Here is a 56215-nt window from a genome sequence, read left to right as displayed (position 1 = left end):
TGGCGGACCGGGGCGGCGGTCGCCGTCTGGCTGGCCGTCACCGCGCCGCCCGGCGCCCTGCTGGCCCGCTGGTGGGGCACCCGCGCGGACGCCCCCGCCTGGTGGCGGTGGCTGACCCGGATGGCAGTACGGCACACGGCCCGCCCGCGCGCGGCCCTGCACCACACCCTCACCCGCGCCGCCGATCTACCGCTCCCCTTCCCCCGCACCCGCCGGAACCGCTGACGCGGCACCCCACCGGCGGCACGGACCGCTCCGGTCCCCCCCAGGGGCGCGGGGAACCGCGCGAGCCGGGAGGTACGGCGCCGCCCCTACTGGTGGCCGCTCCGGTCACCCCACCAGGGGCGCGGGGAACTGCGCGAGGCGGGAGGTACGGCGCCGCGCCTTCCGAATCGCGCCGTTCCCCGCGCCCCCGGTGGGGCCGCCCCCGGTGAGGTACCCGCGGTCCCGCCTCAGAGCGAGTCGGGGTCCTTGAGCGTGACCAGCCAGCGCGGTGCCGGGTCGCTGACCTGGCAGCTGTGCCGGGCTTCGATGGTCGGGGCGTCCTGCACGCAGACGACGTAGTCGTTGTAGTAGGTGAGCGTGCCGAACCAGCCCATGGTGACCAGCACCGAGGCCGCGCCGATGAACAGGCCGGCCACCGCCGCCGGGGTCTGGGCCCCGGATGCGGCGGCCTGCGCGCCACCGAGTCCCCGCGCGCCACCGACTCCCTGCGCGCCACCGGTGCCCTGCGCCGGAGCGGCCCCCTGCGCCGTGCGGGCGCCGCGCAGGGAGCTGACCGCCCAGTACACGGCGAGCGCGCCGAGCAGCAGGGAGACCGGGAGGTAGCCGAGGAGCAGGCAGAGCAGCGCGCCGATGCCGGAGCTCAGCGCGTACCGGGCCTTGCGCTGGACCGGGTCGGTCGGGTCGAACTTGGGCGCCGGCGGCGGCGGGTTCCAGCCGCCGCCGCGGTGGCCGGGGCTCCACGGGTGCGGCGGCGGGACCTGGGGCTGCTCGCCCTGGCCCTGGTCCTCGCTGTCCGGGGCCGGCGGGCGCTGCCCGGCCGGCGGGATCCGGGGCTGCCACGGCTGATCGGGGGCGTCCGCAGGCGGCGGCGCGAACGGGTTGCGCTCGCCGGTGCTGTCTCCGCTCATGGTGTCAGCCATTCCTTCTCGTCGGTGCGGCGCTCGGGCCGCCTGCGGCCACCCGTCGGGCGGCCTGCCGGTCAATGATCTCGCAGGCGGTCGGCGGCCGTGCGGCGCCCCACCAGGTTCGGCCGGGGCGGCCGTGCGGCACCCCAGCCGGTCCGGCCGGGGCGGGCGGGCGAGATCCCCGTCTCAACTACGCGCGTAGCGTGGCCGGGTGGTTACGGGAGCCCTCTCACCAGCCGTTATCGTGGTGACGGTCGGCAGCCCAGCAGGGTTCCCGGGCCCGCCGTCCGGCGCGGTACCCGCGGCCCCGGCATTCCGGCTCGACCTGGCGCCGCCCGTAGTGGCCCCACCGACGGTGGACGTACCAGCGGGCACGACGACGTACGGAGAATCGCGCAGTGGCCGCTGCTTCCGCCCAAGTCTTTCCGCCCCGCACCCCGGGCCCGGCCCGGCTGGTGGTCCTGGTCTCCGGCTCCGGCACCAACCTGCAGGCGCTGATCGACGCCGCGGCCGACCCGGCGTACGGCGCCGAGATCCTGGCCGTGGGCGCGGACCGCGACGCCATTGCCGGCCTGGAGCGCGCGGAGCGCGCCGCGATCCCCTCCTTCGTCCACCGGATCAAGGACTTCGCCGACCGCGGCGCCTGGGACCGCGCGCTGACCGGGGCGGTCGCCGCCCACGAGCCGGACCTGGTGGTGACGGCCGGCTTCATGAAGATCCTCGGCCCGGAGTTCATCGCCGCCTTCGCCGGACGGATCGTCAACACCCACCCCGCCCTGCTGCCCGCCTTCCCCGGCGCGCACGGCGTCCCGGACGCCCTCGCGTACGGCGTGAAGGTGACCGGCTGCACCGTCCACCTGGTCGACGCCGGGGTGGACACCGGACCGATCATCGCGCAGGGCGTGGTGGAGGTCCTCGACGCCGACCACCGGGACGGCGGCGAAGCGCTGCACGAGCGCATCAAGACTGTCGAGCGCCAGTTGCTCGTCGACGTCGTGGGCCGACTGGCCCGCGAAGGTCACCGCATCGAAGACCGAAAGGTATGGATTCCGGCATGAGCGCCGCCTCCAGCACTACTCCCGTCTCCGAGAACGTACGCCCGATCCGGCGTGCCCTGATCAGCGTGTACGACAAGACCGGGCTGGAGGAGCTGGCCCAGGGCCTGCACGCCGCCGGCGTCGCCATCGTCTCCACCGGCTCGACGGCCGGCCGGATCGCCGCGGCCGGCGTGCCGGTCACCGAGGTCTCCGAGCTGACCGGCTTCCCGGAGTGCCTGGACGGGCGCGTGAAGACGCTGCACCCCCGCGTGCACGCCGGCGTCCTCGCCGACCTGCGCCTGGAGTCGCACCGCGCGCAGCTGGCCGAGCTCGGCATCGAGCCGTTCGACCTGGTCGTGGTGAACCTCTACCCGTTCAAGGCCACCGTCGCCTCCGGTGCCACCCCGGACGAGTGCGTCGAGCAGATCGACATCGGCGGTCCCTCGATGGTCCGCGCGGCCGCCAAGAACCACCCCTCGGTCGCCGTGGTGGTCGACCCGGCCCGGTACGCCGACGTCCTGGACGCCGTCAAGGGCGGCGGCTTCGACCTGGCCACCCGCAAGCGGCTGGCCGGCGCCGCCTTCGCCCACACCGCCGCCTACGACGTCGCCGTCGCCTCCTGGTTCGAGGCCGGTTACGCGCCGAGCGACGAGCGCTTCCCCGAGTTCCTCGGTGCCACCTGGGAGCGCCAGAACGTGCTGCGCTACGGCGAGAACCCGCACCAGGGCGCCGCGCTGTACAGCGACGGCACCGGCGGCCTCGCGGGCGCCGAGCAGCTGCACGGCAAGGAGATGTCCTACAACAACTACGTGGACACCGACGCCGCCCGCCGCGCCGCCTACGACCACGCCGAGCCGGCCGTCGCCATCATCAAGCACGCCAACCCGTGCGGGATCGGCATCGGTGCGGACGTCGCCGAGGCGCACCGCAAGGCGCACGCCTGCGACCCGCTGTCCGCCTTCGGCGGGGTGATCGCGGTCAACCGTCCGGTCACCGTGGAGCTGGCCGAGCAGATCGCCGAGATCTTCACCGAGGTCGTGGTCGCCCCGGCGTACGAGGACGGCGCCGTCGAGGTGCTGGCCCGCAAGAAGAACATCCGGGTGCTGCGCGCGCCCGACGCCCCCGCCAACCGCACCGAGGTCCGCCCGGTCTCCGGCGGTGTGCTGCTCCAGGAGGCCGACCGGATCCACGCCGAGGGCGACGACCCGTCGACCTGGACGCTGGCCACCGGTGACGCGCTGTCCGAGGCGGAGCTGGCCGAGCTGGCCTTCGCCTGGCGGGCCTGCCGGGCCGTCAAGTCCAACGCGATCCTGCTGGCCAAGGACGGCGCCTCGGTCGGCGTCGGCATGGGCCAGGTCAACCGGGTCGACTCCGCCAAGCTCGCGGTCGCCCGGGCCGGCGAGCGGGCCCAGGGCTCGTACGCGGCCTCCGACGCCTTCTTCCCGTTCCCCGACGGCCTCCAGGTGCTGCTCGACGGCGGGGTCAAGGCCGTGGTTCAGCCGGGTGGTTCGGTCCGTGACGAGGAGGTCGTGGCGGCCGCCGCCGCGGCCGGGGTGACGATGTACCTGACCGGCACCCGGCACTTCTTCCACTGACACCGGTCCGGCGCACGCCGAAGGGCCCGTACCCCGCGCGGGGTACGGGCCCTTCTGGCTGTCCGGATCACCGGGCCCGGGACTACTGGGCCTTGACGACCACGGTGCTCATGATCTTGTCCGCGAAGGTCTGCTTCTTCGCGTCCCACAGCGGCCACAGCAGGCCGATGCAGCAGAAGCTGTCCAGGATGTGCAGCGCCTCACGGCCGAAGGCCGCGCCGAAGCTGAGCTTCTGACCGTCCGACTCGCGCACCATGCGGATGCTGACGGCCTTCTGGCCGAGCGACTGGCCGGTCGCCTTCATGGCCGCGATGCCCGCCCAGACCAGCACGTTCGCCAGCAGGATGCCGGCGTAGTACCCGCCCATGCCGGTGGTCTCGGTGTGCGGGTAGCCGCTCGCCGAGTAGGTGGTGGTGACCGACGGCTTGAGCGCGACGAAGACCACGATCCACGGGATCAGGCCGACCACGATGTGGTCGATCAGGTACGCCACCACGCGGCTGCCCCAGCCCGCGTAGAAGTTCTGCACCGTGCCCGCGTTGGAGTACGGGCCGGTCGGGTACGCGTAGCCCTGCTGCGGCGGGATGCCGTAGCCCTGCTGCTGGGGCGGCGGCGCCTGCTGCGGGTAGCCGTAGCCGGGGGCCGGCGGCGGGGCCTGCTGCGGGTAGCCGTAGCCCGGCGGCGGCGGGGGCTGCTGGCCGTACGGGTTGTTCGGGTCGGGCGGGTAGCTCATCTCTGCCTCCGGGCAGGAAAGGGACAGCGGGACGGAACAGGAGGATTCCTGTGACGGACGGGCAGTTGAGGTGCCGACCGGGTGGGACATTAGCGGAAGATACTGACACCGCGCGGGTCAATAGCGGGTCAGCAACCGTCAGGAATGCGTCGGCTCAGGGCCGGGAGATGCCCAACCGGTGCAACTGCCAGGCCCAGGACAGTGCGGCGGCGGCGGCGATCAGCGCGTTCCGCCGGCCGTTCGGCAGCTCCCACCACCAGCGCCCGGCGCCCAGCGGGGCGAACAGCAGGCCGACCGCGGCCACCACGGTGACCGGGTTCGCGGCCACCGAGGCCAGCAGGTCGCCGTGGCCGGCCTCGATGAACACCGTGGTGCTGCCGCAGCCCGGGCACGGGATGCCGGTGAACCGGCGCAACGGGCAGAGCACACCGGGGTCGTGGGCGTCGTGCAACTGCGCCACCGCCACGGCGGCCACCAGCCCGCCCGCGCCGCGGGCGAGCACGCGCAGCCAGGCACCCTTGAGGGTGCCGGCGGTGGCGGCCCAGCGGGTGGCCAGGGCGGAGGCGGACAGCGCGGTCACGGCAGGTTCTTGGTCAGGGTGTCGTAGAAGACCAGGCCGGCGATGCCGATCAGGATCGCCAGGGTGCTGAGCGCGATGCCGCCGATGGCCTGGGTGCGGCCGACGCCGGTCTTCTGCGCCCGGTTCAGCCCTGCGATGCCGAGGCCGAGCCCGATCGGGCCGAGCATCGCGCCGTAGAAGCAGATCACGATGCCGGCGAAGCCGAGCGCCATGGCGGCCGTCGCCATGCTGTTCGGCTCGGCGGCCGACTGCGGCGGGAAGTAGGGCTGCGGCTGCGGCGGGTAGGGCTGCTGGGGGTACCCGTAGGCGGGCTGCTGGACCGGCGGCGGCACGGGCTGCTGGTACGGCGAGGGCGGCGGCGTGCCGTACGGCTGCTGCTGCGGCGGACCGTAACCGCCGTACGGATCCGGCGATTGGTACGGATTGCTCACTGTCGTCTTCCCCCGAGATCGTCCCCAGATCGTCCTGCGCCGGCCCCGTCGGCCCGTCACCGGGCCGTGGGCGGCAGGATGGCCCGGCCTTATCGTCCGGTGTCCCGCCCCGTGCTGTCCAGCCGCGTCCGCAGTGCGCACACAACTGTGGCGCAACCGCAACCAGAGGCACACGTTCCGTATCCGCGGCGCGGGCGGCCACCCGGGCACGGACTCCCGCGCCGATCCAGGACAATGGGGCCATGACTGCCCAGATTCTCGACGGCAAGGCCACCGCTGCCGCGATCAAGTCCGAACTCGCCGTCCGCGTGGCGGCCCTCAAGGAGCGGGGCATCGTCCCCGGCCTCGGCACCGTCCTGGTCGGCGACGACCCGGGCAGCCGCTGGTACGTGAACGGCAAGCACAAGGACTGCGCCGAGGTCGGCATCGCCTCGATCCAGCGCGAGCTGCCCGCCACCGCCACCCAGCAGGAGGTGGAGGACGTGGTCCGCGAGCTGAACGCGGACCCGACCTGCACCGGCTACATCGTCCAGCTGCCGCTGCCCAAGGGCCTGGACCCCAACCCGGTCCTCGAGCTGATGGACCCGGACAAGGACGCCGACGGCCTGCACCCCACCTCGCTCGGCCGGCTCGCGCTCGGCATCGAGGGCCCGCTGCCCTGTACCCCGTACGGCATCGTCGAGCTGCTGCGCCGGCACAAGGTCGAGATCGACGGCGCGGACGTGGTCGTGCTGGGCCGCGGCGTCACGGTCGGCCGCTCGATCGGCCTGCTGCTGACCCGCAAGAGCGAGAACGCCACCGTCACCCTCTGCCACACCGGCACCCGGGACCTGGCCTCGCACCTGCGCCGGGCGGACATCGTCGTGGCCGCGGCCGGCGTCGGCCACCTGGTCAAGGCGCAGGACGTGAAGCCGGGCGCGGCCGTGCTCGACGTCGGCGTCAGCCGGGACGGCGAGGGCAAGATCGTGGGCGACGTGGAGCCGGCCGTGGCCGAGGTGGCCGGCTGGATCTCGCCGAACCCGGGCGGCGTCGGCCCGATGACCCGCGCGATGCTGCTGAACAACATCGTCGAGGCGGCCGAGCGCCGCGCCGGCCACTGATCCGCCGTGGCGGCTGAGGTGACGCGCCGCACCCGGCGCCGTCCGGCGAGGACCACCGGGACGCTGCCGCCGGAGGGCGCCGGCTCGGCGCTCGACGGGGGCCATCCGCTGCCGGTCCGGCAGTGGCCGATAACGCTGGTGCTGGCCGTTGCCGCGGTCGGTCTGGCCATCACCTTCGCCGGTGGTTTCAAGATCGGTGTGTTGACGATCGGGTCCTCGCTGCTGCTCGGCGCCGTGCTGCGGCTGGTCCTGCCCGAGGTCGGGCTGCTGGCCGTCCGCAGCCGGTTCACCGACGTCTCGGTGCTGAGCGTGCTCGGGGCGGTGATCGTGCTGCTCACCCTGGTGGCCCAGCCCGATCCCTGGCTGGAGCTCCCGGTGCTCGACAACATCGGCAACCTGATCGGCCGCCAGCGGCACTGAAGGCGGTACCGACGGCGGCCGTCGGGGGTCCGGTCCGGTCCCGGACCGGACCCCCGACGCCGTTCCCGGGCCGGGCCGCGGGCCCGCGGGGCCGTGTGACGCATCAGCCACGCCCGTACGCGCCCGGGTCGGGCCCGTTGCGATAGCCTGGGCCAGTTCTCTCGATGTCGAGAGATCATCCTCGGCTCCAGCGCCGACGTGCCTGGGGCACGTCGGCGATTTGCTGGAGTAGGCAGAAATGACTCGCACCCCCGTCAATGTCACCGTCACCGGAGCGGCCGGCCAGATCGGCTACGCCCTGCTCTTCCGCATCGCCTCGGGCCACCTGCTCGGCGCCGATGTGCCGGTGAACCTCCGCCTCCTGGAGATCCCCCAGGGTCTGAAGGCCGCCGAGGGCGTCGCCATGGAGCTCGACGACTGCGCCTTCCCGCTGCTGCGTGACATCACCATCACCGACCAGGCCGCCACCGCCTTCGACGGCGCCAACGTGGCCCTGCTGGTCGGCGCCCGCCCGCGCACCGCCGGCATGGAGCGCGGCGACCTGCTCTCCGCCAACGGCGGCATCTTCGGCCCGCAGGGCAAGGCCATCAACGACCACGCCGCGGACGACATCAAGGTCCTGGTGGTCGGCAACCCGGCCAACACCAACGCCCTGATCGCCCAGCGCAACGCCCCCGACGTGCCGGCCGAGCGGTTCACCGCGATGACCCGCCTCGACCACAACCGCGCCGTCGCGCAGCTCGCCAAGAAGGCCGGCGTGACCGTCGAGGACATCAAGAAGGTCACCATCTGGGGCAACCACTCCGCCACCCAGTACCCGGACCTCTTCCAGGCCGAGATCGCCGGCAAGAGCGGCTTCGAGGCCACCGGCTCGGACCTCGCATGGGTCGAGAACGACTTCATCCCGACCGTCGCCAAGCGCGGCGCGGCGATCATCGAGGTCCGCGGCGCCTCCTCGGCCGCCTCGGCCGCCAACGCCGCCATCGACCACGTCCACACCTGGGTCAACGGCACCCCGGCCGGCGACTGGACCTCGATGGGCATCGTCTCCGACGGCTCGTACGGCGTGCCGGAGGGTCTGATCTCCTCGTTCCCGGTCACCACCAAGGACGGCAAGTTCGAGATCGTCCAGGGCCTGGAGATCTCCGACTTCTCCCGCGCCCGGATCGACGCCTCGGTCCGCGAGCTGGCCGAGGAGCGCGACGCCGTGCAGGAGCTGGGCCTGATCTGATCCGGCGGCCCGGCCCGCGCGGCCGGGCACCGTCGGCGCGACGGCCGAAGGCCGGACACCCTCCCGGGGTGTCCGGCCTTCGCCGCCCCCGGGACGGTCCGACGCACCCCCTCGGCCGCGTCCTAGGATGGCCAACCGTGAGTGAAACACTGCAGGACGCGGCGCTCGTCCTGGTCTTCATCATGCTGGGCGGCCTCTTCAACGTCGCGGAGATCTCGCTGATCTCCCTGCGCGAGGGCCAGATCCGGGCGCTGGAGTCGGCCGGTACCCGCCGCGCCTCCCGGGCCGCGCACCTGGCCGCCGACCCCAACCGCTTCCTGGCCGCCGTCCAGGTCGGGGTGACCTGCATGGGCTTCCTCTCCGCCGCCTTCGGCGCGGACACCCTGGCGGGCAAGCTGGCACCCGTCTTCGTGGGCCTGGGCCTGTCCGAAGGGGTCGCCGACGCCGTCGCCCTGGTCGGACTCACCCTGGTGATCAGCTACGCCTCGCTGGTGCTCGGCGAGTTGACACCCAAGCGGATCGGTCTTCAGCGGGCCGACTCGATCGCCCTGCTGGCCGCGCCGGTGGTCGACGTGATGTCGGTGGTGCTGCGCCCGGTGATCTGGCTGCTCGGCCACTCCACCAACCTGATGGTCCGGCTGCTGGGCGGCGACCCGTCGGCCGGCCGCGGTTCGATGAGCTCGGAGGAGCTGCGCGGCCTGGTCGCCGCCAACACCGAACTCGGCAGCGACGAACGGGCCCTGATCGCGGACGTGTTCGCGGCCGGCGAGCGCCAGCTGCGCGAGGTGATGGTGCCGCGCACCGAGGTCACCTTCCTGGACGCCGAGCGGCTGGTCTCCGAGGTCCGCCCGGAGACCGACTCCGCCCCGCACTCCCGCTACCCGGTGGCCGAGGGCTCGTACGACGCGGTGACCGGCTTCGTCCACGTCCGCGACCTGTACGGCGCGCGCGGCACGCCCGCCGCCCGGGTCCGCGACCTGGCCCGGCCGGTGAAGCTGCTGCCGTCCACCAAGCGGGTGCTGGAGGCGATGAGCGAGATGCGCCGCGAGGGCCACCACCTGGCGATCGTGGTCGACGAGTACGGCGGCACGGCCGGCATCGTCACCCTGGAGGACCTGGTCGAGGAGCTGATCGGCGAGATCCGGGACGAGTACGACGCCCAGGACACCACCGCCACCCGCCGCCTCGCCGGCGGCGGCGTGGAGCTGGACGGCCTGCTCAACCTCTCCGACTTCACCGAGGAGACCGGCGTCACCCTGCCCGAGGGCCCGTACGAGACGGTGGCCGGATTCGTGGTGCGCGAGCTCGGTCGGCTCCCCGAGCCGGGGGACCAGGTGCCGGTGGAGGGCGGGGCGCTGCTGACCGTCGCCAAGCTGGACGGCCGCCGGATCGAACGCATCAGGGTGAGTGCGGTCACACTGTCGATTCCTCCAGGGGCGGAAGTTTCCTGAGCGGTCGGTGAAGCTGGAACAATGGCCCGCATGGTCAATGCAGCCGCCACCGGTCCGGTGAAGGACCGTCCTCGGGTCCTCTCCGGAATCCAGCCCACCTCGGGCTCCTTCCACCTCGGCAACTACCTCGGCGCCGTGCGCCAGTGGGTGGACCTGCAGGAGGAGAACGACGCCTTCTACATGGTGGTCGACCTGCACGCGATCACCGTCGAGCAGGATCCCGACACGCTGCGCCAGAACACCCGGATCTCCGCCGCCCAGCTGCTCGGCGCGGGCCTCGACCCCGAGCGCTGCACCCTGTTCGTCCAGTCGCACGTGCCCGAGCACGCGCAGCTCGGCTGGGTGATGAACTGCCTCACCGGCTTCGGCGAGGCGGCCCGGATGACCCAGTTCAAGGACAAGTCCGCCAAGCAGGGCAGCGACCGCACCTCGGTCGGCCTGTTCACGTACCCGATCCTGCAGATCGCCGACATCCTGCTCTACCAGGCCGACGCGGTGCCGGTCGGCGAGGACCAGCGCCAGCACCTGGAGCTCACCCGGGACCTCGCCGAGCGCTTCAACAGCCGCTACGCGCCGACCTTCACGCTGCCCAAGCCGTACATCCTGGAGGAGACGGCCAAGATCCTGGACCTCCAGGACCCGACGGCCAAGATGAGCAAGTCGGCGTCGTCCGCCAAGGGCCTGGTCAACCTGCTGGACGACCCCAAGGTCAGCGCCAAGAAGTTCAAGAGCGCGGTGACAGACACCGGCACGGTGGTCTCCTACGACGAGGAGAACAAGGCCGGCGTCTCCAACCTGCTGCGCATCCACTCCGCGCTCAGCGGACAGTCGGTCGACCAGCTGGTCGAGCACTTCGAGGGCAAGATGTACGGCGCCCTCAAGACCGAGCTGGCCGAGCTGTTCACCGACTGGGTGACGCCGTTCCAGGCCCGCACCCAGGCGTACCTGGACGACCCGGCCGAACTGGACCGGGTGCTGGGCCTCGGCGGTGAGAAGGCGCGCGCCGTCGCCTCCGAGACGCTGGCCACGGTCTACGACCGCATCGGCTTCCTGGCGCCGAAGCGCTGATGCCGGTGGAGCGCACCCCCGGCGGTGACGGCCTCGGTGAGGCCGTCACCATCGGCGTGTCCATCACCGTTCCCGAGCCCTACGGCGCGCAGATCCAGGACGCCAGGGCCGGGCACGGCGACCCGCTGGCCCGCTCGATACCGACGCACGTCACCCTGCTGCCGCCGACCCCGGTCGACCCGGCCGCGCTGCCGGCCGTCGAGGCGCACCTGCGGGCCGCGGCCGTCGGCCACCGGCCGTTCCGGATGCTGCTGCAGGGCAGCGGGACCTTCCGCCCGGTCTCCCCGGTGGTGTTCGTCCGGGTCGAGGAGGGCGCGCAGGAGTGCCGCGCGCTGGAGGCGGACGTCCGCTCCGGGCCGCTCGCCCGCGAGCTGGCCTTCCCGTACCACCCGCACGTGACGGTCGCGCACGGCCTGCCCGACCCGGTCCTGGACCGGGCCTTCGAGCAGGCGCGGGGCTTCCGGGCGGTCTTCGAGGTGGCCGGCTTCAGCCTCTCCCGGTTCGGACCGGACGAGGTCTGGCGCCCCTGGCGGACCTTCGGCTTCGGCGGCTGACCCCGCAAGCCCCCGGCGCGGATGCGCGACTGCCCCCGGGGACCGTCCTCGGACGGTCCCCGGGGGCAGTCGCGTACGGTCAGCCCTGCTGCAGCGGGTCCTGCCCCAGCAGCGCGTCCACCACCCGGGCCGAGGCCTGCCCGTCGTCCAGGTCGCAGTACGCCTCGCGGAACGCCTCGTACCTGTCCCGGTGGCCGGCGACCGCCGCGTCGACGTCGCGCAGCGCCGCGACCAGCTCCTCGGAGGTGCCCAGCAGCGGGCCGGGCGCCTGCGCCTCGAAGTCGAAGCTGAAGCCCCGCAGGTTGTCCCGGTAGTGCTCCAGGTCGTAGGTGAAGAACAGCATCGGCCGGCCGGTGTTCGCGAAGTCGAACATCGACGACGAGTAGTCCGTCACCAGCACGTCCGCGATCAGCAGCAGCTCCGCCATGTCGGGGTAGCTGCCGACGTCCCAGACGTAGCCGTCACCGGCACCCGGCACCTGGCCGCAGGTCAGCTCGTGGCCGCGGACCAGCAGCACCTGGTCCTCGGCGAGCGCCGCGCGGGCCGCCGCCAGGTCGATCCGCAGGTCCAGCTGGTACCCGTCCTGCGGCCGGCGGCGGTCCTCCCGGAAGGTCGGCGCGTACAGCACCACCTTCTTGCCCTCCGGCAGGCCCAGGCGCTCGCGCACCCGCTCGGCGGTCTTCTCCCGGTCCGAGGCGAACAGCAGGTCGTTGCGCGGGTAGCCGCTCTCCAGCACCTCGCCCTCGAACTTGAACGCCCGCCGCAGCACCGGCGTGGCCCAGCGGCTGGCGGACACCAGCATGCTCCACTGCGGTACCTCGGCCTCCAGGTGCTCCAGGTACTCGGAGTCGGTGAACCAGACCTTCTCGAAGTCGTGGCCGACCCGCTTGAGCGGGGTGCCGTGCCAGGTCTGCAGCACCACCTGGCCGGGCCGCCGGGTGAAGAACGGCGGCAGGTGGGTGCTGGTCACCACGTACTTGGCGGTGGCCAGCGCCTCGTACCACTCCGCGGACAGCCGGCGCAGCGGCTCGACGCTGCTCGGCGCCTCGGTCTGCAGGTCGTCGGTGGTCCACAGGTGACGCAGCGCGCCGCCGCGGCGCACCAGCTCCTCGTGCACGGCGCGCGGCGAACCGGCGTACCGGCTGCCCAGCGCCGCGTGGTAGACCACCGTGTCCGACAGCGGCCGCTGCTGCATCGACGGGAACGCCTCGCGCAGCTGGCGCTGGCGGAAACCGCTGCGCTCCTCCGGATCCAGTATGTCGTGGGACTCCAGCGACAGGGTGTCGTACAGCCGGCGCTCCAGCGCGATCCGCTTGCCGCGGGCCTCCACCTCCAGCGGCAGCGCACCGTGGCAGGAGGGCGCGAGCAGCGCGGTCGGCCACAGGCTGTCCGCGGGCGCGCCGACCGGCCGGAAGAACACCTGCCAGGTGCCCTTGCGCAGCGGCACCCGGCCGGCGAAGCTCGCCGTCGGCACGGCAGGCAGCGCGGCCTTGAACCGGCCGTCCGCGATCTCCACCGGGTAGCGGTGCTCCTCCTCGCGCCACAGGTGCCGGACCACCAGCTCGTACCGGTGCACCCCGGGCAGCGGGAAGCTGCCGCCGAGCAGGAAGCCCTCGCCGTCGTCGGCCGCGGTCACCTCCTCGACCACCGGCTGCAGCACCTGGTCGGCGAACTGCAGGTACCCGCTGGGGGAGGGCTTGGAGTACAGCGCCCGGGTGTGGTCGCCGATCGGCAGGTCCAGGTGCTCCGGGACGGTGCGCTCGTCGACCACCACCGGCAGCGTGCTGCCGTCGGCCAGCAGCAGCTCCACGTCCCAGCGGTCGCGCAGCCGCTCCTCGGACGCCGGGTCGAGGGCCGCCCAGGACTCGCGCACCTCGGTCAGCCCCGCGATGGCGAAGGAGGAGCTGAACGGCACCTGACGGCCGGTCGGCACGCCGAGCTCCAGCGGGAGGACCAGCGCGCGGTCCGACTCGACGTGCTTGAGCCGCAGCCGGGCCCCGGCCAGGTCCGCACCGGAACCGACCATGCCGGACAGCGCGACCGTGCCGCGCTCGCCGGTCACCTTGACGACCCGCGCGCGCACCCGCTCCACCCGCAGGTTGAGGTGGCCGTCCTTGAGCCACGGGACGATCCGCACGTCCTGCTCGACCCAGTGCACCGGCGGGTACTCGCCGGTGTCGCTCCAGCCGCCGGACACCCGGCCCTTGTACACGCCGCCCTTGCCGACGCCGGCCACCAGCACCCGCCAGGAGCCGTCCTTCCACTGCCCGCGGTGCTTCAGCCGCTCCGGGTCGATCGAGGCGGTGAACCCGGCCCAGTCGCAGCTGTACAGCGAGTGCGGGGAGCTGGCGGTCGCCTCCGGGCTGTACATCGCCTTGGTCGGCACCGCCACCACCCGGCGGCCGCTGCTCTCGCGCAGCACCAGGCCCTTGACCATGTCGTGCCGGTTGGTGGCGCCCAGGTGCTCGGGGAACGCGTGGCCGGTCAGGTGCAGCCGGCCCTCGCTCCACTCGGCCTCGTACAGCCGGCTGCGCATCACCAGCGCGTTGTCCAGCCGCAGCACGTCCGCCGGGACGCTCTTGCGGCCGCCGCGCAGGAACGGGTAGTCGGCGTACGGGCGCAGCAGCCCGCGGGCGGGCGCGGCGCCGTTGCTGTCCTTCTCGAACCGCAGCTGCTCGACCAGCTCGGCCATTCGGTTCTGCACCGTCAGGTGGTACTTCAGCCGCAGCGGCGCCCGCAGCTTGCGGACCTGCTCCGGGCCGATCGCGCGCAGCAGCCGCGCCACCGACTCCTGGTACGCGTCCCGGTACGCCTGGTCGCCCTCCAGCACGGACCAGAAGAACATCGGGATCTCCTCGACGAGGTTGTTCTCGTCGTAGGAGCGCAGGTAGCGGCGGAACTTCGGGTCCTGCTGCTCCTGCAGCCAGGACCGCACCAGCTCCATCGACTTGACCCGGTCGATGACGCCCTTGGGGTTGAACTTCATCTGCGTGATCGACATCTCGCCGACCTCGCGCTCCCGCCAGTGGTAGATCGGCTCGGAGAGCACGTCCACGCTCTTGGCGAGGTAGTGGTGCGGCACGCTGACCGGGGCGTCCTCGTACAGGATGCCCTCGGGGTAGAGGATGCCGGCGCCGTCGAAGAAGGACCGCCGGTACACCTTGTTCCACGCCGTGCGGTCGGTGACCAGGGTGGGGATGTCGGTGATGTGGGTGGTGAGCCGGGTCTCCTTGAAGGGCTTGCGGTGACCGCCCGACGGATAGAAGCCGATCGCCCGGAAACGCAGCACGTTGCCGGTGGCGAAGTCGGAGCCGGTCTGGTCCAGGGTGCCGATCATCAGCTCGTAGGCGCTCGGCGGCAGGGTGTCGTCACTGTCCACGAAGGCCAGGAACTCGGTGCCGTCGGCGATGTTCCGGTACCCGGTGTTGCGGGCGGCGCCGAGACCCTTGTTCACCTGCTTGACCAGCCGGAACCGGGAGTCCTTGGCCGCGTAGGCCTCGGCGATGGCGGCACTGGAGTCCTTGGAACCGTCGTCGACCATGACGCATTCGAAATCGCCGAAGGTCTGGGCGGCGATCGAGTCCAGGCACTCTTCCAGGTAGCGCTCGACGTTGTAGATCGGGACGACGACGGAGAGGCGGGGGGCCATCGGCTGCGCAGAGCCTTTCATCAGGTGGTGCGACCGCTCTGCCCGATTTCGGGTGAACCGGGCACTTACCGCCAGCGATCCTACCTTCCGCATCCCACGGGCGGTCCGCGCGCCCGGCCCGAAGACGCACCGCCGCGACCGGCACCGCCCCCGCACCGCACCGCCCGGACGTGCGCCGCCGGGCCCCGCCGGGCTAGGGTGCGGCTGGCCCGCCCCCGGCCCCGGCCGTCCCACCGCACCCCGGCGGGCCCGGCGCCGTCCTGGAATGAGTGATCCCATGCCCCGCTTCAGCGTGATCGTCCCGGTCTACCAGGTGGAGGACTACCTGGCCGAGTGCCTCGACTCGGTGCTGGCGCAGTCCTGCCCGGACTTCGAGCTGATCGCCGTCGACGACCGCTCCCCGGACGGCTGCGGCGAACTCCTGGACCGCGCGGCCGCCGAGGACGACCGGATCACCGTCCTGCACCTGCCCGAGAACGTCGGCCTCGGCCTGGCCCGCAACGCCGGCCTCGCCGTCGCCACCGGCGACTACGTCCTCTTCCTGGACAGCGACGACACCCTCACCCCCGGACTGCTCCAGCACGTCGACGAACGCCTGCGCGCCGGCGCCGACCCCGACATCCTGGTCTACGACTACGCCCGCACCTACTGGGACGGCCGGGTGGTGCGCAGCAGCTCCGCCGCCGTCTTCACCCGCCCGGGCCCCGACGTCTTCACCCTGGACGAGCGCCCCGACCTGCTCGACCTGCTGATGGTGGTCTGGAACAAGGCCTACCGCCGGGACTTCGTCGAGCAGCAGGGACTCACCTTCCCGGCCGGCTACTACGAGGACACCCCCTGGACCTTCCCGGCCCTGCTCGCCGCCGGGCGGATCACCCTGCTCGACGAGGTCGGCCTGCACTACCGCCAGCGCCGCGAGGGCGGCAACATCCTGGCCACCGCGAGCCGCAAGCACTTCGACATCTTCGGCCAGTACCGCCTGGTCTTCGCCTTCCTCGACGGCCGGCCCGACCTGGCCCACTGGCGGCCGGTGATCTACGCGCGGATGCTCGACCACCTCACCACCATCGTCACCAAGCCCGGCCGGATCCCGCCCGGCGACCGCCGCGAGTTCTTCCGCCGCGCCGCCGAGCACTGCGCCCCGCTGCGCCCGGCCGGCTACCGGCCGCCCGCGGGCGCCGCCGGCCTGCGCACCGAACTGCTCAGCCACGGCCGCTACCTCGCCTTCCAGGGCCTGCGCGGGCTCGCCAAGGCCCGCCGCGGCGTCGCCCGCCGGCCCCGGCCCGCGGCCGCGCCCGCCCACTGAGCGGGTGACACCCCGGGCCGGCCCCGGGGTGTCACCGCCGGCCACCCGGCGCGCCCGCGCTATACAGGGACGTCCGTGACAGTCCCGGCCGGGCGGGGAGCACACCCTTGGAATTCCTGACCAAGCTGCCGGTGATCGGCCCGGCCGTCGCCCGGCTGCTGCGGACCCGGGCCTGGCGCACCTTCGCCCACGTCACGGAGGTGAAGGGCAACCGGCTCGCCGGGGCGATCACCTACTTCGGCTTCCTCGCCCTGTTCCCGCTGCTCACGGTCGCCCTGGCGATCGCCGTCGCGGTCCTCAGCGACGCCCAGGTCCAGGACCTCCAGGACGACATCGCCAAGCAGGTGCCCGGCCTGGCGGACTCGCTCGGCCTGTCCAGCCTGGTGGCCAACGCGGCCACCGTCGGCGTGATCAGCGGCCTGGTGCTGCTGTACTCCGGGCTCGGCTGGGTCGACACCATGCGCGGCGCCATCCGGGACGTCTGGCGCCTCGCCGACGAGCCCGGCAACGCCCTGGTGCTGAAGGCCAAGGACTGCCTGGTCCTGGTCGGCCTCGGCGTGGTCTGCCTGTTCTCGCTGGGCGCCTCCGCGGGGGCCACCGCGCTGGCCCGCCGGATCGCCGACTGGCTGGGCCTCGGCGGTGGCTCCGGCCGCGCCGTCCTGACCGTGCTGGGGCTGCTCATCGCGGTCGCCGCGGACCTGCTGCTCTTCGCCTACCTGCTCGGCCCGTTCCCGCGGATCACCGGCCAGTCCCGCCGCGCCCTGCTGCAGGGCGCGCTGCTCGGCGCGGTCGGCTTCGAACTGCTCAAGCTGCTGCTCTCCTCCTACCTGGGCTCGGTGGCCGGCAAGAGCCTGTACGGCGCCTTCGGCGTCCCGGTCGCCCTGCTGCTGTGGATGAACTTCGTCTCCCGGCTGACCCTCTACTGCGCCGCCTGGACCGCCCTGGCGGACCCGGAGGCGGCCCGCGAGCGGGCCGGACAGCGGGCGCAGGAGGCGCTGGACGCGGCCCGCCAGGACGGCCCCGGCGCCCCGGCCGGCCCGGAGCCCCGGGAAAAAGCCTGATCACACCTCCTGCGCCGCCACGGCCCAGTGGTTATGATCCGGGTCACAGCCGAGCTGCTCCCCCCACCGTGACCCGGTCCGGGCGAGCACACCCCGAAGGACGCCTGGAGACAGTCGTGACCAGTGCTGACATCACCACCGCCCCCCCGGCCGCCACCCGCACCCTGGACGACGTCCCGGGCTGGTTCTTCAAGGCGGACCAGGAGGTGTTCGGCTGGCTGCTCACCCAGCAGGCCCAGCGCGGCCGCACCGGTGACCTGCTGGAGCTCGGTGCGTACCTCGGCCGCAGCGCGATCCTGCTCGGCAGCCACCTGCAGACCGGCGAGACCTTCACCGTCTGCGACCTCTTCGACTCGGACGCACCGGACGAGGACAACTCCGCCGAGATGTCCATGTCCTACCGCAAGACACTCACCCGGCAGGCCTTCGAGGACAACTACCTGTCCTTCCACGACCGCCTGCCCACCGTGGTCCAGGCCCCGACCTCGGTCCTCGCCGACGGCCGGATCCCCGACCAGAGCTGCCGCTTCATCCACATCGACGCCTCCCACCTGTACGAGCACGTGGCCGGCGACATCCAGGTCGCCCGGGCCGCGCTGGCCAAGGACGGCGTGGTCGCCCTCGACGACTACCGGGCCGAACACACCCCGGGCGTCGCGGCGGCGGTGTGGGAGGCGGTCTTCGCGCACGGCCTGCGGCCGGTCCTGCTCACCCCGGAGAAGTTCTACGGCACCTGGGGCGACGCCGAGCAGGTGCAGCGCGACCTGCTGGGCCGCGACTGGCGGGCCGAGGGCTACCGGATGGACGAGGAGACCATCGCCGGGGTCCGGGTCTACCGCCTCGCCTACGACACCGTGCCCGCCGCACCGGCGACGGCCCCGCGACCGGCCCCGCCCCGCCGCTCCGCCACCCGGCGGCTCGCCCTCGACGTGCTGCCGCCGTTCGCCACCCGGGCCGCCCGCAGCGCCCTGCGCGCCGCCCGGGCACGCAAGGGCCACTGACCGGCCGGGACACTACGGGAAGGCCCCCGCCGGGCGCTCCGCCCGGCGGGGGCCTCCTACGTGTCGCGTGGGGTCAGGGGGTCAGCGGGCGCTGATCGCGGTGGCGCCGGCCGGGACCATGATCCCGTCCAGGGGCTGGGCCGCGGCGGCGGCGAGGGCCGCGGCGCGCCGGCGGCGGATCGCCCGGGCGCGCAGGGCGAGCAGGGCACCGGCCGTCATGCACAGCACGCCCGCGAGGGTGCCGGCCAGGCCCGCACCGCCCTTGTCGGCCGAGCCCGCCGGGACGGTCTGCGGGGTCTGCACGGGCTGGGCGATCTGGACCGGGTCGCGCTGGGCCGGTGCCGGCGAGGCGGCGGGCCGGGCGGGCTCCGGGGTCGGCGCGGTGCCCGGGTCCACCAGCCTGCCGACCGGGGTCACCTTCCCCGCCGCGGCGAAACCCCAGTCGAGCAGCTCCGCCGTCTCGTCGTAGACCCGCGAGCCGTTGTTCGGCCGCATCACGGTGACCAGCAGGGTCCGCCCGTCACGCACCGCCGCGCCGGTGAAGGTCGCGCCCGCATTGGTGGTGTAGCCGTTCTTGACCCCGATCAGGCCGGGGTAGCGCCCGAGCAGCCGGTCGGTGTTGGCGATGCCGAAGCTGCCGCGCTGGCCGCTGGCCTTGTCGAAGGCGCCCGGGAACTGGGCCTCCTTGGTCGAGCAGTACGCCCGGAAGTCCGGATTGCGCAGCCCCTCCCGGGCGAACAGCGTGAGGTCGTACGCGGAGGAGACCTGGCCGTCCTCGTCGTAGCCCTCGGGGGTGACCACGTGGGTGTCCAGCGCCCCCAGCCGCTGGGCCAGCGACTGCATCTGGGAGACGGTCTGCTGCACACCGCCGTTCATCGTGGCCAGCACCCGCACGGCGTCCGCGCCGGAGCTGAGGAACACCCCCCGCCACAGGTCGTCGACCCGGTAGTCCAGGTCCTCCTTGATGCCCACCAGGCTGCTGCCCGCCCCCATCCCCATCAGCTCCTCCGGGTCGACCTTGTGCATCGCCATCCGGTCCAGCCTGGGGAGTACCACATCGGCGAAGAGCATCTTCAGCGTGCTGGCGGGCGGCAGCTGCTGGTGCGCGTTGTACGAGGCCAGCACCTCTCCGGTGCCGCCGTCGGCGATCAGCCAGGACTGGCCGGTCAGGTCGCCGGGGAGCGCGGGTGCGCCCTCCTTCGGCATGACCTGCACGCCGGACCGGCCGAGCAGCTCACCGCCGACCGGAGGACGTTCAGGTGGCGGCCCGTCCTGCGGGGCGGCCACGGCGACGGGAGCGAGGCACAGCAGGCCGAGGGCCAGGGCCGTGCCGCTGTACGCGATGTGACGGACGCTCTGCATTGCGTGACCGTACCCGGCGGGGGCGCCGGTGGCCCGCCGCGCCGCCGCGGTCCTTCGAACGGGTGCCGGCGGCTGATCCGTCCGGCCGACTGCTCATACTGGCAGTCGGACCGCGACCACCCCGCCAGCAAGGACCGCCATGAAGCTCAGCCGCCCCGTCTCCTGGTTCCTCGCCGCCTTCGGCGTCTGGTCCCTGATCATCTGGAGCACCTTCGTAAAGAACCTCTGGAAGGACTCCGGCGGCCAGGCCTTCACCAACGGGGACCACTCCCAGCCGACCGCGTTCTTCTGGGTGCACCTGCTGCTCGCGGTCACCTCGCTCGTGCTGGGCGTCGGGATCGGCGTCATCGGGGTGCGCGGGGTGCGGGCGCTGAAGCGGGCCTGAACCCCGGCCCGGGAACGCCGAAGGCGGCGCCCACCGTCTCCACGGTGGGCGCCGCCTTTCGCGGTCCGGGGGACTCCCGGATCAGAAGCGGCGGGTCACCAGGGCCCGCTTCACTTCCTGGATCGCCTTGGTGACCTCGATGCCACGCGGGCAGGCCTCCGAGCAGTTGAAGGTGGTCCGGCAGCGCCAGACGCCCTCACGGTCGTTCAGGATCTCCAGGCGCTGCTCCGCGGCGTCGTCGCGCGAGTCGAAGATGAAGCGGTGCGCGTTGACGATCGCGGCCGGGCCGAAGTACTGGCCGTCGTTCCAGAAGACCGGGCAGGACGACGTGCACGCCGCGCACAGGATGCACTTGGTGGTGTCGTCGAAGCGCTCGCGCTCCTCGGCGGACTGCAGGCGCTCGCGGGTCGGCTGGTTCCCCTCGGTGATGAGGAACGGCATGACGTCCTTGTACGCCTGGAAGAACGGGTCCATGTCGACGATCAGGTCCTTGAGGACCGCGAGGCCCTTGATGGCCTCGACCGTGATCGGCTTCTCCGGGTTGACGTCCTTGATCAGGGTCTTGCACGCCAGCCGGTTGCGGCCGTTGATCCGCATGGCGTCCGAGCCGCAGATGCCGTGCGCGCAGGAACGGCGGTAGGTGAGGGTGCCGTCCTGCTCCCACTTGACCTTGTTCAGCGCGTCCAGGACGCGCTCCTTCGGGTCCATCTCCAGCTGGTAGTCGACCCACACCGGGTCCGCGTGCTCCTCCGGGTTGAACCGGCGGATCCGCAGGGTCACGGTGATCAGCTCGGTGCCGCCCGCCTCGGCCGCGTCCAGAGCGGCCGAGTGCTTCTCCACAGTCGGAGTGCTCATCAGTACTTACGCTCCATCGGCTGGTAGCGGGTCGTGACGACCGGCTTGTAGTCGAGGCGGATCGAGGTGGTGCCGTCCGCGGCAACCTCCTGGTACGCCATGGTGTGCTGCATGAACTTCACGTCGTCACGGGTCGGGAAGTCCTCGCGGTAGTGACCGCCGCGGGACTCCTCGCGGGCGAGCGCGGAGACGGCCAGCACCTCGGCCAGGTCGAGCAGGTTGCCGAGCTCCACGGCCTCCAGGAGGTCCGTGTTGTAGCGCATGCCCTTGTCCTGGATCGCGACGTTCTTGTAGCGCTCCTTGAGCGCCGCGATGTCGGTGACGGCCTGCTTGAGGGTGTCGCCGGTCCGGTACACCGAGGCGTTGGCGTCCATCGACTCCTGCAGCTCCTTGCGGATCTGCGCGACGGACTCGGTGCCGGTCGACTCGCGGAGGCCGTCGATCATGGCCTCGACCTTCTCGGCCGGGTTCGCGGGCAGCTCGACGTAGCCGGACTTGTCGGCGTACTCGGCGGCGGCGATGCCCGCGCGCCGGCCGAACACGTTGATGTCCAGCAGCGAGTTGGTGCCCAGGCGGTTGGCGCCGTGCACGGAGACGCAGGCGACCTCGCCGGCCGCGTACAGGCCCGGGATGATGTCCGTGTTGTTGGCCAGCACCTCACCCTCGACGTTGGTCGGGATGCCGCCCATCGCGTAGTGCGCGGTGGGCTGGATCGGGATCGGGTCCGTGTAGGGCTCGATGCCGAGGTAGGTGCGGGCGAACTCGGTGATGTCCGGGAGCTTGGCGTCCAGCTGCTCCGGCGGGAGGTGCGTCAGGTCCAGGTAGACGTGGTCGCCGTCGGGGCCGCAGCCGCGGCCGGCCCGGATCTCCGAGTAGATCGCGCGGGAGCACACGTCACGGGACGCCAGGTCCTTCATGACGGGGGCGTAGCGCTCCATGAAGCGCTCGCCGTCCTTGTTGCGCAGGATGCCGCCCTCGCCGCGGGCGCCCTCGGTGAGCAGGATGCCCATCCGCCAGATGCCCGTCGGGTGGAACTGGAAGAACTCCATGTCCTCCAGCGGCAGGCCGCGGCGCAGCGCCACCGCCTGGCCGTCACCGGTGAGGGTGTGGGCGTTGGAGGTGACCTTGAACATCTTGCCGGTGCCGCCGGAGGCGAAGACGACCGCCTTGGCCTGGAAGACGTGGATCTCGCCGGTGGCCAGCTCGTAGGCGACGACGCCCGCGGTCTTGCCCTCGTTGATCAGCAGGTCGAGGACGTAGAACTCGTTGAAGAACTCGACGCCGTGCTTGACGCAGTTCTGGAACAGCGTCTGGAGGATCATGTGACCGGTGCGGTCGGCCGCGTAGCAGGAGCGGCGGACGGGCGCCTCACCGTGGTTGCGGGAGTGCCCGCCGAAGCGGCGCTGGTCGATCCGGCCCTGCTCGGTCCGGGAGAAGGGCAGGCCCATCTTCTCCAGGTCGAGGACGGCGTCGATGGCCTCCTTGCACATGATCTCGGCGGCGTCCTGGTCGACCAGGTAGTCACCACCCTTGACCGTGTCGAAGGTGTGCCACTCCCAGTTGTCCTCCTCGACGTTGGCGAGGGCGGCGCACATGCCGCCCTGGGCCGCGCCGGTGTGGGACCGGGTGGGGTAGAGCTTGGTCAGCACGGCGGTACGGCTGCGCTGGGTCGACTCGATGGCCGCGCGCATGCCGGCGCCGCCCGCGCCGACGATGACGGTGTCGTACTGGTGAATCTGCATGGGGGTAGGTCGCCTCGTCCGGTTTCGTTACCGACTAGATGTTCGGGTCGAAGGTGAAGATCACCAGGGTGCCGAGGAGGACCGTGAAGACGGTCGTGACACCCAGGAGGCCCTTCAGCCACAGACGAGTGGCGTCCTTCTCCGCGTAGTCGTTGATGACCGTGCGCATGCCGTTGGAGCCGTGCAGCATCGCCAGCCACAGCATCAGCAGGTCCCAGAACTGCCAGAACGGCGAGGCCCACTTGCCGGCCACGAAGGCGAAGCTGATCTTCGAGACGCCGCCGTCGAGGACGATGTTGATCAGCAGGTGGCCGAGCACCAGCACCACCAGGACGACACCCGACAGGCGCATGAACAGCCAGGCGAGCATCTCGAAGTTGGTGCGGGTGCGGCGCGGGGTCCGCTTGGAGCGGGCCCGGGCCGGCTCGACCACCAGGGCGTCGGCGGGGTTGCCGGTGCCCAGGCCCTGGCCGGTGTGCGCCTGGAGGGAGGGGACCACCAGGTCGGCGGGAGTGTCGGTCGACATCGCGGATCAGCCCCCGAACCAGGTACGAAGCGTGTGCTGCAGGATCGGGTAGAACGCGCCGGCCATCAGGACGACCCAGACGCCGACGACGCTCCAGAGCATCTGGCGCTGGTACTTCGGGCCCTTGGACCAGAAGTCGACGGCGACGACCCGCAGGCCGTTCAGCGCGTGGAACAGGATGGCGGCGGTGAGGCCGTACTCCATCAGGTTCACGAGCGGCGTCTTGTACGTCGAGATGACGGAGTCGTACGCCTGGGGGGACACGCGCACCAGTGCGGTGTCGAGGACATGTGCGAACAGGAAGAAGAAGATGAGGACGCCGGTGACTCGGTGAGCCACCCAGCTCCACATGCCTTCCCGGCCGCGGTACAGCGTTCCAGCCGGCACGGAAAACCCTCCGGAAGCGGATTGGGGGCTCGGCCGGCTTCGGTGTCGGTCAGCCCGGCCGGGTACGGTCCACCGGCCGCCAGCATCCTATCGACGCCGTCCGGACAACCGCCCCCGGGGGCCTCAGGTGTGATCAAACAGGCACTCCCGGGCTAACGGCGCCGGGAATTGTCACTCTGAGTGGCCGATCGACCGCGCTAAGGTGCCCGGGTCCGCGCCGCACCCGCCTCCCGTCAGGACCACTCGTGCCCGACCGCACCGCCCGCCCGCTGCTGGGCGCCCTGCTGCTGCTCGCCACCGCCGGATGCACCACCGTCGCCCCCTCCGCCGACCGGGCGCCGGCCGGACGGGAGCTGGACGCGGCCGGGCTGCGGGCCGCCGCGCTGGCGGGGGCCGACCTCGGGCCCGGGTACACCGTGACCGTGATGGATCCCGGCCACGACACCGCCGCCGAGGGCCGGGAGAGCGCCGACGTCCCGGCCTGCCAGCCGGTGCTGGACGCCCTGGCCCCGGGCAAGGCGGCGTCCGGGCCCGCCGCGGAGACCGACCTGAGCGTGGTGCGGGACGGCCACCGGGACGCCGCGCTCTACACCGGGCTGCTGGCGTTCCCGGCGGGCCGGGCCGAGCGGCTGCAGACCGAGCTGGACCGGCTGCTGGCGCACTGCACGGCCTTCACCTCCGGGCTGGCCGCCGGGCCGGCCGGTGACCCGGCGCAGCCGGGAGGGCGGACCCGGCACCGGCTGGCCCGGGTCGACACGCCCACGCCGGAGGGAGCGGACGCCGCCACCGCGTTCACCCTGACGGATGAATCGGGGACGGTGGTGCTGGCCCAGCGGGCGCTGCTGGCCCGGGTCGGGACGGCGCTGGCGGTCTTCTCCACGGTCGGCGCGGGCCGCGAGCCGGCCGCCGAGCCCGACCCCGCGGTGGTCCGCGCCCAGCTGGCCAAGCTCCGCTCGGCCCAGCGGGGCTGAGCGGAGCGTCGAGCCCGGCGGGACCAGGGCCTGTCCGGCGGATCTTGTCGGATCGGCGTGCGGCGTCGGGCGCCCGTCCGGGCGTGCGCCCGAGTCGGCCTCGTACTGGACGTACTTGGGCGATTCGGGCGGGCGTCCAGGCGGGATGATCCGTCGTCGCGCGCCCGGCAAGGTCCGCCGGACAGGCCCTAGCGGGACGCCGGTGCGGAGTGGGTGGCGACCAGGTGTTCGAGGCGGGTGAGGGCGATCCGGCGCAGCTCGTCCGCTGCGGTCAGCCGCTCCTCGTCGGGCTCGTTGGCCAGCCGGGTGCGGATCGAGGTGAGCACGGTGTCGAGCATCTCCTCGGGCACCACGCCCTCCAGGCAGACCACGAAGACGTGGCCGAACCGGGCCTCGTACGCGGCGTGGGCGGCCCGCAGCGCGGTGTGCGCGGCCTGGCTGCCGGGGGCGCGCATGCCGAGCAGCGGCTGCGGCATCCAGCTCTCGTCGGCCAGCGCCTCGGCCAGGTCGGCCGGGCGCAGGTCGTAGGAGGCCTCGCTGGCGGCGGCGAGCAGGGACTCTATGTCGGGGTACGGGCGGTGGGCGGTGAGCCGGAGCGCCCAGCGGTGGCTGCCGCAGCAGGCCAGCAGGGCCTCCTCCGCAGCACCGGCGTCGGCCTCGTTGAAGCGGTGAAGCCCGAGCAGGGACGGTGCCGTCCGCGCGTCGAGACGCTGCGGCGGGATGTCGCTGGCCAGCGGGTCCTCCTCGTGAGGGCGGGAAGGGCGGTGCCGGGCCGTGGGCGAGCGCGGGCAGGCCGGGGCACCGGTGAACCGTGATGGCAGAGACGAAAGTAGGGCTGGCTGAGGGCAGGGAGTACCTGGGCGAAAGGGGTCGGGCCGACCGGTGGCGCGCCGGGCCGAGCAGCGGCACCACGGTAGTTGAGGCCTCATCAGTTGGGCAGAGGGCGCGCAGAATTCACTCGAACGAGCTATCAAGTTGTGACGTTGACACCTATGTGTCAGCGGACCGGGACGACCCGGGCACCGCGGTGCCCGGGCCGTCCCGGTGTCGCCTCACAGTTCGCGGTGCACCTTGTGGTTGGCCGCCTGGGCGCGCGGGCGGACCACCAGCAGGTCGATGTTGACGTGCGCGGGCCTGGTCACGGCCCAGGAGACGGTGTCGGCGACGTCCGCGGAGGAGAGCGGCTCGGCCACGCCCGCGTACACCGCGGCCGCCTTGGTCTCGTCGCCGCGGAACCGGGTCACCGCGAAGCCCTCGGACCTCACCATGCCGGGGGCGATCTCGATCACCCGGATCGGCTCGCCGACCAGTTCCAGCCGCAGCGTCGCGGCGATGGTGTGCGCGGCGTGCTTGGCCGCCACGTACCCGCCGCCGCCCTCGTACGCGGCCAGGGCGGCGGTGGAGCTGAGCACCAGCACGGTGCCGTCGCCGGTGGCGCGCAGCGCGGGCAGCAGCGCCTGGGTGACGTTGAGCACGCCGATCACGTTGACCTCGTACATCGCCCGCCAGTCGGCCGGGTCGCCGTCCTCGACGCTCTCCGCGCCGATCGCCCCGCCGGCGTTGTTCACCAGCACGTGCACCGGGCCGACCTCGGCGGCGAAGGCGTCCACCGCGGCCCGGTCGGTGACGTCCAGCGGGTACGCCCGGGCGGTGCCGCCGGCCGCCGCGATCTCCTTGGCCAGTGCCTCGATCCGGTCGGTGCGCCGCGCGGTGACCACCACCTCGAAGCCGTCCTGGGCCAGCCGGCGGGCGGTCGCCGCGCCGATCCCGCTGCTGGCACCGGTGACCACGGCCACCTTGTGCTCGGTCATTGCCACTCCTTGAGATGTCCGGGGTGCCCTGTGCCCCGCATCATCTCAAGGGCGCCCGCCCGGACGCCGGACGGCCCCGGCGCGCGGGTGCGCACCGGGGCCGTCCGAAGGGGCCGGTCAGTGGCGGGGCAGCTTGAAGGACTTGAAGAAGTCCTTGCCGGGGGTGCCGACGCCGGTTGCGGTGTCGTAGCCGCAGGTGGCCTTCAGGCCGTAGTCGGAGGCCAGCTTGTACAGGCGCACCCGCAGCGAGCCGCTGACCACGCCGAGGTCGACCACGTTGCCGAACTTGGTGTGCACGGCGGAGTCGTTCACGTCGCGGAAGGCGTCGCTGTGGGCCCGGTCGTAGATGGCCGGGTTGGCGAAGCCGATCGCCCGGCCGCCGCGCACCTCGATGGCGTCGGCGATCATCGCCGCGTACTCCGGGGAGGAGACCGAGGTGCCGCCGTAGCCGCCCTCGCTGTAGGTGCCGCCGGCGGTGAAGCCGACCAGGGTGGCGGCGACCAGGTCACCGCTCATCGCGACGTCCGGGGTGGCCCGCAGCGGGGTCGCGGACTTGGTGCCGTCGGCCGCGGTCTTCGCGATCGAGTCCGGCACCACGCCGTGCTGGTACCAGGGCTGCGGGAAGTCCTTGGAGACGCCGCCGCCACCGCCGAAGTAGAAGAAGCCGGGGTACGGGTCCCAGGACTTCTGGTCGGCGGAGAGCACCGAGCGCTGGTCGCCCATCGAGACCTCGTGGCCGTAGCGGCCGGCCTTGTTGTCCAGCTCCAGCGCGGTGCCGCCGACCGAGGTGACCCACGGCGAGGCGGACGGCCAGTCGGCCTGCGCCTGGTTGCTGTCGGCCTGGCAGTTCACGCCGGTGGCCGCGGCGCCGGGGGAGCTGTCCCCGCAGTCGCCGCTGGAGAAGGTGAAGCCGATGCCCTGGACGGCACCGAGCTGGAACACCTGGTTGTCGGCGGCGACCACGGCGGGGTCGATGTCCCCGCTCTTGCCGTGCATGATCTCGCCCCAGGAGTTGGAGACCACGTCGGCCAGGTGCTCGTCGACGACCTTGGCCATCGCGGCGTTGAGGTCGTCGTCGTAGCAGGAGTTGGCACCCACGTAGGTGACCTGGGCGCCGGGCGCGAGGCCGTGCGCCATCTCGACGTCGAGCGCCTCCTCGCCGGCCCAGCCGTCCGGGCCGCCGCAGTCGTCCTGGTGCACCCACTTGTCCGGGGTGACGACCTCGCGGTACTGGCCGGCCGCGAACGGCTGGTCGCCGTGCACGGTCGAGAAGTGGTTCGCGTCCTGCTCCATGGTCGGCAGGCCGTAGGCGTCGATGATGGCGATCCGGGCGCCCTTGCCGGTGACCTTGGCGTCGGTCACGCCGTAGGCCTTGCGCAGCTGGCTCGGGGTGTACGAGCAGGGCGCGAAGGGCTCGTTCTTCTCGTAGCCGTCGGGCGCGCCCTTGGCGGTCTTCGAGCCGTAGCCGTCCTCGGAGCAGGTCGGCTCGGTCGGCAGGGTGGCGGCCGGCTTCTTGTCCGCGGTGACCCCGCGGGCGGCGAAGGCGGTGGCGGCCTGCGCGTCGGCCTTGGCCTCCGCGTCGCGGACGGATATCGCGTGCGAGACGTTGGTCTGCGTGCTCGTGCTGATCCCGCCCACCGCGAGCACCGAACCGGACACCTGGGCCGGCAGGGTGACGTCGGCGGCCGGCGCCCGGCGGCTGGAGCCGTCCGGCGTCCGGTAGGTGTGGAAGGCGGTGCCGAGCGCCTTGGCCAGCGCGCCCGTGCTGCCGGAGACCTGGAGGTAGTGCGGGGTGCTCTCGCCCACGGTCAGCCCGGCCGAGGTGAGCCAGGAGGTGACCGCCGCGACCTGCTCGGGGGTGGCCCCGAACCGGGCCTTGGTCTGCTCGGTGGTCAGGTACTGCCCGTAGGCGGGGGAGGACGGGTCCGAGAGCTGCCGGGCCAGGTCGGCGAGGCCCTTGGCGTCCCGGCCGGCGAGGTAGATGCGGGCGGTCGCGGGGGCGGAGTCGGCGACCGCACCCTGGTCGGCCTGCGCGGTGGCCCAGGCCGGGTGCGTCCCGGCGAGCTGCCGGGCGGCGGGCGCCGCGCCGCCGTCGGCCGGGGTGGCGGCGGTGGCCGGGGCGGCCACCGCGAGGGTTCCCAGGATCAGCGCGGCGGCGGGTGCCGCGGCGTAGGCCCGGGAGAGCCGGTTGCGTGCTGCTGGCACGTCGGGTCCCCACTTCTCGGATCGATGGACCGTCAGGTGACCCTTGTGAGGGCATGACGGACCGGGCCGACGACGGATGATCCGTCGCCGGCGCGGAAGTTGACTGTGCGCTAGCTGTTTATTCGGACTGTTGTGCGCAGCTCAAGAGCGCATCCGAAAGCTTTGCCCGGACATGACCGCGGGGAGGGGAAGCCGTTGCCGAGCGGGGCGCCGCACCAGTCGCCCCGGTCACACCCGTCACCGTGTCCGTCCGTCCGGGCGGTCGTTGCACAGGGCGGGGATCTGTCGGGGAAGGCGGCTGAAACGAGATGTCATACCCAGTAGCGCGTTCGGTATGCACCCATCCGGGGACGACTTCCGGGGAAGTCGGGCCAAAAACCCTCCACCGGCCTAGTCTTGTTGAGGTGAACGATCCTCAGCCCGCCCGCCGGGCCGCCCTCGCCACCGCCGACGACCGCGCCCCGGCCGGTCCGGGTCCGGACCTCCGCGCACGGGTACGGGTCTACGAGGCCGAGCTGATCGCCTTCCGGCGGGATCTGCACCGCCACCCGGAGCTCGGGCGCCAGGAGTTCCGTACCACCAGGCTGCTGCGGGAGCGGCTGGTCAGAGCGGGTCTGGAGCCCCGGGTGCTGCCCGGTGGCACCGGCATGATCGTGGACATCGTCCCGGACGGCACTCCGTCGGGCACCCCCTTCCTCGCCTTCCGCGCCGACATCGACGCGCTGCCGATCGAGGACGCCAAGACCGAGGCGCCCTACCGTTCCACCCTGCCCGGGCGGGCCCACGCCTGCGGCCACGACGTGCACACCGCGGTGGTGCTGGGCACCGCGCTGGTGCTGGCGGGCGCGGCCAGGACCGGCGAGCTGGAGCAGCCGGTCCGGCTGCTCTTCCAGCCCGCCGAGGAGGTCATGCCGGGCGGCGCGCTGGACGTGATCAAGGCGGACGGGATGGCCGGGGTCGGCCGGATCTTCGCGGTGCACTGCGACCCGAAGGTGCAGGTCGGCCGGATCGGGCTGCGGGTCGGCGCGATCACCTCGGCCTGCGACCGGCTGCTGCTGGGGCTGAGCGGCCCCGGCGGCCACACCGCCCGGCCGCACCTGACCACCGACCTGGTCACCGCGGTGGCCCGGATGGCCGCGGAGCTGCCGGCCGCGCTGGCCCGCCGGATGGACCCGCGCTGGGGGGTGAGCCTGGTCTTCGGCCGGATCGCGGCCGGCTCCGCGCCGAACGTGATCCCGCAGCAGGCCGAGCTGGAGGGCACCGTGCGCTGCCTGGAGCTGGCGGGCTGGCGGGAGGCGCCCGAGGTGCTGCACGAGCTGATCGGCCGGATCGCCGAGACGCACCGGGCCAAGTGGGAGCTGGACTACCACCGGGGCGTCCCGCCGGTGGTCAACGAGCAGGAGTCGATTGCCCAGCTGGACGCCGCGATGACGGCCCGGTTCGCCGGCCGCGGCCCGGTGGTGGAGGACACCGAGCAGAGCCTCGGCGGCGAGGACTTCTCCTGGTACCTGGAGCACGCACCGGGGGCGCTGGCCAGGCTCGGGGTGCGCGGTCCGCACGAGAAGGGCGTCCGGGACCTGCACCAGGGCGACTTCGACGTGGACGAGCGGGCGATCGGGGTCGGCGTGGAGCTGTTCGCCGCGCTGGCGCTGGGGCACGGCCGGGTCTGAGACGGCCGGCGGGTGCACCCGCCGGCCGGTCACCCGCTGTAGGTGCCCGGACCGGCGGTGTTCGAGTGGCCGAGGCCCGTGGTGAGGGCCTCGGCCCTTGGGCGGCGCGGCTTGTGACGGCCGGGGCCGGTTGGGCATAGGGTGGTTGTCCGGTATCACTCGGTAGTGACATTCGGTTGAACAACTGTGGCGCTATGTCCGGATTCATCCTGAAGTCGGACCACATTTTGATAACAACCCGAATGCCCTGGCAGGCCGTAACCCAACCGTGTTCTACGCGCGTTACGGTGGCGCTCGACCACGCCAAACGGGTGTGTGAGAAGGAGATAATCCCTTGCGCCGTTCACTCAAGCTCGCCGCGGTGATGCTCTCGGGTTCCCTGGGCATCGCTTCGCTCGCCGCCTGCGGCGCAAAGAGCACCGACAGCACTTCCGCTTCCGCCGGCGCCTCCGGCTCGTCCGGCATCAAGGTCGGTATGGCCTACGACATCGGCGGCCGTGGCGACCAGTCGTTCAACGACTCCGCCGCCCGTGGTCTCGACAAGGCCAAGGCCGAGCTCGGTGTCCAGGTCAACGAGGCCGAGGCCAAGACCGGTGAGGCCGAGTCCGACAAGGAGGCTCGCCTCAAGAGCCTGGTGACCGCGGGCTACAACCCGGTCATCGCGGTCGGCTTCGTCTACCAGGACGCGGTCAACAAGGTCGCCAAGGACAACCCGAACGTCAAGTTCGCGATCATCGACTCCGCCTCGGCCGACCAGCCGGCGAACGTCACCTCGCTGACCTTCTCGGAGCAGGAGGGCTCGTACCTCGCCGGCGTCGCCGCCGCGTCGAAGAGCAAGTCCCACCAGATCGGCTTCATCGGTGGTGTCCAGTCCGAGCTGATCAAGAAGTTCGAGGCCGGTTACACCGCGGGTGCCAAGTCCGTCGACCCGAACATCGTCGTCGACGTCACCTACCTCACCACCCCGCCGGACTTCAGCGGCTTCAACGACCCGGGCAAGGGCAAGGAAGCCGCCCAGGGCCAGCTGGACAAGGGCGCGGACGTCATCTACGCCGCGGCCGGTTCCTCCGGCGCCGGTGCGATCGAGGCCGTCTCCACCGCCGGCAAGTGGGCCATCGGTGTCGACTCCGACCAGGCCGCCCAGCCCGCGCTGGCGAAGTACAAGGACCACATCCTCACCTCGATGGTGAAGAACGTGGACACCGCCGTGTACACCTACATCAAGTCGGTCAAGGACGGCAGCCCGCTCACCGGTGTCAAGAACTTCGACCTGAGCGCCCAGGGTGTCTCGCTGGCCACCACCGGCGGTCACATCGACGACATCCAGAGCAAGCTCGCGGACGCCCAGAAGGCGATCACCTCCGGCGCCACCAAGGTGCCGACCGCCCCGCAGAGCTGATCCCGGTCCCGTCTCCCGCCGCCGCCTGCCCGGCGGCGGGCTGACGCCCGACTCGCAGCAGGGGAGGGGCCCGGCAGGTACGCGAAACCGCGTACCGACCGGGCCCCCTCCCGTCCCCGCCCCTGATCTCTCCAGATCTCTCCTGCGCAACGACGCGCCCGACGACCACCCAGGAGATCGCCATCACCGCTTCCGACCCCACCCCCAGCACGGGCGGCAGCCCCAGCGCGGGGACGGCGACACCGGCCGTCGAACTGCGCGGCATCACCAAGCGCTTCCCCGGTGTGGTGGCCAACCACGACATCGACATCACCGTCCGGCGCGGCACCGTGCACGCGCTGATGGGTGAGAACGGCGCCGGCAAGTCCACCCTGATGAAGATCCTCTACGGCATGCAGAAGCCGGACGAGGGCACGATCAAGATCAACGGCGAGCTGGTCGAGTTCAGCACTCCCGGCGACGCCATCGACCGCGGGATCGGCATGGTGCACCAGCACTTCATGCTGGCCGACAACCTGACGGTCTGGGAGAACGTGGTCCTGGGCGGCGAGAAGCTGCACGGGATAGGAGCCAAGGCCAAGGCGAAGATCAAGGAGATCTCCGACCAGTACGGCCTGGGCGTGCGCCCGGACGTCCTGGTCGAGGACCTCGGCGTGGCCGACCGCCAGCGCGTCGAGATCCTCAAGGTTCTCTACCGCGGCGCCCGCATCCTGATCCTCGACGAGCCGACCGCCGTCCTGGTGCCCCAGGAGGTCGACGCGCTCTTCGGCAACCTGCGCGAGCTCAAGGCCGAGGGCGTCACCGTCATCTTCATCTCGCACAAGCTGCACGAGGTGCTCGCGGTCGCCGACGCGATCAGCGTCATCCGCCGCGGCACCACGGTCGGCGACGCCGACCCGAAGACCGTCACCGCCCGCCAGCTCGCCGAGCTGATGGTCGGCGCCGAGCTGCCCTCCCCGGAGAGCCGCGAGTCCACCGTCACCGACGTCGAGATGCTCCGCGTCGACGGCCTGCGGATCGCCAAGGCCGACGCCGAGGGCGTCGAGCGCGTGGTCCTGGACGACGTCTCGCTGCGCATCCGCAAGGGCGAGGTGCTCGGCATCGCCGGTGTCGAGGGCAACGGCCAGGCCGAGCTGGTCGAGGCCATCATGGGCATGCTGGCGCTGGACGCGGGCACCGTGACCCTGGACGGCCAGGACCTCACCCGCACCCTCACCCGGGCCCGCCGCGAGGCCGGCATCGGCTACATCCCCGAGGACCGCCACAAGCACGGTCTGCTGCTGGAGGCCCCGCTCTGGGAGAACCGGATGCTCGGCCACGTGACCGAGACCCCTAACTCCAAGGGCTTCCTGCTGGACCCGGCCGGGGCCCGCAAGGACACCCTGCGGATCGTCGAGGAGTACGACGTCCGCACCCCCGGCATCGAGGTCACCGCGGCCTCGCTCTCCGGCGGCAACCAGCAGAAGCTGATCATCGGCCGCGAGATGAGCCACGAGCCCAAGCTGCTGATCGCGGCCCACCCCACCCGTGGTGTGGACGTCGGCGCGCAGGCCCAGATCTGGGAGCAGATCCGGGTCGCCCAGCGCGCGGGCCTGGCGGTGCTGCTGATCTCCGCCGACCTGGACGAGCTGATCGGCCTGTCCGACCACATCCGGGTGATCTACCGCGGCCGCCTGGTCGCCGACGCCGACCCGGCCACCGTCACCGCCGAGGACCTGGGCACCGCGATGACCGGTGCGGCCAAGGGCCACATCGAGTCGGACGCCGAGGCGCTGGCCGAGGCGCAGGCCCTGGCCGCCGAAGGCACCGAGGCCGCCGAAGGCACCGCGGTCGAGTCCGCCACGGACACCCCGGCCGAGCCCACCGAGACCGCCGACGACCCGCAGGCGGGGGAGTAACCCACATGACCAGTCCCACCCCCGCCAAGCGCCCGCTTGGCCAGCGGTTCGACCTGGAGCGCATCGTGCTCGGGCTGGCCGCGCCGGTGCTCGCAGTCCTGCTGTCACTGGTGATCTGCTCGCTGCTGCTGCTGAGCTCGGGCCGCGACCCGTTCAAGGCGTTCGACGTGATGTTCACGTACGGCACCGCCTCGGACGGCCAGGTCCAGATCATCAACAAGGGCGTCACGTACTACCTGGCCGCCGTGGCCGCCGCCTTCGGCTTCCGGATGAACCTGTTCAACATCGGCGTCGAGGGCCAGTACCGGATCGCCGCGCTGTTCACGGCGTACATCGGCAGCCAGATCGACCTGCCCGCGTTCATCCAGATCCCGCTGCTGCTGGTCACCGCCATGCTGGCCGGTGGCATCTGGGCCTCGATCGCCGGTGTGCTGAAGGTCTACCGCGGTGTCAGCGAGGTCATCTCGACCATCATGCTGAACGCGATCTCGCTGGCCGTGGTCGGCCTGCTGCTGGTGCCCGGCATCTTCGCGCCGAAGACCGGCAGCTCCAGCAACTCCATCCAGACCGCGCCGATCTCCCAGTCCAGCCACTTCTTCTCGATCGAGACGGCCGGCGGCACGCTCTGGGGCTTCTTCATCATCGCGATCCTGGTCGGCGTGGGCTTCCAGCTCACCCTGAACCGCACCCGCTTCGGCTTCGACCTGCGCGCCACCGGCCGCTCCGAGAGCGCCGCCCAGGCCTCCGGCGTCAACGTCAAGCGGATGGTCCTGACCAGCATGGCCGTCTCCGGCGCGCTGGCCGGTCTGATCGGCATGCCGACCCTGCTGCAGAGCTCGTACACCTACGGCACCAGCTTCCAGCAGGGCCTGGGCTTCACCGGCATCGCGATCGCGCTGCTCGGCCGCAACAGCCCGATCGGCATCGTCTTCTCGGCACTGCTCTTCGCCTTCATGGACGTCACCGCGGTGCAGCTGCCGCTGCAGGGTGACTTCCCGCAGGAGATCGTCGCCGTCATGCAGGGCACCATCGTCATCTGTGTCGTCGTCGCCTACGAGCTGGTGCGTCGTTACGGCCTCAAGCGCCAGCAGCAGAAGGTCGGCGCCGAACTCGCCGCGCAGGCCGCCGCGGCCGCCAACAAGGAGGTGGCCGCATGAGCACCGCAACCTCGACCCGGCCGAAGTCGCCGGGCAGTGCCCCCGCCAAGAAGTACAAGATCACCTGGCCGGTGGTGCTGCTGCTGATCGCCGGCGCGCTGCTGCTGGTCTCGATCGTCGCCACCATGACCGGCAACCACGGTCTGACCGCCTCCGGCCAGATCACCGCCGCCCTCGGCGCGGCCGTGCCGATCGCGATGGCCGGTCTCGGCGGTCTGTGGTCCGAGCGGGCCGGCGTGGTCAACATCGGCCTCGAAGGCATGATGGTCGCCGGTACGTTCTGCGGCGCCTGGGCCGGTTACCTGGTCAACCCGTGGGTCGGCCTGCTGGCCGGAATGGCCGGCGGTGCGCTCGGCGGTCTGCTGCACGCGATCGTCACCGTCACCTTCGGCGTCGACCACATCGTCTCCGGTGTCGGCATCAACCTGCTGATCCCCGGCATCTGCGCCTACGTCAACAAGATCTACTACAAGGACTACGTGGCCTTCGGCGCCGGTGCGAACCAGTCGCCGCCGGCCGATTCGCTGCCGAACATCACCATCCCCGGCCTGTCGCCGTGGCTGGACACGATCGAGGCGCACCACTGGTTCCTGGTCTCCGACATCGCGGGCATCGCGGGCGGCCTGGTCACCAACCTGTCCGTGGTGATCGTGATCGCCGCCGCGCTGCTGGTGCTGAGCTACTTCCTGCTCTGGCGCACGGTCTTCGGCCTGCGGCTGCGCTCCTGCGGTGAGAACCCGACCGCGGCCGAGTCGCTGGGCGTCAACGTCTACAAGTACAAGTACATCGCGGTCATCGCCTCGGGCGCGTTCGCCGGTCTCGCCGGTGCGTACCTCTCGCTGGTCGCCTCCCACTTCTACAAGGACGGCCAGACCCAGGGCCGAGGCTTCATCGGTCTCGCCGCGATGATCTTCGGTAACTGGATGCCGGGCGGTCTCGCCATGGGCGCCGGCCTGTTCGGCTTCACCGACAGCCTCCAGCTGCGCGACGCGGACAACGTGCACGTGCTGCTGATCATCGTCGCCGTGGCGATGGCCGTGGCGGCGCTGTGGCAGTCCTACCGCCGCAAGTACACCCCGGCGCTGATCAGCATCGTGGTGGCCGGCGCGCTGTCGGTCTGGTACGCCACCACCGACTCGGTGCAGCGCCCGCTGATCGTGGCCACCCCGTACGTGATCACCCTGGTGGTGCTCGCGGCGGCCTCGCAGCGGCTGCGTCCGCCGAAGGCCGACGGCCAGATCTACCGCAAGGGCCAGGGCAAGTGACGGCCCCGGCCGCTCCCGACTGGGAGGCGCTGCGCGCGGCGGCCCGCGACGCGATGTCGCGCGCCTACGCCCCGTACAGCAAGTTCCCGGTCGGCGCGGCGGCGCTGGTGGACGACGGCCGGACCGTGACCGGCTGCAACGTGGAGAACGCCTCGTACGGACTGGGCCTGTGCGCCGAGTGCGGCCTGGTCTCCGCGCTGTACGCCGGCGGCGGCGGCCGGCTGACCGCCTTCACCTGCGTCGACGGCGCGGGTGAGCTGCTGATGCCGTGCGGGCGCTGCCGCCAGCTGCTGTTCGAGCACGGCGGTCCCGAACTGCTGGTCGAGCTGCCCTCCGGGGTGAAGACCATGGCCGAGCTCCTGCCCGACGCGTTCGGGCCGGAGCGGCTCTAGCAGCTCCGTTTGTTACGCGCGTAGAGTGTCGCGTGAGCGGCCCTGACCGGGCCCTCCCGCGACACTCTTCGCTTTTCTCCCGCACCTGAGTACGTGCCCCACCCTCTTGGAGAACCAATGGACGCCCCCTCCGTCATCCGGACCAAGCGTGACCGCGGCGAGCTGACCGACGCCCAGATCGACTGGGTGATCGACGCCTACACCCGCGGCGAGGTCGCCGACGAGCAGATGTCCGCGCTCGCCATGGCGATCCTGCTGAACGGCATGAACCTCCGCGAGATCAGCCGCTGGACCGACGCGATGATCCGCTCGGGCGTCCGGATGGACTTCTCCGCCCTCGGCGTGCCCACCTCCGACAAGCACTCCACCGGCGGCGTCGGCGACAAGATCACCCTCCCGCTCGCCCCGCTGGTCGCCGCCTGCGGCGCGGCCGTCCCGCAGCTGTCCGGCCGCGGCCTCGGCCACACCGGCGGCACCCTGGACAAGCTGGAGTCCATCCCCGGCTGGCGGGCCCTGCTCTCGAACGACGAGATGATGGACGTGCTGCGCGGCTCCGGCGCGGTCATCTGCGCCGCCGGCGACGGCCTGGCCCCCGCCGACAAGAAGCTGTACGCGCTGCGCGACGTCACCGGCACCGTCGAGGCGATCCCGCTGATCGCCTCCTCGATCATGTCCAAGAAGATCGCCGAGGGCACCGGCGCGCTCGTCCTGGACGTCAAGGTCGGCTCCGGCGCCTTCATGAAGAACCTGCCCGACGCCCAGGAGCTGGCCCGCACCATGGTCGGCCTCGGCAAGGCGGCCGGTGTCAACACCGTCGCCCTGCTCACCGACATGTCCACCCCGCTCGGCCTCACCGCGGGCAACGCGCTCGAGGTCCGCGAGTCGGTCGAGGTGCTGGCCGGCGGCGGCCCCGCCGACGTGGTCGAGCTGACCCTGGCGCTGGCCCGCGAGATGCTCGCCGCCGCCGGTGTGCACGGCAAGGACCCGGCCGACGCGCTGCGCGACGGCTCCGCGATGGACCACTGGCGCCGCATGATCTCCGCCCAGGGCGGCGACGTGGACGCGCCGCTCCCGGTCGCCCGCGAGCAGCACGTGGTCACCGCGTCCTCCTCCGGTGTGCTCACCGGCCTGGACGCGTACGCGGTGGGCGTCTGCGCCTGGCGCCTGGGCGCCGGCCGCGCCCGCAAGGAGGACCCGGTGCAGGCCGGCGCCGGTGTGGAGATCCACGCCAAGCCGGGCGAGACCGTCACGGCCGGTCAGCCGCTGCTGACCCTGCACACCGACACCCCCGAGCGCTACGACTACGCGATGGAGGCGCTGGCCGGCGGCATCACCATCTCGCCGGAGGGCACCGCCTTCACCCCGAAGCCGATCGTGCTGGACCGCATCGCCTGATGCCGTGAGCACACCGTGCCCGGGCCGCCCTCGCCGTGCGGCCCGGGCACGGTGCTGTGCGGGGGGGCCAACCGGGGACGGTGCCCACGCTGCCGCTGCTCGAACGGCCGGCGGGGGCACCGGAGTCGGAGCTCGACAGCCACGTGGTCCCGGGGGCCGCCGCCGAGGTCCGGTTCCACTCGTCGGCGGCCTGGCGGCCCGGTTCCCGCGGGCCCCGAGCGGGGTCAGCCGTACGTGCGCAGGCCGGTGGTGTCGATCGTCCACGGGCCGACCGGCACGGTGTCGCCGAACGTGAACTTCTCGCGCGAGGTGTAGCCGGGCCGGGAGTGCACGATGCCGGTGCCGTCCCGGGGGTCGACCAGCAGGTAGAGGGGGATGCCCATGGCGGCGTAGTCGCGGACCTTGTCCTCGTAGTCGTTCTCCGGGTTCGACCGGGAGACCACCTCCATCACCAGGACGACCTGGTGGGGTTGCAGGGCCCGGCCTGCCTCCTCCATCGCGGCCTCCGGGAAGACCATCAGGTCCGGGTTCCGCAGCCGCCCGAGCCCGGCGTCCTCCAGGTCCGCGCCGCCGTGGGCGAGGTGACCCGGATGGGTCCGGGGGAGCTGCTCGTTGAGCTGCCGGGCGATCCGGATGACCGCGAGTTCGTGCTGCTTCACGGGTGACATCATCATGACGATCTCGCCGTTGGCGATCTCTATCTTGCTGATCCCCGGGACCTGCGGCAGCTGATCAGCGATCTCGCGCAACCGGGCATAGACAGCCGGATCGGTGCTCATGCCAGGAGCGTAGCCGGGCCGGGAGGTGCCGTCCCGGGTTCAGGGGTGGCGGGCCGCGCCGGAGGTGGGGGAGAGCTGGAGGCCGGAGACGTCCACCGCCTCGAAGTCCTTGCCGCTGAAGGCGCCGAGGCGGGCCAGTGCGGTGTTGTCCCAGCGGTCATCCTGGGTGCCGCTGACGTACCAGGCGGAGCCGTTGTCGGCGACGATCGCCCCGTACGTCTTCAGGGCCTGGGCGACCGCCTTGGCCTGCGGCGGGAGCTTGGAGATGTCCACGCCGGCCTTGAGCCGCAGGCGCAGGCCCATCGGCGGCAGACCGGTGTCGGTGCTGCTGGACGCCTGGTGGCGGGCCGGCCAGAGGTAGGCGGCCTGGCTGCGGGGGACGGTGATCCGCAGCGCGTGGTCGATCACGCCGGTGGCCGCCTCGTCGTAGCGGGCCAGTCCCGGCAGGATCGGCAGCCCGGCCGCGTCGGCGGAGGTCCGGCCGGCCGGGCGCAGCGCGTTCGAGCGCAGGTCGAAGACGGCCCCGGAGCCGGCCTTCCAGCCGCCGCCGCCCTGCGGGTGGGCGTCGTACAGCTCGTATACCTTGCACGCGGCCTTGTCCAGGGCGATGACGTGGCGGTCGCCGTCGGCGTTCGGACCGCCTTCCACCAGCGCTCCGGCCGGGATCGGGTACGGGCCCGGGTCGCTCTCGTCGGCGTACTCGAAGGTGACCTTGGCGGTCGCGGTGCCGGCCGTTACCGAGGTGACCGGGATGCCGAACGGCGCGCCCTCCCAGGTGCCGGAGCCGAAGTCGGCCTTGAGGTGCTTGTCCGCGCCGATCGCCGTCACGTACGCGGCGGTGCGCGGCGAGGCCGGGAGGGTGTCGACCCGGGTGCGCCAGATCGAGTCGGCGGGCGCGACCGGGCAGCCGCCCAGGTCGGCGGCGCCGCCCGCGGGCGGGGGTGAGGCCGCCGGGGAGGTGGGCGCGGAGGCGGGCGGGGTGCTCGGGGCCGGGGCGGCCGGGGATTCGGCCGGGCCCGCGGCGGCGGCGCTCGTCGGGGGAGGGCCGGCCGGTGCGGTGGGGCCGGTGGTCGAGGAGGACGAGGCGACCGCGGCCGAGTGGTCGGGCCGGAGGGCGACCGCTGTCAGCGCGGCGGCGGTGCACAGGGCCAGTACGCCGGCGATCACCGGGCCGCGGCGGGTGCGACGGCCGCGACGGTTGCGCGGGGTTCGGCGGCGCTGCTGGGCGGGGGTCTCGGGATGCACGCGGGTCACGTCTCTCGGTCGGGGCCGGACGGCCGGACGGCCCGGGACGCGGCCCCCGCGCGGGTGGGAGGGCAGGGTGGACCGGGCGGTAGGTCAGTGGCGGGGACCGAGAAGAGCTACTACCGGGACGACACCCTACGCACCGTGCGCCCCGTGTGTCACCGGCGAGTTGCGGGTGTCTGCCGGGGCCCGGACGGACGTCCACGACCCGCCGGTGACACACGGGGCGCACGCCGGCGCCGGCCGGTCCCCCGCGGTTCGGGGTGCCGGCCGGCCGGCGGGCCCGGGCGGGCCTCGGGCCCGGGGCGGTGCTCAGGCCGAAGCGGGGTCAGGCCCGGAGCGAGGTCAGCGCGCCCGGCCGCCGGGAGCGGACGGCCTGCCGGGTCGCGTACAGGGTGACACCCGCCGCCAGTGTCATCGCGACCAGGCCGACGGCGGCGGCGCCGGCCCAGCCGGAGGAGTGGTAGGCGTCCGCGCCGAGGGTGCCGCCGAGGCTGTTGCCCAGGTAGTAGGCGATCAGGTAGAGCGCCGAGGCCTGGGCCCGGCCGTGGGTGGCGGTGCGGCCGACCGAGGAGGAGGCGGTGGCGTGGCCGATGAAGAACCCGGCGGTGATCAGGACCAGCCCGAGCAGGGCGCAGACCAGCGAGCCGCCCAGCGAGAGCAGCAGACCGGCGGCGGTGGTGCCGATCGCGACGTACAGGGTGCCGCGCCGGCCGAGCCGGCCGGTGAGGCGGCCCGCGTTGGCGGAGGCGACCGTGCCGACCAGGTAGACCACGAAGACCGAGGCGGCGATCGACTCCGGCAGGTGGAACGGCGCCGCGATCAGCCGGAACCCGACGGTGTTGTAGACCGCGCCGAAGACCGCCATGAACAGCGCGCCCAGCGCGTACAGCCGCAGCAGCAGCGGGTCCCGCAGGTGGGAGCTGACGGTCCGGGCGACGGCCCGCGCATCGACCGGGGTCCGGCGGAACTGACGGGCCGGCGGGATCAGCAGCCGGAACGCGACCACCGCGAGCACGGCCACCAGGGCGGAGGCGGCCAGGCCCCAGCGCCAGCCCCAGGCGGCGCCGGCCCAGCCCGAGACCAGCCGGCCGCCCATGCCGCCGATCGAGTTGCCCGCCACGTACAGGCCCATCGCCGAGGCCAGCGCGCTCGGGTGGACCTCCTCGGCCAGGTACGCCATCGCGGTGGCCGGCAGCCCGGCCAGCGCCGCGCCCTGGACCGCCCGCAGGATGGTCAGCGTGGTGAGGTCGGGTGCGAGCGGCAGCAGCAGGGCGAAGCCGGTGGCGGCGGCCATCGAGGCCGTCATCACGGCGGTGCGGCCGTACCGGTCGGACAGCGCGCTGGCCGGGAGCAGGCCGAGCGCGAGGCCCAGGGTGGCGGCCGAGGCGGTCCAGCTGGCCTGGCCGGGCGTCAGGCCGAGGTCCTGGGAGAGCAGCGGCAGCAGGCCCTGGGTCGCGTACAGCAGGACGAAGGTGGCGATCCCGGCGGCGAAGAGCGCGAGGTTGGCCCGGCGGAAGGCCCGGACGCCGGGACGCAGCCGGAGGTCCGCTCCGGCGGAGGTCACGGAGGCGGGCACGGAGGCGGGCGCGGAGGCCGGTGCGGAGGCGGCGGAGGCGGCGGGCACGGAGGCGGCGGTGGACGGCTGCGGAAGGGCGCCCGGCAGTGTCGCTGCGGGCGCCCCGGTACTGGCGGGTGGCATGTCTCGACGGTAGGACCGTGCTGCTTGATGCGTCCAATGCATGAACCGGCCAGAATTCATGCCATGACGCATGAGAGCACCTCGCAGCCGGTCCGCCCCGCCGAGCTGGAACCGGACGCGGCCGTGGTCCGACTCGCCCCGCAGCTGGCGCAGTTCGCGGCGGTGGCCCGGCTGGAGCACGTCACCCAGGCCGCGCAGCTGCTGGACATGCCGCAGCCGACGCTCTCCCGGGCCGTGGCCCGGCTGGAGGCCGAACTGGGGGTGGACCTGCTCGCCCGGCAGGGCCGGGCGGTCCGGCTGACCAGGGCCGGCCGGCTGTTGCTCGGCTCGGTGGAGCGGGCGCTGGCGGAGCTGGAACGCGGCGCGGAGGCGGCCCGCGCCGAGGCCGACCCGACGGCGGGCCGGGTCGCCTTCGGCTTCCTGCACACCATGGGGACGGACGCGGTACCCGCGCTGCTGCGCGGCTTCCGGGCCGGGCATCCGGGCGTGCGCTTCCAGCTGGCGCAGGACTACGTGGCGGCGATGCTCGACCGGCTGCGGGCGGGCGAGCTGGACCTGTGCCTGGTCTCGCCGATCCCGGACTCGCCCGACCTGGTCGCCCGTCAGCTGGACGAACAGCGGCTGTACCTCGCGGTCCCGGCCGACCACCGGCTGGCCGGGCGCCGGCGGATCCGGCTCGGTGAGGTGGCCCAGGACCCGTTCGTCGCGGTCGAGGAGGGGTACGGGCTGCGCATGATCACCGACGGCTTCTGCGCGGAGGCCGGGTTCAGCCCGCGGATCGCCTTCGAGGGGGAGGAGGCGGAGACGCTGCGCGGACTGGTCGCCGCGGGCCTCGGGGTGGCCCTGCTGCCGCCCGCCCTGGTGCCCCGTCCCGGGGTGGTGGAGCTGGAGGTCACCGCGCCGCGCACCCGCCGGGCGATCGGCCTGGCCTGGGCGGCGGGCCGCCCGCCGACCCCGCCGGTGGCCGCGTTCCGCGACTTCGTGCTCTCCCGCCGGGGGCGGCTGCTGGACCACGACTAGGCAGGTGCCGGAGCGGGTGTGCGCGCCGACGGTGCCCGCCGCGCGGCCGGTGGTGGGCGAACCGTCCGGTGCCCTGGGCGGAGGGGTGGTGTTCGCGGTTCGGTCGGGTGCCGTACGGCGCGCCGAGGTGGAAATCTACGCGCGTAGGAGCTACCCTCTCGCAATGGAGACCCACATCCCTGCCGCCGCGGGCACCACTGGCCCCCGCATTCCCACGCCCGACCAGATCGCCCGCGCCCCCAAGGTGCTCCTGCACGACCACCTGGACGGCGGGCTCCGCCCCGAGACCATCGTCGAGCTCGCCGCCGCCTGCGGCTACCAGGGCCTGCCGACCACCGACCCGGTCAAGCTCGGCGTGTGGTTCCGCGAGGCCGCCGACTCCGGCTCGCTGGTCCGCTACCTGGAGACCTTCGCCCACACCTGCGCCGTGATGCAGACGCGTGAGGCGCTGATCAAGGTCGCCGCCGACTGCGCCGAGGACCTGGCCGCCGACGGCGTCGTGTACGCCGAGGTCCGCTACGCCCCCGAGCAGCACCTGGAGGCCGGCCTCACCCTGGACGAGGTCGTCGAGGCCGTCAACGAGGGCTTCCGCCTCGGCGAGGCCAACGCCCGCGCGGCCGGCCACCGGATCCGGGTCGGCACCCTGATCACCGCGATGCGGCACGCCGCCCGCTCGCAGGAGATCGCCGAGCTGGCCAACCGCCACCGTGACCAGGGCGTGGTCGGGTTCGACATCGCCGGTGCCGAGGCGGGCCACCCGCCCACCCGCCACCAGGCCGCCTTCGACTACCTCAAGGGCGAGAACAACCACTTCACCATCCACGCGGGCGAGGCCTTCGGCCTGCCGTCGATCTGGGAGGCGCTGCAGTGCTGCGGTGCCGACCGCCTCGGCCACGGCGTGCGGATCGTCGACGACATCACCGTGCACGAGGACGGCCGGGTCGAGCTCGGCCGGCTGGCCGCGTACGTGCGCGACAAGCGGGTCCCGCTGGAGATGTGCCCCACCTCCAACCTGCAGACGGCGGCGGCGTCCTCGTACGCCGAGCACCCGATCGGGCTGCTCAGCCGGCTGAAGTTCCGGGTCACCGTCAACACCGACAACCGCCTGATGAGCGGCACCAGCATGAGCCAGGAGTTCGGCCACCTGGTCGAGGCCTTCGGCTACACGCTGGGCGACATGGAGTGGTTCACGGTCAACGCCATGAAGTCGGCGTTCCTGCCCTTCGACGAGCGCCTCGCCATGATCAACGACGTGATCAAGCCGGGCTACGCCGAGCTCAAGGCCGAGTGGCTGTTCCAGGCCCGCGGCTGACGGACGCCGTCGCGGACGCCGCGGTGGAGGCCCGACCGGGCCCGCCGCGGCACCCGTTCGACCCGTAACCCGGACGAGTGACGCCCCTTTGGTCCCCGAAGGACCCAGTCACTACGGTGTGTCAGTCACTTCTGACACGGCGTAGTTCTGGCGCCCTTCGGGGTCCTGCCATGTGCGCCGGCCCGACGAGGACGAGGATCAACACATGAAGCAGGCCACTCTCAAGGCCGCGGGTACGGCTGCGCTCGGCGTTGCGATCGCCGCCGTCGCCGCGGGTACCGCCTCTGCTGCCGCTGCCGGCGGCCTCGGACTCCCGACCACGCTGGCCAACCCCGAGGTGGCGGGTGCCGCCGCCGGCGCGGCGACCGGCGCGGTCACCAAGGTGCCCGGCGGCGGCGAGGTGACCGAGGCGGTGGGCACCCTGGGTGTCGCCAACCCGCTGAACCCGGCCCCGGCGGCCAAGCAGGCCCCCGCCGCGCAGGCCCCGGCCGCGTCGGCGCCCGCCGCCCAGGCCCCCGCGGCCCAGCCCGCGGCCGCCGAACTGCCCGCCGTCGAGCCGGCCGTGGACGCCCCGATGGCCGACGGCATGCGTTCCGCCGGTGCCGACCGGGTGGGCGGCCTGGAGTCCGTCCCCGGTGGCCAGGGCCTGTCCAAGACCCCGGTCGGCGGCGTGGTCAACACGGTCAGCGGCCTCGGCGGCGGCGCGGGCGCCGTTCCCGGCCTGCCCGGCCTGGCGGGCTGATCCCGGTCCGCAGCCGACCACGGCCGAGGGCCGCCTCCCGCTGGGCGATTACCAGCGGGAGGCGGCCCTCGGCCGTGCGGTCGGGTGCGGGGTGCGGTCACGGCTCCTGGGGGAGCACCACCCACAGCGCCAGGTAGAGCAGGAACTGCGGGCCGGGCAGCAGGCACGACAGCAGGGCGATGATCCGGACGGTCCAGGGGGCGAGACCGAACCGCTCGGCGAGCCCGGCGCAGACGCCGGCGATGACGCGGTTGTGGCGGGGGCGGGCGAGGCGGCGGCTCATGACGGTCTCCGAGGTGTACGGCCCGGTGCCGGTCTCTCCGGTGGGCATGTCCCCATCCTCCGCGCCCCGGCGGCGCCGGACGTCAGCCCCGATGCGGATCCCGGCCCCTCGACTCTGCCCGGGTCGGGATGCCCCGGGATCAGGGGATTCTCAGGGGCGGACCCCTACCCCCGGCCGGAACCGCAGCCGCCGGCGGGTCCCGGCGCCGGGCGCCCCTGCCAGGCCCCGTAGGCTCGCGCCCGGGCGCCGCACGCGGGCCGCCGCGCCCCCGGTGCGGAGCCGGAGTACGCACGGGGAGCGACCGCCGGGTGTGCACACCTCCCGGGCGGGCGAGGTGACGTGAACGGACGTCCTGGCCCTTCAGGAAGAGGTCTTTCAGCGTGACCGGTGATCAGACGGCGGTCGAGCAGACCGGGTACCTCGATCCGGCCCGCCGGCTGAGGGCCGGGGCGCTGCTGCTAGTGCGCTACTGCGGCATTCACAGTGATCCCAGGTTCTCCCCGTGGTTCGAACGGGAACGGGACGTGCTGGCCGGCGTGGTGGAGACGGCGCGGGCGGCGGTTCGCGGGCGCGCCGGGCGGACGGATTTCGAGCAGCTCCGTGCGGGACTCGACGACGCCCTCGAATCGAGTGACCCCGAGGGGCCGCCGTTCCAGGCGGAGATCTTCGACCATCTGGTGTTCGCGACGGGGGTGCTCGATGTCCTCCGGGCACCCGAGGACGCCGATGCGCTGAACTGTGCGCTGGAGCGGGCCGATGAACTCGCAGAGGCCCATGACGGTATGGCGCAGGAGTGCGGTCCGGCGGGCGGCCGGGGCGGGGCCGTTCTCGGTGCCCTGGAGACGGAGGCGCGTCGGCTCGACGTGTCGGCCGGTGAGGATCCAGTCGTTGCGCTGGCCAGGAGCGAGGAATTCGCGGCCGCCTATGCGCGTTCGATCGCGGCCTACTACACCGATGCGGACGCCGGCATCGGCGCTTGATGCCGCATCGGGTTCCGCGGGAATTCTCCGCCCGAACGGCGGAAAGCCGGCCACGGGCGCAGGGCAGAGCCACCGAAGATGACCGAACGTTCGATCCGAGGAATTCCCCCACCCGCCGGGCGAACTGCCGGCGGTGGCGAAAACAAACCACGGTGACGGCGCGAAACGGGAGAAGCGGGCCGCGGGCGGTCCGAAACGGATGTGGGAGGCGGGCGCCGGCGCCCGCTCCTCCCGTGGTCCGCCCAGGGTCGAACCCCCCTTCGATCAGGGTGGGTGGCGGATGACATAGTTAGGCGCCGCCGGGGCGGGGCCGCGTGTGGGGGTGTCGCGCAGTCAGGCCGTCCGGGCGAATTCATCCACGGCTCTCTGCAAGGAAAAACACCGCATGCGTCATTCACGGCTGCTTGCCGCCACCCTGCTGTGCTCCCTCGGTCTCGCCGGAGTGACCGCCTGTGGTCCGGCCGACGACAAGAAGAGCGACGACAAGAAGAACGCGGCCCCCGCCGCGTCCTCGCCCGCCGCCGCCGGCCTGGACACCCTCTCCGCCGCGGACATCCTGAAGAAGGCCCAGGAGGCCAGCTCCAAGGCGACCTCGGTCAAGCTGGACTTCGACATCTCCGCCGAAGGCACGAAGATGACCGGCTCGGTCGCCGAGGACAGCACCGGCAACTGCGCGGGCAAGATCTCGCTCGGCGACAAGGGCGGCCTGGAGATCCTGCGCAACTCCGCCTCGGTGTGGCTCAAGCCGGACGCCGACTTCTGGGAGAAGTCGGTCGCCCCGGGCAGCTCGAAGACGCTGGCCGGCAAGTACCTCAGCGGTGGGGTCGAGGCGGCCGAGCTCAAGGAGTTCACGGCCTTCTGCGACATGGGCCTGCAGCTGCTCAAGAGCATCGGCAAGACCGAGGACGGCGCCGACGACACCGCCGGCGCCACCAAGGGCGGCACCAAGCAGGTCGGTTCCGAGACCGCCGTGGTGGTCAAGGCCGGTGACGCTACGGACGGGGCCGAGATCGCCATCGCCGCCAAGGGCGAGCCGTACCTGCTGCAGATGGTCAGCACCGGCGGCGACGCCGGCACGATGACCTTCAGTGACTACAACAAGCCGGTCACCGTCACGCCGCCGGCCGCCGCGCAGGTCATCGACGCGGCGAAGTACCTGAAGGGCTGAGTCCGCCGAACCCGGCGCCCGGGACCGTCCGCTCGTACGCCTGCGCGTACGCGCGGCGGTCCCGCGGCTGTTCCGGCACCGGAACGGCCAGCCGGGCCGACGGCCGGCGCAGCCCGCGGGGCCCGGCGGCCGGACGCCCGGCCTCCGGGGCCGGTCCGGCCTGGGCGGCGGGATCCGCGGCTGCCGCGGGCCCGGCGGCGCGCGGGCGCGACAGGGACCGTGCCGCGGGCAGCACGGCGAGGTGGCAGACGGCGGCGCCGAAGGTGCCGAGCAGGATGTCGTCGACGTTGAGGACGTGGCCGGGCGCCCAGCCCTCGATGATCTCCAGGGCGGTGGCCAGCAGCGCCGCGCCGCCGACGGTGCGCAGGAACGACGGCAGCCAGGGCCCGCGCAGCCGTCCGCCGGCCAGCGGCAGCAGCACCCCGAACGGCGCGAGCGGAAGCAGTCCCCCGGCCAGCTGCCTGGTCCCGGCCCAGCCGCCGAGCGAGACCGCCTGCTGGACGGTGGCGAGCGGGGTCAGGTTGGCCGGGTAGGTCCAGCTGACCGGGAGCGGCCGCAGCGCCAGCCAGCCGAGCAGGGCCAGGTGGAGCGCGAGGAGTACCCGCACCACCGTCCGCAGCGGACGGGACACCCCCGGCCGGGCGGCCGGTTCGGTGGGCTCGTCCTCGGGCGTTGCGCCGCAGTCCTCGGCGCGGGTGGTGGTGCCATGTCGGTGCACGGTCCCAAGGACGCGGGGTCCATCGCGTACGGTTCCCGGCGATCGGGGATCCGCCACCGGCGAACCGGGAAGGCTCAGGGGCAGGGCGAGTCGCTCGCGGCCGCGCTGGGAACCGGCGACGGCGGCGCGCTGAACAGGCCCGCGGACGGGGAGGCCGAGGCGGTCACCGCGGGCCTGGCGGTCCTGGTGCCGGTCGGCACGGGGGTGGCCGACGGGGTCGGCGAGGCCGGTGCGCTCGGCACCTGCGGGACGGAGGGGCAGGCCGTCCGGCTGGCGGGGGCGCCCGCGTACACCGGTACGGCGGTGGGCCGGATCCCGCAGCCGGCCAGCGCGAGCAGCAGCAACAGGGTGGCGGGAACGGTCTTACGGGCCGTCACAGGTCGTCCTCCTGGTCGTCCTGGGCCGGTGGGTTCAACGGCAGGCTCAGCGTGAAGACCGCCCCCGACTCTCCGTTGGCCGCGGTGATGGTCCCCCCGTGTATCTGCGCGTTGGCCATCGCGATCGACAGCCCGAGCCCGCTCCCCTCCGACCTCGCCCGGCCCTTGTCCGCCTTGTAGAAGCGGTCGAAGACGTGCGGCAGCACGTCCTGCGGGATGCCGGGACCGCTGTCGCTGACCCGGACCACGATCTGCCCGTCCTCCTTGCGGACCTTGACCCGCACCGGGGAGCCGCCGTGCTTGAGCGCGTTGCCGATCAGGTTGGCCAGCACCACGTCCAGGCGGCGCGGGTCCACCATCGCGCGCAGCCCGCGCGGCGCGTCCACGTCGACCGCGTCGTACCAGGCCCGGCCGTCGATGCAGGACATCACCAGGTCGGCGATGTCCACCTCGTCGGCGACCAGCTTGGCGGTGCCGGCGTCGAAGCGGGTCACCTCCATCAGGTTCTCCACCAGGTCGGACAGCCGCCGGGTCTCGCTCACCACCAACCGGACGGCCGGCTCGATCATCGGGTCCAGCGCGTCCGCCTCGTCCTCCAGGATGTCCGTCACGGCGGTCATCGCGGTGAGCGGGGTGCGCAGTTCGTGCGACATGTCGGCGACGAAGCGCCGGCTCTGCGCCTCGCGCGCGCTCAACTCCGCGACCTGGTCGGACAGTGACTCGGCGGTCCGGTTGAACGTCCGTGCCAGGTCGGCGAGTTCGTCGCCGCCCTCGACCTCCAGCCGGGTGTCCAGCTTGCCCTCGCCGAGCCGCCGGGCCGCGTCGCCGAGGCGCTTGACCGGCCGCAGCACGGTCGCCGACGCGGCCTGCGCGAGCAGCGCCGAGCCGATCAGCGCGAGCAGCGTCGCGATCGCCAGCGACCAGCCCAGGGTGTTGAGGTCGGCCCGCTCGGTGTCCAGCGACTTGAACATGTAGGCGGTCAGCGGGGTGTCGACCACCTTGGTCCCGCCGATCAGGTACGGCGCCTCCAGGTTCACCCGCTGCCAGTACAGGTGGTAGCCGGCCGGGGTGCCGCCGTTGCCCTCGCTGGGACGGCCGACGGTGTACTGCAGCGTCTGCGGCACCTTGGCCAGCGTGAACCGGGCCGGGTCCGAGGAGGCCAGGCAGTCCGGTCGCGCCTCGTCGACCACCAGCACGTCGTAGTTGAGCCCGGAACCGGCCACCTGGCTCGCCAGTGCGGCCAGTTCGGGGCAGCCGGCGTCCTGCGGGAGGGCGGAGACGTTGCGGGTCACCGACACCCGGAAGTCGTTCAGCGCGGTGTCCTGGGCACGCTTGAGCACCGCGTCCCGGTTCAGCCAGTACGCGATGCCGGAGGCGGACACCGCGGTGATCAGCGCGACCGCGGCGAACACCGCGATCAGCCGCACCCGCAGCGAACGCAGGCGGCGCCACGGGCCCGAGCGGAAACGTGCGGCAGGACGGGGCCGCTGGGGCCGGGCGTCAGTCAACGGTTCTCACAGACAGGTCGGGGCGGGGCCAACTACGCGGGCGGGTCGAGCCGGTAGCCGACCCCGCGCACGGTGCGGATCAGCGTGGGGGCGGACGGCACGTCCTCCACCTTCGCCCGCAGCCGCTGCACACAGGCGTCCACCAGCCGGGAGTCTCCCAGGTAGTCGTGCTCCCACACCAGCCTCAGCAACTGCTGGCGGGAGAGCGCCTGTCCGGGCCGGCGGCTCAGCTCCAGCAGCAGCCGCAGCTCGGTCGGGGTGAGCTGGAGGTCCTCGCCGTCCTTGGTGACCGTCATCGCCGAGCGGTCGATCACCAGGCCGCCGTAACTGGCGGAGTCGGTGTTCTCGCGCTCGCCGCGGCGGAGCACCGCGCGGATCCGGGCGTCCAGCACCCGGGCCTGCACCGGCTTGACCACGTAGTCGTCGGCCCCGGACTCCAGGCCGACCACCACGTCGATGTCGTCGGAACGCGCGGTCAGCAGGATGATCGGCAGCTGGTCGGTGCGACGGATCCGACGGCAGACCTCGAAGCCGTCGATGCCCGGCAGCATCACGTCCAGCACGATCAGGTCCGGACGCTGCTCCTTGAAGAGCTTGAGGCCGTCCTCGCCCGAGGCAGCGGCGGCCACACGGTGACCCTGGCGGGTGAGGGCGAGTTCGAGGCCGGTCCGGATGGCGTCGTCGTCCTCGATCAGAAGCAGGAAAGGCACGGCCTCATTCTGGCCCACTCCGGCGGGGGAATCACCCACCAGGTCCCGGTCGGTATCCGGCGGAACCGGAACGCGGCATTCGAGCGTCCCCGCCGGTGCGGCAGCGGCACGGACGAAAGTCCCGGTCCCTGTGACAGCCCTGTGACAGTCGGCGGACACCGCGATGACGAGCGGTTGGCAGGATTTTCCTTGTCGCCGAAGAACGCACCAGGTCACCGACCGGGGCGGACGGCGGCGGCAAGGACCCGCACGTACCGACCATGGGGGCGCACGATGACCGCAACGCTGAAGACCCGCACCACCGGGGCCGTTCGCACCGCGCACTCATCCGCCGCGCCCACCAGGACCCGGTACGAGGTGCGGACCGACGAGGCATCCGGCGCCGTGATCGTACGGGGGTGCGCACACAGTGCCGGAGCCCGACGCCCGATGGGCACGGGCAGGGGGGAACTGCACGGGATCGGCCGCATGGGGAGTGCGGCCGACTCCGGAACCACCTTGACGCTCCGGGGAATCCTCCCGGTCCGTCCGGGCGGTGACGGGTCCGCGGTCGAGGGGGCCGGCTCGGGGGAGCCGGACGACCGCAGGACCCCGGGCACCACGCTGCTGCGTCTGGCGCCGGCGGCTGCGGAGACCGCCGCGCCGGAGCAGCAGCAGGCCGGGGACCGCACCGCGGAGTTCACCGCGTACGTCAAGGAGCGCCGCGCCTCCCTGTACGCCACCGCGTACCACCTGACCGGCGACCGCTTCGAGGCCGAGGACCTGCTGCAGAGCGCGCTCTTCAGCACCTACCGCGCCTGGGACCGGATCACCGACAAGGCCGCGCTCGGCGGCTACCTCCGCCGCACCATGACCAACCTGCACATCTCGGCCTGGCGCCGCCGCAAGGTCAACGAGTACCCGACCGAGGAGCTGCCGGAGACGGTCGGCGACACCGACGCGATGGGCGGCACCGAGCTGCGCACCGTGCTGTGGCAGGCGCTGGCCAAGCTGCCGGAGAACCAGCGGACCATGCTGGTGCTGCGCTACTACGAGGGCCGCACCGACCCGGAGATCGCCGACATCCTCGGCATCAGCGTCGGCACGGTGAAGAGCAGCATCTGGCGCGCCCTGCGCCGGCTGCGCGACGACGACCAGCTCAACCGCTCCGGTGACACCTGCCTCGCCTTCGGCGAGCTGGTGGCCTGAGCGACACCCACACAGACACCCGTCGGGGGACGGGACAGGACCGCGGAACAGCGGTGGCCGACTCGGGGGAGCGGTCACCTCTGGGGGAGCCGCAGGTCCGACGCGGAGGGGCCCGGTGCCGGGGAGAGGCACCGGGCCCCTCCGTCGTCCGCGCCGCCGGCCCGTCCCGTCCTGGTTCCGTCCTGGTTCCGGTGCCGTCAGGCGGCGACCGGCTGCCGTTCGGCGACGGAGCGGACCCGGCGGGCCGCCTCCGGGCCTGCGCAGGCGGCGGCCCCGAGCTCCACCTGGCGCGCCACGATGCCGCGTTCGGCACGCATCAGCCGCCAGCCGCGGCGCAGCAGGTAGGGGACGGACTTGCGGCCTTCCCGGACGTCCCGGCGGAAGCGCCGCCAGGCGGTGGTCAGCGGCCGGTTGCGCAGGCACAGCGCGTCGCCGAGCAGGCCCTCCGCGGCGCACTGCCCGGCGAGTTCGGCGGCGAAGATGCCCTCCGCGATGAAGGCCGGGGCGCCGCCCAGCTCCAGGGAGCGGCTGCCGGCCCGGCCGTTGGCGGGGATGGAGTAGACCGGGACCTCGGCGCGGCCGTCGGCGATCAGCTGCCGGATCGCCGCCAGGGCCTGGTCGCGGTGCCAGGAGAGCGGGGAGTCCCAGTCGGTGCCGCCGCCGTCGGGGAACTGCGGCAGGGTGGGGTCGTCGCCGTCCTTGTAGAAGTCGTCGAGCTGGAGGACCGGCAGACCGGTGCGCTCGGCCAGCGAGGACTTCCCCGAGCCGGAGGGGCCGGACAGCAGGATCACGCGGATGCCGGGCGTCGGCAGGCCATTCAGCGGGGAGTCACTCACGAGACACCAGTCTGACGCATCCGGGGCGGTGACCGTAACCCGTCGGCAGCGGCCTGCGTCACACCGTCCGCCCCGGGCGCCCCAGGACCGCCGCCGCGGGCGGCCGGGAACGTGGACGGACCCGCACCAGGGGGGAGAAGTGCGGGTCCGTCATCGGCACGTCCGGGCCCCCGGGGGGGTAGGGGCACTGGGGACGGCCGGTCTGTGGAGTTGTTCCTCGGGCTGCGGAGGGTCAGATACCCATCGGGTGCCAGACCGTCTTGGTCTCCAGGAAGGAGAGCAGCCGCTCGGTGCCGGGCGCGGTGGTCCAGTCCTGCGCGGACGGGTCCAGGGCCGGTCGGATCACTCGCTTCAGAGTATCCGCGGCACCCGCCTCCAGGGCCGCCGCCGCGCCGGGACCGTCGGCGGCGATCGCGCCGGCCAGGTCGAGGCCGTTGACGTCCTGGTGGGTGGCGAGGGTCGGGGCGATGTCCGCCGTCTTCCCGGAGATGATGTTGACCACGCCGCCGGGCACGTCCGAGGTGGCCAGCACCTCGCCGAGCGAGAGCGCGGGCATCGGGGCGTCGGCGGCGGCCGCGACCACCACGGTGTTGCCGGCCGCGACGGCCGGGGCGATCACCTCGACCAGGCCGAGCAGCGAGTGCCCGTACCCGGTCTGCGGGGCGACCACGCCGATCACGCCGCTGGGCTCCGGGGTGGAGAGGTTGAAGAACGGCCCGGCGACCGGGTTGGACCCGCCCGCGATCTGGGCGATCTTGTCGGTCCAGCCCGCGTACCAGACCCAGCGGTCGATCGCGGCTTCCACCAGGGCGGCGGCCTTCTTGACCGCGATGCCCTCGGCGGCGGCCACCTCGGCGGCGAACTGCTCGCGCCGGCCCTGGAGCATCTCGGCGACCCGGTACAGCACCTGGCCGCGGTTGTACGCGGTGGTGCCGGACCAGCCCTTGACGGCGGCCCGGGCCGCCAGCACGGCGTCCCGGGTGTCCTTGCGGGTGCCCAGCGGGGCGTTGCCGAGCCACTGGCCCTTGCTGTCGGTCACCTCGTACACCCGCCCGCTCTCGGAGCGCGGGAACTTCCCGCCGACGTACAGCTTGTAGGTCTTGAGGACGTCAAGACGCAGGGTGATGTCAGACATCGAGGTAGGCCTCCAGACCGTGCCGGCCACCCTCGCGGCCGTAGCCCGACTCCTTGTAGCCGCCGAACGGCGAGGTCGGGTCGAACTTGTTGAAGGTGTTGGCCCACACCACACCGGCCCGCAGACGGGAGGCGGTCCACAGGATCCGCGAGCCCTTCTCGGTCCAGATGCCGGCCGACAGGCCGTACGGGGTGTTGTTGGCCTTCTCGACCGCCTCGGCGGGGGTGCGGAAGGTCAGCACCGACAGGACCGGGCCGAAGATCTCCTCGCGGGCGATCCGGTGGGCCTGGGAGACGCCGGTGAACAGGGTCGGACGGAACCAGAAGCCGGTGCCCGGCAGCTCGCACTCCGGGGCCCAGCGCTCGGCGCCCTCGGCCTCGCCGGCGGCGGTCAGCTCGGTGATCCGGGCCAGCTGGGCGGCCGAGTTGATGGCACCGATGTCGGTGTTCTTGTCCAGCGGGTCGCCGACCCGCAGGGTGTCCATCCGGCGCTTGAGCGCGTCCAGCAGCTCGTCCTGGATCGACTCCTGGACCAGCAGGCGCGAGCCCGCGCAGCAGACGTGGCCCTGGTTGAAGAAGATGCCGTTGACGATGCCCTCGACCGCCTGGTCGATCGGCGCGTCGTCGAAGACGATGTTGGCGGCCTTGCCGCCGAGCTCCAGCGACAGCTTCTTGCGGCTGCCGGCCAGCTGCTTGGCGATGGCCCGGCCGACCGGGGTGGAGCCGGTGAAGGCCACCTTGTTGACGTCCGGGTGGGCGGTCAGCGCGGCGCCGGTGCGGCCGTCACCGGTGACGATGTTGACGACGCCCTTGGGCAGGCCCGCCTGGCGGCAGATCTCGGCGAAGCGCAGCGCGGTCAGCGGGGTGGTCTCGGCCGGCTTCAGCACGACCGTGTTGCCGGTGGCCAGCGCCGGGGCGATCTTCCACGCCAGCATCAGCAGCGGGAAGTTCCACGGGATGACCTGGCCGGCGACGCCCAGCGGCTTCGGGTTGGGACCGTAGCCGGCGAAGTCCAGCTTGTCGGCCCAGCCCGCGTAGTAGAAGAAGTGCGCGGCGACCAGCGGGAGGTCGACGTCGCGGGTCTCGCGGATCGGCTTGCCGTTGTCGATCGACTCCAGCACGGCCAGCTCGCGGGAGCGCTCCTGGATGATCCGGGCGATCCGGAACAGGTACTTGGCGCGCTCGCTGCCCGGCAGCGCCGACCAGTCGGCGAAGGCCCGGCGGGCGGCGGCGACGGCGCGGTCCACGTCCTCGTCGGTGCCGTGCGCGAACTCGGCGAGCACCTGCTCGGTGGCCGGGTTGACGGTCTTCAGCGCCTCGCTGCCGCTGGAGTCGACGAACTCGCCGCCGATGAAGTGGCCGTACGAGGTCGCGATGTCGCCCGCGGCGGCCGGGGACTCCGGCGCCGGGGCGTACTCGAACAGGCCGGCCTTCGGGGCGGCGGCAGCCTGGGCCTGGGCCTGGGGCTCTTCGGTCTTCTTGTTCTTGGCCATGATGGTCAGTCCACCGTCACGTAGTCGGGACCGGAGTACCGGCCGGTGGTGAGCTTCTGACGCTGCATCAGCAGGTCGTTGAGCAGGCTGGAGGCGCCGAAACGGAACCAGTGCGGGGACAGCCAGTCGTCGCCGAGGGTCTCGTTGACCATGACGAGGTACTTCATGGCGTCCTTGGTGGTCTTGATGCCGCCGGCCGGCTTCACGCCGATCTGGACGCCGGTCGCCGCGCGGAAGTCGCGGACCGCCTCCAGCATCAGCAGGGTCACCGGGGGAGTCGCGTTGACCGCGACCTTGCCGGTGGAGGTCTTGATGAAGTCGGCACCGGCCAGCATCGCCAGCCAGGAGACGCGGCGCACGTTGTCGTACGTCTGCAGCTCGCCGGTCTCGAAGATCACCTTGAGGTGGGCGTAGCTGCCGTCGGCGCGCTTGCACGCCTCCTTGACGGCGACGATCTCGTTGAAGACATCGAGGTAGCGGCCGGAGAGGAAGGCTCCCCGGTCGATCACCATGTCGATCTCGTCGGCGCCGGCGGCCACCGCGTCGGCGGTGTCGGCCAGCTTCACCGGCAGGGCGGCGCGGCCGGCCGGGAACGCGGTGGCGACGGAGGCGACCTGGATCGGGGTCCCGGCCAGGGTGGCCTTCGCGGTCGCGACCATGTCCGGATAGACGCAGATCGCGGCCACCTGCGGGGTGCTCGGGTCGGTGGGGTCGGGGTTGCGGCCCTTGATGCAGAGCGAGCGCACCTTGCCGACCGTGTCCGCGCCCTCGAGCGTGGTCAGGTCGATCATCGAGATGGCCAGATCGATGGCGCGGGCCTTGGCCGTGGTCTTGATCGACCGGGTGCCGAGGGAGGCGGCGCGGGCTTCCAGGCCGACCTGGTCGACACCGGGCAGGCCGTGCAGGAAGCGGCGGAGCGATGCCTCGGACGCGGCGACGTCTGCGAGACCGCTGCCCGCAGCATCGGGGGCGTTGGCTGCAAGAGTGGACATAGTCACCAGACCAGCATATCTACGCGCGTAGTCATGCGCTAGGGGAGGCCCCTTTCGATGCGGGACCGAGATCTGCCGGGGCGGTGGGGCGCCGGGCGGGACGGGCGGGACGGGTGCGGCGGGTGGGGCGGGTGCAGTGGGTGTGGTGGGGGGACCGGTCGGGCCGGGCGGCGCGGGATCAGTGCGGGATCAGCGTGCGGTCAGGGACGGCTGGCACCGTAGTACTCGTGAACGGCGCGGGAGACCGGGCCGGGAACGAGG

At 72.7% G+C, this 56215-nt stretch carries 52 protein-coding genes (1 of these 52 cut by a window edge); 27 read left to right on the top strand and 25 right to left on the bottom strand.

Annotated features, from left to right (window positions below; translation table 11 throughout):
• On the top strand, window positions 1–225 hold the 3' portion of the coding sequence (locus tag AB0D08_RS04545) for a DUF6350 family protein (protein ID WP_359886182.1). Its footprint begins 1227 nt before the window's first position; only the last 225 of its 1452 coding nucleotides appear in the window; its start codon lies off the left edge, out of view; the stop codon is at window positions 223–225.
• A 227-nt stretch (window positions 226–452) separates the two neighbouring features.
• Here the strand turns inward: AB0D08_RS04545 and AB0D08_RS04540 are convergent, their stop codons facing one another.
• Window positions 453–1133, bottom strand: a complete 681-nt coding sequence (locus AB0D08_RS04540) for a hypothetical protein (protein ID WP_051811619.1) — start codon at window positions 1131–1133, stop codon at window positions 453–455.
• 395 nt (window positions 1134–1528) lie between these two features.
• Between AB0D08_RS04540 and purN the strand changes: the two genes are divergently transcribed.
• A complete protein-coding gene (purN, locus tag AB0D08_RS04535) occupies window positions 1529–2188 on the top strand; it encodes a phosphoribosylglycinamide formyltransferase (protein WP_033817969.1) in 660 nt (219 codons plus the stop codon).
• A complete protein-coding gene (gene purH, locus AB0D08_RS04530; protein WP_359886181.1) occupies window positions 2185–3762 on the top strand; it encodes a bifunctional phosphoribosylaminoimidazolecarboxamide formyltransferase/IMP cyclohydrolase in 1578 nt (525 codons plus the stop codon). The genes purN and purH overlap by 4 nt, the downstream gene beginning before the upstream one ends.
• Window positions 3763–3844: 82 nt before the next feature.
• On the opposite strand, the gene AB0D08_RS04525 is transcribed toward purH, so the two are convergent.
• The 3 genes from AB0D08_RS04525 to AB0D08_RS04515 all read right to left on the bottom strand — a co-directional run bounded on the left by AB0D08_RS04525 (window position 3845) and on the right by AB0D08_RS04515 (window position 5506).
• A complete protein-coding gene (locus AB0D08_RS04525; RefSeq protein ID WP_033817971.1) occupies window positions 3845–4495 on the bottom strand; it encodes an RDD family protein in 651 nt (216 codons plus the stop codon).
• Window positions 4496–4649: 154 nt separating this feature from the next.
• On the bottom strand, window positions 4650–5075 hold the full coding sequence (locus tag AB0D08_RS04520) for a DUF2752 domain-containing protein (RefSeq protein WP_158515429.1): 426 nt from the start codon (window positions 5073–5075) through the stop codon (window positions 4650–4652).
• Window positions 5072–5506, bottom strand: coding sequence for a DUF4190 domain-containing protein (locus AB0D08_RS04515; protein ID WP_359886180.1), 435 nt, complete (start codon window positions 5504–5506; stop codon window positions 5072–5074). Before AB0D08_RS04515 ends, AB0D08_RS04520 begins: the two co-directional genes overlap by 4 nt.
• 242 nt (window positions 5507–5748) lie before the next feature.
• Here AB0D08_RS04515 and AB0D08_RS04510 point away from each other — a divergent pair, with 242 nt between their 5' ends.
• The 6 genes from AB0D08_RS04510 to AB0D08_RS04485 all read left to right on the top strand — a co-directional run bounded on the left by AB0D08_RS04510 (window position 5749) and on the right by AB0D08_RS04485 (window position 11330).
• The gene (locus AB0D08_RS04510; RefSeq protein ID WP_033817972.1) at window positions 5749–6606 is read left to right on the top strand and encodes a bifunctional methylenetetrahydrofolate dehydrogenase/methenyltetrahydrofolate cyclohydrolase; all 858 of its coding nucleotides are present in this window, start codon (window positions 5749–5751) and stop codon (window positions 6604–6606) included.
• An 18-nt stretch (window positions 6607–6624) separates the two neighbouring features.
• Entirely contained in the window at window positions 6625–7026 is a 402-nt protein-coding gene (locus AB0D08_RS04505) for a DUF3017 domain-containing protein (protein WP_033817981.1), read from the top strand.
• Window positions 7027–7264: 238 nt separating this feature from the next.
• Window positions 7265–8257 carry a malate dehydrogenase gene (locus tag AB0D08_RS04500; RefSeq protein WP_033817973.1) on the top strand — a complete coding sequence of 331 codons (993 nt, stop codon included), beginning with the start codon at window positions 7265–7267 and terminating at the stop codon, window positions 8255–8257.
• A 137-nt stretch (window positions 8258–8394) separates the two neighbouring features.
• On the top strand, window positions 8395–9708 hold the full coding sequence (locus AB0D08_RS04495) for a hemolysin family protein (protein ID WP_033817974.1): 1314 nt from the start codon (window positions 8395–8397) through the stop codon (window positions 9706–9708).
• A 30-nt stretch (window positions 9709–9738) separates the two neighbouring features.
• Entirely contained in the window at window positions 9739–10776 is a 1038-nt protein-coding gene (trpS, locus tag AB0D08_RS04490; RefSeq protein ID WP_359886179.1) for a tryptophan--tRNA ligase, read from the top strand.
• Window positions 10777–10781: 5 nt separating this feature from the next.
• Window positions 10782–11330, top strand: a complete 549-nt coding sequence (locus AB0D08_RS04485) for a 2'-5' RNA ligase family protein (protein ID WP_359886178.1) — start codon at window positions 10782–10784, stop codon at window positions 11328–11330.
• A gap of 79 nt (window positions 11331–11409) precedes the next feature.
• On the opposite strand, the gene AB0D08_RS04480 is transcribed toward AB0D08_RS04485, so the two are convergent.
• Window positions 11410–14979 carry a bifunctional glycosyltransferase family 2 protein/CDP-glycerol:glycerophosphate glycerophosphotransferase gene (locus tag AB0D08_RS04480; RefSeq protein ID WP_033817977.1) on the bottom strand — a complete coding sequence of 1190 codons (3570 nt, stop codon included), beginning with the start codon at window positions 14977–14979 and terminating at the stop codon, window positions 11410–11412.
• Window positions 14980–15256: 277 nt separating this feature from the next.
• On the opposite strand from AB0D08_RS04480, the gene AB0D08_RS04475 reads away from it, so the two are divergent.
• From AB0D08_RS04475 to AB0D08_RS04465, 3 genes are all read left to right on the top strand, one after another.
• On the top strand, window positions 15257–16285 hold the full coding sequence (locus AB0D08_RS04475) for a glycosyltransferase (protein WP_359886177.1): 1029 nt from the start codon (window positions 15257–15259) through the stop codon (window positions 16283–16285).
• A 107-nt stretch (window positions 16286–16392) separates the two neighbouring features.
• On the top strand, window positions 16393–17346 hold the full coding sequence (locus AB0D08_RS04470) for a YihY/virulence factor BrkB family protein (RefSeq protein WP_033820639.1): 954 nt from the start codon (window positions 16393–16395) through the stop codon (window positions 17344–17346).
• Between the two features lie 116 nt (window positions 17347–17462).
• Window positions 17463–18347 carry a class I SAM-dependent methyltransferase gene (locus AB0D08_RS04465; RefSeq protein ID WP_359886176.1) on the top strand — a complete coding sequence of 295 codons (885 nt, stop codon included), beginning with the start codon at window positions 17463–17465 and terminating at the stop codon, window positions 18345–18347.
• A gap of 81 nt (window positions 18348–18428) precedes the next feature.
• Here AB0D08_RS04465 and AB0D08_RS04460 read toward each other — a convergent pair whose 3' ends face one another.
• On the bottom strand, window positions 18429–19709 hold the full coding sequence (locus tag AB0D08_RS04460) for a D-alanyl-D-alanine carboxypeptidase (protein ID WP_082526847.1): 1281 nt from the start codon (window positions 19707–19709) through the stop codon (window positions 18429–18431).
• Window positions 19710–19848: 139 nt separating this feature from the next.
• Here AB0D08_RS04460 and AB0D08_RS04455 point away from each other — a divergent pair, with 139 nt between their 5' ends.
• Window positions 19849–20094, top strand: coding sequence for an SCO4848 family membrane protein (locus tag AB0D08_RS04455; protein WP_033822827.1), 246 nt, complete (start codon window positions 19849–19851; stop codon window positions 20092–20094).
• A gap of 81 nt (window positions 20095–20175) precedes the next feature.
• Here the strand turns inward: AB0D08_RS04455 and AB0D08_RS04450 are convergent, their stop codons facing one another.
• From AB0D08_RS04450 to sdhC, 4 genes are read right to left on the bottom strand one after another with little or no spacing between them, the layout of a single operon-like run.
• On the bottom strand, window positions 20176–20949 hold the full coding sequence (locus AB0D08_RS04450) for a succinate dehydrogenase iron-sulfur subunit (protein WP_033822826.1): 774 nt from the start codon (window positions 20947–20949) through the stop codon (window positions 20176–20178).
• A complete protein-coding gene (gene sdhA / locus AB0D08_RS04445; protein ID WP_033822825.1) occupies window positions 20949–22691 on the bottom strand; it encodes a succinate dehydrogenase flavoprotein subunit in 1743 nt (580 codons plus the stop codon). Before sdhA ends, AB0D08_RS04450 begins: the two co-directional genes overlap by 1 nt.
• Before the next feature lie 34 nt (window positions 22692–22725).
• Window positions 22726–23217, bottom strand: coding sequence for a succinate dehydrogenase hydrophobic membrane anchor subunit (locus tag AB0D08_RS04440; RefSeq protein ID WP_033822824.1), 492 nt, complete (start codon window positions 23215–23217; stop codon window positions 22726–22728).
• A 6-nt stretch (window positions 23218–23223) separates the two neighbouring features.
• Window positions 23224–23604, bottom strand: coding sequence for a succinate dehydrogenase, cytochrome b556 subunit (gene sdhC / locus AB0D08_RS04435; protein WP_033822823.1), 381 nt, complete (start codon window positions 23602–23604; stop codon window positions 23224–23226).
• A gap of 245 nt (window positions 23605–23849) precedes the next feature.
• Here sdhC and AB0D08_RS04430 point away from each other — a divergent pair, with 245 nt between their 5' ends.
• Window positions 23850–24575, top strand: a complete 726-nt coding sequence (locus tag AB0D08_RS04430) for a hypothetical protein (protein ID WP_359886175.1) — start codon at window positions 23850–23852, stop codon at window positions 24573–24575.
• 188 nt (window positions 24576–24763) lie between these two features.
• On the opposite strand, the gene AB0D08_RS04425 is transcribed toward AB0D08_RS04430, so the two are convergent.
• The 3 genes from AB0D08_RS04425 to AB0D08_RS04415 form a co-directional block, all read right to left on the bottom strand.
• Window positions 24764–25258, bottom strand: coding sequence for a 2-oxo-4-hydroxy-4-carboxy-5-ureidoimidazoline decarboxylase (locus AB0D08_RS04425; RefSeq protein WP_051813435.1), 495 nt, complete (start codon window positions 25256–25258; stop codon window positions 24764–24766).
• A gap of 369 nt (window positions 25259–25627) precedes the next feature.
• Window positions 25628–26386 carry an SDR family oxidoreductase gene (locus AB0D08_RS04420; RefSeq protein ID WP_033822821.1) on the bottom strand — a complete coding sequence of 253 codons (759 nt, stop codon included), beginning with the start codon at window positions 26384–26386 and terminating at the stop codon, window positions 25628–25630.
• Between the two features lie 117 nt (window positions 26387–26503).
• Window positions 26504–28591 carry a S53 family peptidase gene (locus AB0D08_RS04415; RefSeq protein WP_359886174.1) on the bottom strand — a complete coding sequence of 696 codons (2088 nt, stop codon included), beginning with the start codon at window positions 28589–28591 and terminating at the stop codon, window positions 26504–26506.
• Between the two features lie 515 nt (window positions 28592–29106).
• Here AB0D08_RS04415 and AB0D08_RS04410 point away from each other — a divergent pair.
• The 7 genes from AB0D08_RS04410 (at window position 29107) to AB0D08_RS04380 (ending at window position 37767) form a co-directional block, all read left to right on the top strand.
• Window positions 29107–30261, top strand: a complete 1155-nt coding sequence (locus tag AB0D08_RS04410) for an amidohydrolase (RefSeq protein WP_033818509.1) — start codon at window positions 29107–29109, stop codon at window positions 30259–30261.
• Between the two features lie 334 nt (window positions 30262–30595).
• Window positions 30596–31660, top strand: a complete 1065-nt coding sequence (locus tag AB0D08_RS04405) for a BMP family ABC transporter substrate-binding protein (protein WP_033818503.1) — start codon at window positions 30596–30598, stop codon at window positions 31658–31660.
• A 284-nt stretch (window positions 31661–31944) separates the two neighbouring features.
• On the top strand, window positions 31945–33558 hold the full coding sequence (locus AB0D08_RS04400) for an ABC transporter ATP-binding protein (protein ID WP_359886173.1): 1614 nt from the start codon (window positions 31945–31947) through the stop codon (window positions 33556–33558).
• A 5-nt stretch (window positions 33559–33563) separates the two neighbouring features.
• Window positions 33564–34715 carry an ABC transporter permease gene (locus tag AB0D08_RS04395; protein ID WP_033818504.1) on the top strand — a complete coding sequence of 384 codons (1152 nt, stop codon included), beginning with the start codon at window positions 33564–33566 and terminating at the stop codon, window positions 34713–34715.
• Window positions 34712–35980, top strand: coding sequence for an ABC transporter permease (locus tag AB0D08_RS04390; protein ID WP_033818505.1), 1269 nt, complete (start codon window positions 34712–34714; stop codon window positions 35978–35980). The genes AB0D08_RS04395 and AB0D08_RS04390 overlap by 4 nt, the downstream gene beginning before the upstream one ends.
• Window positions 35977–36372, top strand: a complete 396-nt coding sequence (locus AB0D08_RS04385) for a cytidine deaminase (protein WP_033818506.1) — start codon at window positions 35977–35979, stop codon at window positions 36370–36372. The genes AB0D08_RS04390 and AB0D08_RS04385 overlap by 4 nt, the downstream gene beginning before the upstream one ends.
• A gap of 117 nt (window positions 36373–36489) precedes the next feature.
• The gene (locus AB0D08_RS04380) at window positions 36490–37767 is read left to right on the top strand and encodes a thymidine phosphorylase (RefSeq protein ID WP_033818507.1); all 1278 of its coding nucleotides are present in this window, start codon (window positions 36490–36492) and stop codon (window positions 37765–37767) included.
• Between the two features lie 224 nt (window positions 37768–37991).
• Here the strand turns inward: AB0D08_RS04380 and AB0D08_RS04375 are convergent, their stop codons facing one another.
• The 3 genes from AB0D08_RS04375 to AB0D08_RS04365 all read right to left on the bottom strand — a co-directional run bounded on the left by AB0D08_RS04375 (window position 37992) and on the right by AB0D08_RS04365 (window position 41493).
• Window positions 37992–38546 (bottom strand): Uma2 family endonuclease, encoded by a 555-nt coding sequence (locus AB0D08_RS04375; RefSeq protein ID WP_033818508.1) that lies wholly within the window; start codon window positions 38544–38546, stop codon window positions 37992–37994.
• A 39-nt stretch (window positions 38547–38585) separates the two neighbouring features.
• Window positions 38586–39791: a hypothetical protein gene (locus tag AB0D08_RS04370; protein WP_359886172.1), complete on the bottom strand. Its 1206-nt coding sequence runs from the start codon at window positions 39789–39791 to the stop codon at window positions 38586–38588.
• Window positions 39792–40119: 328 nt separating this feature from the next.
• Window positions 40120–41493 carry an MFS transporter gene (locus tag AB0D08_RS04365; RefSeq protein WP_359886171.1) on the bottom strand — a complete coding sequence of 458 codons (1374 nt, stop codon included), beginning with the start codon at window positions 41491–41493 and terminating at the stop codon, window positions 40120–40122.
• Between the two features lie 63 nt (window positions 41494–41556).
• Between AB0D08_RS04365 and AB0D08_RS04360 the strand changes: the two genes are divergently transcribed.
• The 3 genes from AB0D08_RS04360 (at window position 41557) to AB0D08_RS04350 (ending at window position 44567) form a co-directional block, all read left to right on the top strand.
• Entirely contained in the window at window positions 41557–42513 is a 957-nt protein-coding gene (locus tag AB0D08_RS04360) for a LysR family transcriptional regulator (RefSeq protein WP_033817963.1), read from the top strand.
• 163 nt (window positions 42514–42676) lie between these two features.
• Window positions 42677–43825, top strand: coding sequence for an adenosine deaminase (locus tag AB0D08_RS04355; protein ID WP_051811613.1), 1149 nt, complete (start codon window positions 42677–42679; stop codon window positions 43823–43825).
• A gap of 205 nt (window positions 43826–44030) precedes the next feature.
• Window positions 44031–44567, top strand: coding sequence for a hypothetical protein (locus AB0D08_RS04350; RefSeq protein WP_359886170.1), 537 nt, complete (start codon window positions 44031–44033; stop codon window positions 44565–44567).
• A 97-nt stretch (window positions 44568–44664) separates the two neighbouring features.
• On the opposite strand, the gene AB0D08_RS04345 is transcribed toward AB0D08_RS04350, so the two are convergent.
• Window positions 44665–44850 (bottom strand): PspC domain-containing protein, encoded by a 186-nt coding sequence (locus tag AB0D08_RS04345; protein WP_082526182.1) that lies wholly within the window; start codon window positions 44848–44850, stop codon window positions 44665–44667.
• Window positions 44851–45230: 380 nt separating this feature from the next.
• On the opposite strand from AB0D08_RS04345, the gene AB0D08_RS04340 reads away from it, so the two are divergent.
• On the top strand, window positions 45231–45830 hold the full coding sequence (locus AB0D08_RS04340) for a hypothetical protein (protein WP_359886169.1): 600 nt from the start codon (window positions 45231–45233) through the stop codon (window positions 45828–45830).
• A gap of 385 nt (window positions 45831–46215) precedes the next feature.
• Window positions 46216–46998 (top strand): hypothetical protein, encoded by a 783-nt coding sequence (locus AB0D08_RS04335; RefSeq protein WP_359886168.1) that lies wholly within the window; start codon window positions 46216–46218, stop codon window positions 46996–46998.
• Here the strand turns inward: AB0D08_RS04335 and AB0D08_RS04330 are convergent.
• The 4 genes from AB0D08_RS04330 to afsQ1 all read right to left on the bottom strand — a co-directional run bounded on the left by AB0D08_RS04330 (window position 46967) and on the right by afsQ1 (window position 50311).
• The gene (locus tag AB0D08_RS04330) at window positions 46967–47716 is read right to left on the bottom strand and encodes a VanZ family protein (RefSeq protein WP_359886167.1); all 750 of its coding nucleotides are present in this window, start codon (window positions 47714–47716) and stop codon (window positions 46967–46969) included. The genes AB0D08_RS04335 and AB0D08_RS04330 overlap by 32 nt on opposite strands.
• A gap of 74 nt (window positions 47717–47790) precedes the next feature.
• Complete coding sequence (locus tag AB0D08_RS04325; RefSeq protein ID WP_033817959.1) at window positions 47791–48093, bottom strand: hypothetical protein; 303 nt, start codon at window positions 48091–48093, stop codon at window positions 47791–47793.
• Window positions 48090–49535 (bottom strand): HAMP domain-containing sensor histidine kinase, encoded by a 1446-nt coding sequence (locus AB0D08_RS04320; RefSeq protein ID WP_359886196.1) that lies wholly within the window; start codon window positions 49533–49535, stop codon window positions 48090–48092. Before AB0D08_RS04320 ends, AB0D08_RS04325 begins: the two co-directional genes overlap by 4 nt.
• A 98-nt stretch (window positions 49536–49633) precedes the next feature.
• Window positions 49634–50311, bottom strand: coding sequence for a two-component system response regulator AfsQ1 (gene afsQ1 / locus AB0D08_RS04315; protein ID WP_033817957.1), 678 nt, complete (start codon window positions 50309–50311; stop codon window positions 49634–49636).
• Window positions 50312–50584: 273 nt separating this feature from the next.
• Here afsQ1 and AB0D08_RS04310 point away from each other — a divergent pair, with 273 nt between their 5' ends.
• The gene (locus AB0D08_RS04310) at window positions 50585–51499 is read left to right on the top strand and encodes a SigE family RNA polymerase sigma factor (RefSeq protein WP_033817956.1); all 915 of its coding nucleotides are present in this window, start codon (window positions 50585–50587) and stop codon (window positions 51497–51499) included.
• Window positions 51500–51696: 197 nt separating this feature from the next.
• Here the strand turns inward: AB0D08_RS04310 and AB0D08_RS04305 are convergent, their stop codons facing one another.
• The 4 genes from AB0D08_RS04305 to deoC form a co-directional block, all read right to left on the bottom strand.
• Window positions 51697–52335, bottom strand: a complete 639-nt coding sequence (locus tag AB0D08_RS04305; RefSeq protein ID WP_199520243.1) for an ATP-binding protein — start codon at window positions 52333–52335, stop codon at window positions 51697–51699.
• A gap of 232 nt (window positions 52336–52567) precedes the next feature.
• The gene (locus tag AB0D08_RS04300) at window positions 52568–53470 is read right to left on the bottom strand and encodes an aldehyde dehydrogenase family protein (RefSeq protein WP_359886166.1); all 903 of its coding nucleotides are present in this window, start codon (window positions 53468–53470) and stop codon (window positions 52568–52570) included.
• Window positions 53463–54962, bottom strand: a complete 1500-nt coding sequence (locus AB0D08_RS04295) for an aldehyde dehydrogenase family protein (protein WP_359886165.1) — start codon at window positions 54960–54962, stop codon at window positions 53463–53465. Before AB0D08_RS04295 ends, AB0D08_RS04300 begins: the two co-directional genes overlap by 8 nt.
• A gap of 5 nt (window positions 54963–54967) precedes the next feature.
• On the bottom strand, window positions 54968–55954 hold the full coding sequence (gene deoC / locus AB0D08_RS04290; protein WP_082526178.1) for a deoxyribose-phosphate aldolase: 987 nt from the start codon (window positions 55952–55954) through the stop codon (window positions 54968–54970).
• Window positions 55955–56215: the final 261 nt, after the last annotated feature.

The sequence above is a fragment of the Kitasatospora sp. NPDC048540 genome, from assembly GCF_040651175.1.
Lineage (GTDB): Bacteria > Actinomycetota > Actinomycetes > Streptomycetales > Streptomycetaceae > Kitasatospora.
The sequence above is the reverse complement of the archived record's forward strand: the minus strand, read 5'-3'. Positions and strand labels throughout refer to the sequence as shown.

Excerpts from the sequence above, each read along its gene's own strand:
- AB0D08_RS04420 (WP_033822821.1), bottom strand. The coding sequence starts at position 26,386 with ATGACCGAGCACAAGGTGGCCGTGGTCACCGGTGCCAGCAGCGGGATC.
- purH (WP_359886181.1), top strand. The coding sequence starts at position 2,185 with ATGAGCGCCGCCTCCAGCACTACTCCCGTCTCCGAGAACGTACGCCCG.
- trpS (WP_359886179.1), top strand. The coding sequence starts at position 9,739 with ATGGTCAATGCAGCCGCCACCGGTCCGGTGAAGGACCGTCCTCGGGTC.
- AB0D08_RS04510 (WP_033817972.1), top strand. The coding sequence starts at position 5,749 with ATGACTGCCCAGATTCTCGACGGCAAGGCCACCGCTGCCGCGATCAAG.
- AB0D08_RS04395 (WP_033818504.1), top strand. The coding sequence starts at position 33,564 with ATGACCAGTCCCACCCCCGCCAAGCGCCCGCTTGGCCAGCGGTTCGAC.
- AB0D08_RS04525 (WP_033817971.1), bottom strand. The coding sequence starts at position 4,495 with ATGAGCTACCCGCCCGACCCGAACAACCCGTACGGCCAGCAGCCCCCG.
- AB0D08_RS04350 (WP_359886170.1), top strand. The coding sequence starts at position 44,031 with ATGAAGCAGGCCACTCTCAAGGCCGCGGGTACGGCTGCGCTCGGCGTT.
- AB0D08_RS04475 (WP_359886177.1), top strand. The coding sequence starts at position 15,257 with ATGCCCCGCTTCAGCGTGATCGTCCCGGTCTACCAGGTGGAGGACTAC.
- AB0D08_RS04310 (WP_033817956.1), top strand. The coding sequence starts at position 50,585 with ATGACCGCAACGCTGAAGACCCGCACCACCGGGGCCGTTCGCACCGCG.
- AB0D08_RS04480 (WP_033817977.1), bottom strand. The coding sequence starts at position 14,979 with ATGGCCCCCCGCCTCTCCGTCGTCGTCCCGATCTACAACGTCGAGCGC.
- AB0D08_RS04450 (WP_033822826.1), bottom strand. The coding sequence starts at position 20,949 with ATGAGCACTCCGACTGTGGAGAAGCACTCGGCCGCTCTGGACGCGGCC.
- AB0D08_RS04540 (WP_051811619.1), bottom strand. The coding sequence starts at position 1,133 with ATGAGCGGAGACAGCACCGGCGAGCGCAACCCGTTCGCGCCGCCGCCT.
- AB0D08_RS04345 (WP_082526182.1), bottom strand. The coding sequence starts at position 44,850 with ATGAGCCGCCGCCTCGCCCGCCCCCGCCACAACCGCGTCATCGCCGGC.
- AB0D08_RS04440 (WP_033822824.1), bottom strand. The coding sequence starts at position 23,217 with ATGTCGACCGACACTCCCGCCGACCTGGTGGTCCCCTCCCTCCAGGCG.
- sdhA (WP_033822825.1), bottom strand. The coding sequence starts at position 22,691 with ATGCAGATTCACCAGTACGACACCGTCATCGTCGGCGCGGGCGGCGCC.
- AB0D08_RS04455 (WP_033822827.1), top strand. The coding sequence starts at position 19,849 with ATGAAGCTCAGCCGCCCCGTCTCCTGGTTCCTCGCCGCCTTCGGCGTC.
- AB0D08_RS04500 (WP_033817973.1), top strand. The coding sequence starts at position 7,265 with ATGACTCGCACCCCCGTCAATGTCACCGTCACCGGAGCGGCCGGCCAG.
- AB0D08_RS04355 (WP_051811613.1), top strand. The coding sequence starts at position 42,677 with ATGGAGACCCACATCCCTGCCGCCGCGGGCACCACTGGCCCCCGCATT.
- AB0D08_RS04380 (WP_033818507.1), top strand. The coding sequence starts at position 36,490 with ATGGACGCCCCCTCCGTCATCCGGACCAAGCGTGACCGCGGCGAGCTG.
- AB0D08_RS04390 (WP_033818505.1), top strand. The coding sequence starts at position 34,712 with ATGAGCACCGCAACCTCGACCCGGCCGAAGTCGCCGGGCAGTGCCCCC.
- AB0D08_RS04460 (WP_082526847.1), bottom strand. The coding sequence starts at position 19,709 with ATGCAGAGCGTCCGTCACATCGCGTACAGCGGCACGGCCCTGGCCCTC.
- AB0D08_RS04300 (WP_359886166.1), bottom strand. The coding sequence starts at position 53,470 with ATGTCTGACATCACCCTGCGTCTTGACGTCCTCAAGACCTACAAGCTG.
- AB0D08_RS04295 (WP_359886165.1), bottom strand. The coding sequence starts at position 54,962 with ATGGCCAAGAACAAGAAGACCGAAGAGCCCCAGGCCCAGGCCCAGGCT.
- deoC (WP_082526178.1), bottom strand. The coding sequence starts at position 55,954 with ATGTCCACTCTTGCAGCCAACGCCCCCGATGCTGCGGGCAGCGGTCTC.
- AB0D08_RS04360 (WP_033817963.1), top strand. The coding sequence starts at position 41,557 with ATGACGCATGAGAGCACCTCGCAGCCGGTCCGCCCCGCCGAGCTGGAA.
- AB0D08_RS04365 (WP_359886171.1), bottom strand. The coding sequence starts at position 41,493 with ATGCCACCCGCCAGTACCGGGGCGCCCGCAGCGACACTGCCGGGCGCC.
- AB0D08_RS04335 (WP_359886168.1), top strand. The coding sequence starts at position 46,216 with ATGCGTCATTCACGGCTGCTTGCCGCCACCCTGCTGTGCTCCCTCGGT.
- AB0D08_RS04375 (WP_033818508.1), bottom strand. The coding sequence starts at position 38,546 with ATGAGCACCGATCCGGCTGTCTATGCCCGGTTGCGCGAGATCGCTGAT.